The 57,671-nt window shown below is 36.7% G+C and carries 46 protein-coding genes and 2 pseudogenes (1 of these 48 running past the window's edge); 22 read left to right on the top strand and 26 right to left on the bottom strand.

Annotation, left to right across the window (positions count from 1 at the left end; translation table 11 throughout):
* The 11 genes from PKC55_RS14935 to PKC55_RS14885 all read left to right on the top strand — a co-directional run.
* Positions 1 to 1,396, top strand: the 3' portion of a protein-coding gene (locus PKC55_RS14935) for a DUF3868 domain-containing protein (RefSeq protein ID WP_291126500.1). The gene continues 74 nt to the left of window position 1, outside the view; 1,396 of the gene's 1,470 nt are visible here — the last part of the coding sequence; its start codon lies beyond the left edge, outside the window; the stop codon is at positions 1,394 to 1,396.
* A gap of 70 nt (positions 1,397 to 1,466) precedes the next feature.
* Positions 1,467 to 3,119: an Mfa1 family fimbria major subunit gene (locus PKC55_RS14930; protein WP_291126503.1), complete on the top strand. Its 1,653-nt coding sequence runs from the start codon at positions 1,467 to 1,469 to the stop codon at positions 3,117 to 3,119.
* Positions 3,120 to 3,211: 92 nt separating this feature from the next.
* Positions 3,212 to 4,198: a FimB/Mfa2 family fimbrial subunit gene (locus tag PKC55_RS14925; protein WP_291126505.1), complete on the top strand. Its 987-nt coding sequence runs from the start codon at positions 3,212 to 3,214 to the stop codon at positions 4,196 to 4,198.
* A gap of 29 nt (positions 4,199 to 4,227) precedes the next feature.
* Positions 4,228 to 5,550, top strand: coding sequence for a FimB/Mfa2 family fimbrial subunit (locus PKC55_RS14920; protein ID WP_324373546.1), 1,323 nt, complete (start codon positions 4,228 to 4,230; stop codon positions 5,548 to 5,550).
* 10 nt (positions 5,551 to 5,560) lie between these two features.
* On the top strand, positions 5,561 to 6,511 hold the full coding sequence (locus PKC55_RS14915) for a fimbrial protein (RefSeq protein ID WP_324373545.1): 951 nt from the start codon (positions 5,561 to 5,563) through the stop codon (positions 6,509 to 6,511).
* 76 nt (positions 6,512 to 6,587) lie between these two features.
* The gene (locus tag PKC55_RS14910; RefSeq protein ID WP_324373544.1) at positions 6,588 to 10,889 is read left to right on the top strand and encodes a T9SS type A sorting domain-containing protein; all 4,302 of its coding nucleotides are present in this window, start codon (positions 6,588 to 6,590) and stop codon (positions 10,887 to 10,889) included.
* A 359-nt stretch (positions 10,890 to 11,248) separates the two neighbouring features.
* Positions 11,249 to 14,731, top strand: a complete 3,483-nt coding sequence (locus PKC55_RS14905; RefSeq protein ID WP_324373543.1) for a DUF8693 domain-containing protein — start codon at positions 11,249 to 11,251, stop codon at positions 14,729 to 14,731.
* A 1,177-nt stretch (positions 14,732 to 15,908) separates the two neighbouring features.
* The gene (locus PKC55_RS14900; protein ID WP_324373542.1) at positions 15,909 to 16,097 is read left to right on the top strand and encodes an MscL family protein; all 189 of its coding nucleotides are present in this window, start codon (positions 15,909 to 15,911) and stop codon (positions 16,095 to 16,097) included.
* Positions 16,098 to 16,628: 531 nt separating this feature from the next.
* Positions 16,629 to 16,808: a hypothetical protein gene (locus tag PKC55_RS14895; RefSeq protein WP_291126680.1), complete on the top strand. Its 180-nt coding sequence runs from the start codon at positions 16,629 to 16,631 to the stop codon at positions 16,806 to 16,808.
* Between the two features lie 397 nt (positions 16,809 to 17,205).
* Positions 17,206 to 18,048: an RteC domain-containing protein gene (locus PKC55_RS14890; protein ID WP_291126682.1), complete on the top strand. Its 843-nt coding sequence runs from the start codon at positions 17,206 to 17,208 to the stop codon at positions 18,046 to 18,048.
* 360 nt (positions 18,049 to 18,408) lie between these two features.
* Entirely contained in the window at positions 18,409 to 18,723 is a 315-nt protein-coding gene (locus PKC55_RS14885) for a helix-turn-helix domain-containing protein (RefSeq protein WP_291126684.1), read from the top strand.
* Positions 18,724 to 18,862: 139 nt separating this feature from the next.
* Here the strand turns inward: PKC55_RS14885 and PKC55_RS14880 are convergent, their stop codons facing one another.
* The 14 genes from PKC55_RS14880 to PKC55_RS14815 all read right to left on the bottom strand — a co-directional run bounded on the left by PKC55_RS14880 (position 18,863) and on the right by PKC55_RS14815 (position 32,232).
* Entirely contained in the window at positions 18,863 to 19,162 is a 300-nt protein-coding gene (locus PKC55_RS14880) for a helix-turn-helix domain-containing protein (protein WP_291126686.1), read from the bottom strand.
* Between the two features lie 11 nt (positions 19,163 to 19,173).
* On the bottom strand, positions 19,174 to 19,455 hold the full coding sequence (locus PKC55_RS14875) for a helix-turn-helix domain-containing protein (RefSeq protein ID WP_291126688.1): 282 nt from the start codon (positions 19,453 to 19,455) through the stop codon (positions 19,174 to 19,176).
* Positions 19,456 to 20,180: 725 nt separating this feature from the next.
* Complete coding sequence (locus PKC55_RS14870; RefSeq protein ID WP_291126690.1) at positions 20,181 to 21,833, bottom strand: AMP-binding protein; 1,653 nt, start codon at positions 21,831 to 21,833, stop codon at positions 20,181 to 20,183.
* A 54-nt stretch (positions 21,834 to 21,887) separates the two neighbouring features.
* Positions 21,888 to 22,442, bottom strand: coding sequence for a helix-turn-helix domain-containing protein (locus PKC55_RS14865; protein ID WP_291126692.1), 555 nt, complete (start codon positions 22,440 to 22,442; stop codon positions 21,888 to 21,890).
* A 240-nt stretch (positions 22,443 to 22,682) separates the two neighbouring features.
* Positions 22,683 to 23,528, bottom strand: a complete 846-nt coding sequence (locus PKC55_RS14860) for a restriction endonuclease (RefSeq protein WP_291126694.1) — start codon at positions 23,526 to 23,528, stop codon at positions 22,683 to 22,685.
* Positions 23,529 to 23,629: 101 nt separating this feature from the next.
* Complete coding sequence (locus PKC55_RS14855; protein WP_291126696.1) at positions 23,630 to 24,163, bottom strand: IbrB-like domain-containing protein; 534 nt, start codon at positions 24,161 to 24,163, stop codon at positions 23,630 to 23,632.
* A complete protein-coding gene (locus tag PKC55_RS14850) occupies positions 24,160 to 25,440 on the bottom strand; it encodes a DUF3440 domain-containing protein (protein ID WP_291126698.1) in 1,281 nt (426 codons plus the stop codon). The genes PKC55_RS14855 and PKC55_RS14850 overlap by 4 nt, the downstream gene beginning before the upstream one ends.
* Positions 25,421 to 25,834 carry a hypothetical protein gene (locus PKC55_RS14845; protein ID WP_291126700.1) on the bottom strand — a complete coding sequence of 138 codons (414 nt, stop codon included), beginning with the start codon at positions 25,832 to 25,834 and terminating at the stop codon, positions 25,421 to 25,423. The genes PKC55_RS14850 and PKC55_RS14845 overlap by 20 nt, the downstream gene beginning before the upstream one ends.
* A gap of 193 nt (positions 25,835 to 26,027) precedes the next feature.
* Positions 26,028 to 27,047 (bottom strand): helix-turn-helix domain-containing protein, encoded by a 1,020-nt coding sequence (locus PKC55_RS14840; protein ID WP_291126702.1) that lies wholly within the window; start codon positions 27,045 to 27,047, stop codon positions 26,028 to 26,030.
* A 1,545-nt stretch (positions 27,048 to 28,592) separates the two neighbouring features.
* Entirely contained in the window at positions 28,593 to 29,042 is a 450-nt protein-coding gene (locus PKC55_RS14835) for a hypothetical protein (RefSeq protein WP_324373541.1), read from the bottom strand.
* A gap of 368 nt (positions 29,043 to 29,410) precedes the next feature.
* Entirely contained in the window at positions 29,411 to 30,244 is an 834-nt protein-coding gene (locus tag PKC55_RS14830; RefSeq protein ID WP_291126706.1) for a hypothetical protein, read from the bottom strand.
* 166 nt (positions 30,245 to 30,410) lie between these two features.
* Entirely contained in the window at positions 30,411 to 30,698 is a 288-nt protein-coding gene (locus PKC55_RS14825; RefSeq protein ID WP_291126708.1) for a hypothetical protein, read from the bottom strand.
* Between the two features lie 2 nt (positions 30,699 to 30,700).
* Positions 30,701 to 31,507: a hypothetical protein gene (locus tag PKC55_RS14820; RefSeq protein ID WP_291126710.1), complete on the bottom strand. Its 807-nt coding sequence runs from the start codon at positions 31,505 to 31,507 to the stop codon at positions 30,701 to 30,703.
* Positions 31,507 to 32,232, bottom strand: a complete 726-nt coding sequence (locus PKC55_RS14815; RefSeq protein WP_291126712.1) for a hypothetical protein — start codon at positions 32,230 to 32,232, stop codon at positions 31,507 to 31,509. The genes PKC55_RS14820 and PKC55_RS14815 overlap by 1 nt, the downstream gene beginning before the upstream one ends.
* A 385-nt stretch (positions 32,233 to 32,617) precedes the next feature.
* Between PKC55_RS14815 and PKC55_RS14810 the strand changes: the two genes are divergently transcribed.
* Positions 32,618 to 32,878, top strand: a complete 261-nt coding sequence (locus tag PKC55_RS14810) for a hypothetical protein (RefSeq protein WP_291126714.1) — start codon at positions 32,618 to 32,620, stop codon at positions 32,876 to 32,878.
* Positions 32,879 to 33,116: 238 nt separating this feature from the next.
* Here the strand turns inward: PKC55_RS14810 and PKC55_RS14805 are convergent, their stop codons facing one another.
* From PKC55_RS14805 to PKC55_RS14755, 11 genes are all read right to left on the bottom strand, one after another.
* A complete protein-coding gene (locus PKC55_RS14805) occupies positions 33,117 to 35,531 on the bottom strand; it encodes a ParB/RepB/Spo0J family partition protein (RefSeq protein ID WP_291126716.1) in 2,415 nt (804 codons plus the stop codon).
* 12 nt (positions 35,532 to 35,543) lie between these two features.
* Positions 35,544 to 35,852, bottom strand: coding sequence for a hypothetical protein (locus tag PKC55_RS14800; protein ID WP_291126718.1), 309 nt, complete (start codon positions 35,850 to 35,852; stop codon positions 35,544 to 35,546).
* A gap of 3 nt (positions 35,853 to 35,855) precedes the next feature.
* Entirely contained in the window at positions 35,856 to 36,125 is a 270-nt protein-coding gene (locus PKC55_RS14795) for a hypothetical protein (protein WP_291126720.1), read from the bottom strand.
* Between the two features lie 79 nt (positions 36,126 to 36,204).
* On the bottom strand, positions 36,205 to 37,260 hold the full coding sequence (locus PKC55_RS14790) for an ArdC family protein (RefSeq protein ID WP_291126722.1): 1,056 nt from the start codon (positions 37,258 to 37,260) through the stop codon (positions 36,205 to 36,207).
* 14 nt (positions 37,261 to 37,274) lie between these two features.
* The gene (locus PKC55_RS14785; RefSeq protein WP_291126724.1) at positions 37,275 to 38,087 is read right to left on the bottom strand and encodes a hypothetical protein; all 813 of its coding nucleotides are present in this window, start codon (positions 38,085 to 38,087) and stop codon (positions 37,275 to 37,277) included.
* 23 nt (positions 38,088 to 38,110) lie between these two features.
* Positions 38,111 to 39,508 (bottom strand): hypothetical protein, encoded by a 1,398-nt coding sequence (locus PKC55_RS14780; protein ID WP_291126726.1) that lies wholly within the window; start codon positions 39,506 to 39,508, stop codon positions 38,111 to 38,113.
* Positions 39,509 to 39,516: 8 nt separating this feature from the next.
* Positions 39,517 to 39,972, bottom strand: a complete 456-nt coding sequence (locus tag PKC55_RS14775) for a hypothetical protein (protein WP_291126728.1) — start codon at positions 39,970 to 39,972, stop codon at positions 39,517 to 39,519.
* A gap of 11 nt (positions 39,973 to 39,983) precedes the next feature.
* Complete coding sequence (locus PKC55_RS14770) at positions 39,984 to 40,220, bottom strand: hypothetical protein (RefSeq protein WP_291126730.1); 237 nt, start codon at positions 40,218 to 40,220, stop codon at positions 39,984 to 39,986.
* A gap of 791 nt (positions 40,221 to 41,011) precedes the next feature.
* Complete coding sequence (locus PKC55_RS14765; RefSeq protein ID WP_291126731.1) at positions 41,012 to 41,209, bottom strand: hypothetical protein; 198 nt, start codon at positions 41,207 to 41,209, stop codon at positions 41,012 to 41,014.
* 141 nt (positions 41,210 to 41,350) lie between these two features.
* A complete protein-coding gene (locus tag PKC55_RS14760; RefSeq protein ID WP_291126733.1) occupies positions 41,351 to 41,812 on the bottom strand; it encodes a thermonuclease family protein in 462 nt (153 codons plus the stop codon).
* A 91-nt stretch (positions 41,813 to 41,903) separates the two neighbouring features.
* Positions 41,904 to 42,077 carry a BF3379 family histone-like protein gene (locus tag PKC55_RS14755; protein WP_291126735.1) on the bottom strand — a complete coding sequence of 58 codons (174 nt, stop codon included), beginning with the start codon at positions 42,075 to 42,077 and terminating at the stop codon, positions 41,904 to 41,906.
* A 361-nt stretch (positions 42,078 to 42,438) separates the two neighbouring features.
* Here PKC55_RS14755 and PKC55_RS18225 point away from each other — a divergent pair.
* Together PKC55_RS18225 and PKC55_RS14750 are read left to right on the top strand one after the other, a co-directional pair.
* Positions 42,439 to 42,729 (top strand): annotated as a pseudogene (locus PKC55_RS18225) (DUF1016 N-terminal domain-containing protein).
* Positions 42,716 to 43,000, top strand: a complete 285-nt coding sequence (locus tag PKC55_RS14750) for a hypothetical protein (RefSeq protein ID WP_291126737.1) — start codon at positions 42,716 to 42,718, stop codon at positions 42,998 to 43,000. Before PKC55_RS18225 ends, PKC55_RS14750 begins: the two are co-directional and overlap by 14 nt.
* Positions 43,001 to 43,178: 178 nt before the next feature.
* Here PKC55_RS14750 and PKC55_RS14745 read toward each other — a convergent pair whose 3' ends face one another.
* Positions 43,179 to 44,051, bottom strand: a complete 873-nt coding sequence (locus PKC55_RS14745; protein ID WP_291126739.1) for an AraC family transcriptional regulator — start codon at positions 44,049 to 44,051, stop codon at positions 43,179 to 43,181.
* 257 nt (positions 44,052 to 44,308) lie between these two features.
* On the opposite strand from PKC55_RS14745, the gene PKC55_RS14740 reads away from it, so the two are divergent.
* The 8 genes and pseudogenes from PKC55_RS14740 to PKC55_RS14705 all read left to right on the top strand — a co-directional run.
* Positions 44,309 to 47,335, top strand: coding sequence for a SusC/RagA family TonB-linked outer membrane protein (locus PKC55_RS14740; RefSeq protein WP_291126741.1), 3,027 nt, complete (start codon positions 44,309 to 44,311; stop codon positions 47,333 to 47,335).
* Between the two features lie 13 nt (positions 47,336 to 47,348).
* The gene (locus PKC55_RS14735) at positions 47,349 to 48,995 is read left to right on the top strand and encodes a RagB/SusD family nutrient uptake outer membrane protein (RefSeq protein WP_291126743.1); all 1,647 of its coding nucleotides are present in this window, start codon (positions 47,349 to 47,351) and stop codon (positions 48,993 to 48,995) included.
* 5 nt (positions 48,996 to 49,000) lie between these two features.
* Positions 49,001 to 49,867 (top strand): alpha/beta hydrolase fold domain-containing protein, encoded by an 867-nt coding sequence (locus PKC55_RS14730; protein ID WP_291126746.1) that lies wholly within the window; start codon positions 49,001 to 49,003, stop codon positions 49,865 to 49,867.
* Positions 49,868 to 49,892: 25 nt separating this feature from the next.
* The gene (locus PKC55_RS14725) at positions 49,893 to 50,813 is read left to right on the top strand and encodes an alpha/beta hydrolase (protein WP_291126748.1); all 921 of its coding nucleotides are present in this window, start codon (positions 49,893 to 49,895) and stop codon (positions 50,811 to 50,813) included.
* 19 nt (positions 50,814 to 50,832) lie between these two features.
* Complete coding sequence (locus PKC55_RS14720) at positions 50,833 to 52,887, top strand: right-handed parallel beta-helix repeat-containing protein (protein WP_291126750.1); 2,055 nt, start codon at positions 50,833 to 50,835, stop codon at positions 52,885 to 52,887.
* 158 nt (positions 52,888 to 53,045) lie between these two features.
* Positions 53,046 to 54,575, top strand: coding sequence for a right-handed parallel beta-helix repeat-containing protein (locus PKC55_RS14715; RefSeq protein WP_291126752.1), 1,530 nt, complete (start codon positions 53,046 to 53,048; stop codon positions 54,573 to 54,575).
* 75 nt (positions 54,576 to 54,650) lie between these two features.
* On the top strand, positions 54,651 to 57,440 hold the full coding sequence (locus PKC55_RS14710; RefSeq protein WP_291126754.1) for an alpha-L-rhamnosidase: 2,790 nt from the start codon (positions 54,651 to 54,653) through the stop codon (positions 57,438 to 57,440).
* A 44-nt stretch (positions 57,441 to 57,484) separates the two neighbouring features.
* Positions 57,485 to 57,671 (top strand): annotated as a pseudogene (locus PKC55_RS14705) (glycoside hydrolase family 130 protein); the annotation flags it as partial.

Raw genomic sequence — 57,671 nt, 5'->3', positions numbered from 1 at the left:
GAAATCAGATAATTTAAGGATATCCTCTGAACGTATCATAAAAAGTGTGAATCAGGTATCTGTTTCAATGGATTTGGATCTGGACGAGGTGAGTGTTAAAAGAAATGAGATGGTTATTTTGACTCCTGTTTTAAAATCGAATAATCCTGGCGGGGAAAGATTGTCACTTCCGCCTGTGGTGATTACCGGTGGCTTACGCAATAAGATCGTTACCCGGAAGCAGAAGTTGGGAAATCAGGATCAGCTTCCTTTTGAAACAGAGCCACAGATTATACTCAAAAGGAAAAATAAAACTGCTCAATCTGTAAATTACAAAACATCTGTAGCTTACCGTCCATGGATGGATGACGCTTCGCTTATCATAGAAAAAGCCGTATCGGGATGTGCCGATTGTTACGATCAGGCTCCGGATCAGTTGATTGCACAAAATATATTGGTTAAACCGGAAGTCGCTTCTTATAAACTAACATTTATCATGCCGGAAGTCGAACCCGTAAAAGCACGCAGCGACCGTCATACTGCAAGCTTTAATTATATTGTTGATCGCTATGAGCTGCTGCGTGATTATAAGGGTAACCGTCCTAAATTTGACGAAGTAGATAAAATTATCAGAGAAATAAGAGATAACAATGATCTGAATATCACTGAATTTAGCATTGTTGGATATGCTTCACCCGAAGGCGGTTTTGAACACAACAGAAAGTTAGCAGAAAACAGGGCTAATTCTTTCGCCCATTATCTGGTTACTAAATTTGATATATCACGTGATAAATTTACGGTAGAAGGAAAAGGTGAAGATTGGGCGGGCTTGCGTAAAGCCGTTTCCGATTCACATCTGGCTGACAAACAGGATATATTGAATATCATTGATCGGGTACAAGACCCCGATGTCCGGAATGGTGAACTGATGAAACTTTCCGGAGGAGAAACTTACAGAACCCTGCTTCAAAGCTACTATCCTCAATTAAGACGCACCGAATACGCAGTGGCTTATGTCGTGCGTGCTTTTAATGTGGAGGAAGCCAGAGAGATTATAAAGAAAAACCCAAAATTGCTGAGTTTGAATGAAATGTATCTGGTAGCCGAGAGTTACCCGTCAAACAGTAAAGAGTTTCGGGAGGTTTTCGATATTGCCGTCAGGTTATATCCTGACAGTGAAATTGCCATCCTGAATTCAGCGGCTGCCGACATTGAAAGTAAGAATTACGATGCAGCTATCGAACGGATGAAAAAAATAGAGGATAAACCCGTGGTGTGGAATAATCTGGGTGTTGCCTATGTTCTGAAAGGCGATACGGATAAAGCTGTGGAATATTTCAAAAAATCGGCAGATAGCGGTGATGGGGATGCAAAGACCAATTTGGAAATAATCAGAGGGATGATTTTACACGAATAATAATAGCCCTTTTAGGTGTTTTTTACAAACGAATAATATATAGATGTTTAATATTTTAAATTAGTAAAGGATGAAAATAAGCAAACTATTTTTAATTGCCTCCGTAGCTTTAGGCCTAGCGGCCTGCAGCAATGATGATATCCCATCATTGGACGGAGGAAAAGAGGGTAACACCAATGTGAGTGTTACACTGAAGATGTCTCAGAATTCGGGATTAAGGGCTCAAAAGTCCCTTCCGGAGGATTATAACAAGATTGGCGAATGGGCCGGAAAAGATGATATAAAGACAGTTGCTGTCTATCTTATCGACGGTTCATCGGTTACTTCCAAATCACTGGAAGTCGGAGCCAGCGAATCAGGTAAAGATTATGAAAAGATCATCAATGGTAGTGATATCACTTTAGTTCCCAAGACAACAAATGCCGCGATTAAAACTACAGCCGGAATCAAGAAAGTATATGTTTTGGTCAACGGAACAGCAGAAGTGGTTAATGCTTTGGCAAAAACCCCGGTTGCTGAGTTTGAAGATGCTTATGCTCAGGCAGCATTGTATCTGGCTAACTCGGGAACAGGAGCGTTTAATAACTCATCATCTGCCGATAAGTTGGCTGTAAAGAATGGGACAACAGACGAAACAATTGTCATGACCAATGTTGAACCTAAAACAATCAATGTAGAGGCTAATGTGACCGATGCGGAAACGCTGGCTTCTGCCTCTCCTAAGAACAGGGTAAGTTTAGACGTAGAAAGAGCCGTAGCCCGGGTTATGATTTCTACCCAGGCTTTAACTTATACCGTTCCTGCGGCCGGAGGCTCACCTCTGGGTACGATTTCTGATATCCACTGGGTGGTAGCACAAGGCGAAAGCAAGTTATACATCCAGCGCAAAGCGGATTTCGCTACACCTAGTTTCTCATGGGTACCAGCCAATGATGCTGCATACTGGGGGACTGAGATTACTGGATCTGCCTCTAATTATGATTATTCCGGCCTGTTTGAAAACTATGTGGCAGCAGACCAGTTCGGAGGAACAGCCGTTGCTACAATGAGTGATTATGCAACAAATCCTGTCGGAGAGGTAACAGCTGAGCTCAACACAAAACTTTCAGGTAAATTTATTCTGCCTAATACACATGCTTATGGAGCAGGTGATGCTTCAAGCTACAAAAAAGGAAATACTGCCTATGTGCTTATCCGTGCTAAGTTTGCACCTACGGCTGCTGCTTATGCCGATGGCGGAACTTATACGGCAGGAGATGATTTCTATGTTGGAGCTAACGGTAAGTTCTACACATCGGCGACAAATGCCGTGAATGTTGCTACAGGTGGTGTAGCAGGTCAAACAGTAGCCAAATACATAAAAGGAAAAGTATTGTATTATGCATGGGTGAATCCTGATAACGTTCCTGCGTGGTACAATTCTCCTGTAGTCAGAAATAACGTATACCATATCCATATTACCGGATTCAGGAATCTGGGAACAAACTGGAATCCGTTATTCCCTGAAGATCCGAATAATCCGAAAGGACCGGAAGATCCTACCAATCCTGGTACAAAAACTCCACTGAATCCGGACCCTAGACCAAATGTTCCGGGCTACAACGAACCTGAGAATCCGATTGACCCGACTGATCCGTTAACTACTCCTGAAACATGGATGAGTGTGGACGTGAAGGTACTTCCTTGGACACTTCATTCTTACTCGGTGTCTCCTGGTATCTAATCCAAAAAATAATAAATAATAACCTCGGTAGGGAGCCGTATTTCCCTACCGGTTATTCAAATCAAACATTAAATTAATTAAAAGTACAAGGGATGAAGAATTTACGAATCAGGATTATAATGGCATTGTTTGCGACAGGGGCTCTTTTCTGGGGTTGTGATTCCCTTATCTACGATGACCTGAAAGATTGCCCACAGGGTGTTTATGTAAAATTCTACTCCAAAACCCCATGTGCGGACGATTCCCTGTTTATAGGGAATGTATCCTCCCTTATTGTATTCGCATTTGACCAACAAGACAAACTCTCAACCACAGTACAACAACAGAACGTTAACCTGAGCCGTGATTTTGAGGTGCTGGTTCCGGTTTCCAACGGGAACTATTCATTTATAGCATGGGCGGGTATTAATGATAAATTTAAAAAACAGACCTTCACACCCGGGGTAACTACCCGGCAGGATGTGATGATGACCATTAATTCAACAAACAATGTGGCTGAACGTTTGAATAAAACAGAACGTATATGGCATGGTGAAAGCCCTGTCGTTTTTCTGCCCAATCCGGAAGAATACGGTTCGCTGTATAAGCATACCGCAATAAACCTGAAAGAACTTACTAACAGGGTTAAAATTATCATAGAGTTTGATAAAGCGACTATGAAAACCTATGATCCTTCAAAACTGAATGTGGCTGTATCATCAGCCAACAGTACGGTACATATAGACGGCAGCATGCCGATGAATACACCGGTACTGACCTATCCTTCGATAGAAACTAAACTGGAAGAAAATACAGGTAGCTGGTATTACTCCATGCTGGCACTAAAAACAGGATATAGTAACAAACTGAATATTACTTATACAGGAAATGATAAAGAGGAAACTGTCTTTGACGGTGACCTGATTGCCAGCATCCTCTTAAGGGCTGTTGATAAAGGAGTAAATCTCGACTGTGAAAATGACTTTACTGTCAAATTCCTGATCAAAGACTATTGTGCCGAATGCTGGACACATTTCAGCTGTTCTATTTATGTAAATGACTGGCTTGTCCATAGCTATAGCACGGATTTTGAAATTTAAGTCCACAGACTTGAATAATGCAAATGATTATGAAATTAAAAATACGATATATCCTATTAGCCTGCCTGGCGGTTAGTTTCTGGGCTTGTGATTCGATGATCTACGACGACCATGAGAAGACGCAGGTTCCGGATAAAGCAGGACAGGTATACCTGTCTGTAACCAGGGCACAGGCAGCTGATACGGAAACTATTAATGAAGATGATACAGATTATGAAGACAGGGTACACGATCTGGCTCTTCTGGTCTTCGATTCATCGACAGGAGAGAAGGTCTGTGAATATTTCGATGAAGGAATATCCTTTGCCGAGAAGGAAAAGACCTTTACGATTAAACTGACCACAGGTATCCGGGATTTTTATTTTGTAGCCAATATGCCGATGGCAGTTCTGAAAACGATCTCTTCAAAATCAGCGATGGATACCTATATGGCTACTTTCCGCGATCTGGATACAGACCTGTACCTGGCAGCCACCCAAAGTAAAGGTTTTCCGATGTCCAGGGTATATTTGAGCCAAACGATAGCTGAAGGTGGAAATATTTACCAGCCTAAGCCTTTCCGCCCTGTTGTGAACGGGACTGAGGAAAATAGGGTAAGGCTGATTCGTGCTGTAGCCAAGCTTGAAGTTGTGATAGAGGGAGCAACCCTTGGTTCGGGTGTCAAAAACATTTACTATAAAAATGCATACCGCAGGTTTGGCCTTACAGCGGATCTGTATCCGGTAACGGTAGATTATTATGAAGATAAACCGCTGAAAAAAGTGGGTAATTCATATCTGTACTATATGCCCGAGGCTATGATGATGAATACGAATCCCCTCTGGTCGGTAACAGGTCACAAACCGATAAACTATTTTCTGATCGAAACTCTGGGCGGAGTTTTTTATGAGATACCGATCATTACGGATAACCGCACGATCACCGATACGGATTATCTGGCTTTTGCCACCGGTCAAAATATTGATAAGCCCAACTATAATATCTATCGCAACAGACATTACTATTATGTCATTAAGAAATTACAGACGATAGAAATTATTTATACTATCGATCCTTGGATAGTAAAGAAAAGCGCAACTTATATGGGTTATGGATACAATGTAAATGTTGACGATGATGGGAATCTGACAGTAAGTAATACAGTGGAAGTTTGTGCCCCGCACTCGGTCAAACTAAGAGCTGTTTCACCCTTTATGTTCAGCGACGGTACAACCGAGAAATTATTTAACGCACTTGCTACGGATGCTTCTGCCGGATACACATTGAATCCTGTTCCTAAAGCGGGGGACGGTGCATACCTTGAGGTCTACTACAATGATAATCCTAACGTGGTGAAGACATTCAGCAAATAAGAGAAAGAATATGAAGAAATATTTTGCCGTAATAGTTTTTTTTAGCCTGTTGCTTACTGCCTGTTCTTCAGATGATGATTCTGTGGGGGGGACTGTAGATAATAAAAAAATAGAGATCTCTTTTCAGGTAACGGGTTTTGTCAGGGGAACGCTCAAAGCTGCCACTGACAATGGATCTGCCGCAGAACAATCGATTGATAACCTGTATGTATTTTTATTCCCAGCGACAGGTTCACAGACATTTAAATCTTATTATATCTCATCTGCAAGCTTTTCCGGGGGATCGTGGAGCAGTACAGATAACAAAGTATCACTCAACCTGACACAGGCCGAAGCAGGGAGCAGGTATGTATATATTGTAGCCAACTGCTCGAATCTGAAAACACAGCTAGATGGAGTCACTTCGTTGGAAGGACTAAAATCAGTCTTACAATCAAACGATACACCCTGGTCTTCGACTCTGACTACACCGATACTCATGTCGGGTAATAAAACACATGATTTTAATTCGAATTATCAGCTCGGTAATATAGCATTGATACGTGCCATTGCAAAGATACAGATGAATGTGACTCTGAAGGCTGAACATCAGGGAACACCTCTATCTTCTGCAGGAACGGCACAGTATAAATACAGGCTGATTGATTTCGATAAAAATACTTATGTCCTCAAACCGGTACCAAAAGTGGATAATCTGGTTGGTTCACCAGCCTGGATGACATGGAATGACGCGGTAACATCATACACCCTTGCAACTGATGGCAGCGGAAAAGTAATCGGCCTTAGCCTGAGCACTTACCTGAACGAACGGGATAATGCAGGGACTGCAATCGAACTTAGCCTACCTTATTTCGATGGAGGGTTTCTACCCCCACCTGAATTTGGAGACGAAACGTATAAATTGCAATTACCTGCGAAGATCGAACGTAATAATTGGTATATATATGATATCGAAATATAATTTATGAGTGAATGATAGTAATGAAACATTGATTTTGTTTGATTATACATTCAACTATTAAAGAAATATGAATAATATGGATAATATAAACAGAACTTTTCTATATTTTATGATTCTGCTTGTATGTCTTTTATCCAGCCAGAACATATTTGCTGACGGATCAAAAGATTTACATCCATCTACAACTCCTGCAACTAAGTCGGGCGCGGTTCCGGTAAGGGCACTCTTGTATTCGTCGGCTCCGTCATCAGCTAATTCGCAATATTATGTATTTCCAAATCATGGCGTTCATTATGTATATGCTCAGCCGGGGGAACGTATTACATTGGCATCTAGCGCACAAGGTAGTGGTAGCGCAAGAATAAGAATGTATGCGCCGGATGGAACAGAGGTAATAAATGCTAATTCAGGAGGACAAATAACTAACCGGACAGCTGAATTAGCAGGTCCGCAGCGATTCGGACAAACAGGTGGAAATCGTTATACACCAATTTATTATCAGGTTCCTGCAAATAAAGGCGGGGTCTATCGTGTTGAATTTCGAGGTAGGACAGATGGTGTGCCTACGACCCGAATAGCATATACTACGGATTGGACGCAAAGTACTCAAGGCAACAATGGTATTATTGCCTGGGATGTATCGGTAATTAACACAAATAATACAGCTTTCGTATCAGGACGTGTATACACTACTATTCTGAACCTTGCTAATGGGACAACTAATCCTGATACTTCCGGTTTTTACGGTATGGTATATGTTAGGACAAGAGATGGTTATACATACAGGGTAAACAACAATGGAAGTAACGGGATTTGTTATTCTTTCTTTGTGAACAATAACGGTTTTCTCAATACAAACGGCAGTCCGAAATACAAGAGTTTAAATTATCTTGCAGGTAATAGCGATGTCCAAAATCCCGATTACGCAGACACAGATAAACAGGTAACGCACAAAATGTTTTATACCACACCTGCATCCGATTTACCTGAAAGTGCACAAGTAACGCTTCGTACAATCCCTTCGGATAACGCTAGTTCCAACACAAGTACAATCAGTACCTGGTTGAAAAATGAAGTAAAAGTGCCTAAAGTGGAGACTGTAAAACTAATAGGCACTGATGGTATAGAAGGTCAGGTTAGTAATAAGGGAGGTTATATTAAGTTTCTTGCAGGATCACAAGGTAATTATCGCATTACTATCACAAGCGTAGACCCGGCAAAACCTTTTAACCAAAGAATATTGACAGGTGCTTCTTTTGCCGGTGAAAATGCAATACTCTGGGATGGTAAAGCTGGAAGTATAACAGATCCGACACAACCTGGGCTTCCTCTTCCTGCAGGATCTGTACCAGTAGAAGTAACAGTACAGCTACAGGGTGCAGAAGTGCATTTTCCTTTTTTCGATATGGAATATAATAAGAACGGAATAGTTATAGAGCTTTTGGACCATGAGACCGATTTGAGTACTGTAAAATCGAATATCGTTTATTGGAATGACGCAGATGTTAATAATGGAACAACAGGGAACAATGCTCCAAGAGGGAGATATTCAGACCCTAAAAACAATAGCCATTTACCACCTGTAAATAGCAGTGGTACCAATAGTACAGAGAATGGTCATATTTGGGGAGTTGGAGCCACAGGAACTTCCGGCCAGTTTGGGGATTCAAAGTCTATCGATACCTGGACCTTCATAAAAGGTGAAGAAGAAAGCTCGGTTGCGGATGTAGCAGTTTCCATAGCTGATCTAAAAGTTACAGACCTTAAAGTAAACGGAGCGAATGGTGCTGCTGTCCGTCTAGGCGATGAAATAACTTATACTGTTAAAGTAAAAAATGGGGAACCTGGTGACGGTGGTTGTTTTGTAAAAGGAGCTACTTTTACATTTACCCTTCCGGAAGGGCTTACAGGAACGGGGACTCCTGTATTTGACGGAAATGGCTGCGGCTCACAAGATGTAGTAGTAAGCTATGATGCGATCAAGCGTCAATATACATCGAAACTCGATCTGCCCAATGGATGTGAGATTACTTATACGTTTAAAGCAACTATTGGAGTAACAGCTAAACCGGGGTATCTAAGAGCAGATGCTACTATATTGCGCCCAAATGATGTTACTGACCCGGATGCTACAAACATAAGCGATCCTCTAAATCCATTAGCTCCGACAGACCAAAATCCATTTGATCTTGATATTGACGCTTATTATTTTCCACCAACAGATCCTTACTTTGAATGTGCAAATAATTTTCCTAGCGGTAATCCTCAAAGAGGTATTTGTAACAATATCAGAGATATAAGGATAAATTTGATACGGCGGTCCGATTTAGCTATCGAAAAGACAGTGAGTAGTTCTAAGCCGAAAGTAGGTGATATTGTAACCTTTACATTAAAAGTTACAAATAATGGACCTCATACAGCCGTGAACATCCTAATTACTGATATTGTACCAAACGGGTATACAATAGGAACAATCAATGACGGAGGGATAAACACCAATGGGACAATTAAATGGATTATTGCAAGCTTAGCAAAAGACGCGAGTAACTCTGTGAGTTTCACTGTAACGGTTTTAGCAAGTGGAGATTATTTAAATACTGCAACTGTTACAGGTGATGGAGAAGACCCGAATCCGGACAATAATCGGGACACAGAACGGGTGAGTTTGAATAATTACTGGCATGGAACCATCGATAATGATTGGAGCGAAGATGGAAACTGGACTGCTAATTACGTTCCCGGACCGGGAGAAGATGTAGAGTTTGCTACCAGTGCCAATAATAACGGAAATCCTGCGGATAAAGACCTGCATCTGGATAAAGACCGTATTATCGGTGACCTGATCAATGCTTCCGATAAGAATCTCCTGGTAACTACAGGAAATGAACTTATCATTAATGGAGAAGTAAAAGACGGAAATCCTGTAACCGGAACTATCATTGTAAAATCAGCAACAGATGAAGCCTCAGGAACACTTCTTTTCACAGACCCTTCAAAGAATCAACAGGTAAATGCTACTGTCGAGTTTTATAATAAGGCATACGAATGTGCCACCTGCGGATTCTATAGAAAGCAATGGCAGTATTTCGGTATTCCTGTGCAGTCATCAGGTTTTCCTTATCTGAACCCTCAGGTAGAAACTGTAAACCAGTGGGTAGAACCATTCAATGGAAATAAATGGCAACCTGCACCCTATACTCCCGATACAGACTTAAAAGCATTTAAGGGTTATGAAATGACCAGCAGTTCAAATGTTCTCCCAACTCATATCTATAGTTTTATTGGTAGCTTAAATGTCGGAGATGCTAATGTTTCTTTAACTCGTAGTGTAAATGTAAACTATCCGGGCATGAACCTGATAGGAAACTCTTTCACGGCAGCAATACCGATCACATCGTCAGCTATAAACCTTGGAGGCGTCACATTAAATGATAACACCGCTTACCTTTTTAATACAGGTACGCGGGATCAGTGGCGTAAACTTGATGGAGGTGCTGTAATGGGAGTGGCAGCAGGACAATATCAGGCTGTTCCTTTTAATCTTTCAGGACAGGCAGGAATTCCCGACAGGATACTTTCCATGCATACATTTATGCTGAATGTGACTACACCGGGCAATATCATATTGAAATATGATGAATTAACAAAAAATGAACTCAATTCATCAACAATAACACCTTGGAAGTCAGCAGAACTCAGAAGCAGCACAACAACAGAGTTGCCCCATATCGTGATGGATGTCATCGCAGAAGGTTCTGCTGACCGTGTATGGCTCTTTGAGCATGCAGATGCAACTACTGGATTTGATAATGGCTGGGATGGATACAAGATAAAGGAAGGAGAGCTTATTCAGGCCTATGTTGTGGGTAGTGACCAATCTGATTATCAGATAGCAACCGTAGGGGAAATCTCGGGTACGATAATAGGTATTAATAGTGAGTCTCAAGAGAACTATTCGCTAAACCTGTCAGTAACCCCGGATATTGAATTGCGCAAATTATACTTACATGATTTATTTACAGGCCATACTTATCCGGTGGTAAATAATGCCCAATATGTAATAATCGGTTCAAATGCTTCCTCTAACCGGTTTAAGATAACAGATTCATCGACGGCTCTGATCGGGGATATGACTCTTTCTTCTCTACTGAATATCTATGTAAGCGACAATGTTATTGTCGTGGATAATCAAAGTAAGGAAGATTGTGTGGCCAGTGTTTATGATCTGAGCGGAAGACTTGTAGCCAATAAGCAAATCCCTTCAAATACGATTGTCGGATTTACGGAGATCTCACAGGCCAGAACCGGGGTTTATATTGTAAAAGTTATAGGAAAAACTAAATCTATCCATAAAACGGATCGGATTCTATTAAAATAAATGAAGTTGAAAATGCTGCCGGTAGTAAAGGCCGGTAGCAGTGTAGTTTTGTAAAGTTTGTGTAGCCGTGTGAGATGTGATATTTCGTACGGTTTATTTAAAGATTGGGAAGTTAGATATAGGAATAATAAGATAGTGATATGTTTATCTTAGATTAAAAGTTGATAATTGATGATAATATGACAAAAATAAGCTATAAACGACAATTTAGTAGATTTATATCACATAATGGAAAAATAGTATCGAATTGTGGAGGAAAAAGTAGAATAAACATTGTATCAGTAGGACGTAATCATTCGTTTGCATACGATATTTGATAATAAGATAAGGAGTGATAGACTTCTAATTAAAGAATAAACATGGTTCTTCATTGTAAATATATAAGGTTTCAAATATTTTCAGTATTATTTATCTGTTACTCTTTTTGTGCACCTGTACTTAAAGCTCAGTTCACAATTACTGAAAATTTCAAAAAAAGTTCTGTAGGTAGTAACATTGTTTTGGGTGGTAATCCAAAGGCATATCTCACCTCTGGAAATCCAGACCCGGTAAATGAAGGTTGGCTCCGATTGACTAAAGATGATAATTCTCAAAGAGGCTATGCTTATATTGATACCCCCTTCCCATCTACACTAGGTGTATATATTGATTTTGAGTATAAGACATGGCGTAGTAAAAGTAGTAGTGCTGACGGTATCTGTCTTTTCCTGTTTGACGCAGATACGCCGACATTTAGAATAGGGGCTTTCGGTGGATCGTTAGGATATGCTCCAAGCAACAGGGCCGATGGTGGACCGGGTCTCGCCGGTGCGTATTTAGGTGTTGGGTTGGATGAATATGGTAATTTTGCATCTAATCAAGAAGGTAAAGATGGGCCAAGTAGTGACTTAAGCCCGAATTCTATTACATTAAGAGGTCCTGAAACGCCTAAAAACAGTGCTAATCCGGCATACAGATTCTTGAAGAGTAAAAAAGTTGGCGGTAGTTTTGGAAATATTGCTTATGGACCTCAAACTTCAACCAGACCGACAGATTCTCAGTTCTACAGAAGGGTGAGGATTTATATAGAACCGGATAATGGAAAATATAAAATAAAAGTACAATGGGCCACAACACCGAATGGTGCTTTTGAAGATCTTATAGATTACGAGACAGAAGATATTCCTCCTGCAAAACTAAAACTTGGATTTTCTGCTTCTACCGGAGGATTCGTTAACTATCATGAAATACGAAATATACTCATTACTACTCCCGGAGATGTTCTTGTTCAGAAGAATGTAGATAAAGAAAATTCGCCACAAGACGGAATTTTGACCTATACTGTAAACGTCATCAACAACTCCACCTCAATATTGCCCGGTTTAGTACTAAAGGATGTAATAAAAGATGGTAATGGGAACGATATTGTATACGGTAGCACGTTCTCGATCAATACCGTTACCTTTAAGGATAATGGTAATACAGGTAATACTGCTGTGGGCTTTACCAGTGGAACGGATGTTCCATGGGATAAAAACTCATTAACGGCAACTATAACATTAGCACCTCACAGTACAAGTACCTTTATTATCAAAGGGAAATTAAATGGGATTCCGTCTGGAGGGAAAATTATCAATAATGTGGATATAGTTCCACCCGAAATACCGAACTTGAATGATGATAAAACAAATAATCATTCCACAGTTAGTACTACCGTATATAATCCAAATCTGGATCTAAGTTTAGAAAAAGATGTAGATAATCATGGGGTTGCCCAAGCAGCCGGAAATATATTTACTATTACTGTTACCAATTTAAGTGGAATTGATAAAGTTGCAGGCAACGCTGTAACTGTAACGGATGTTATACCCGAGGGACTAACCGTAACTGACTATACTGGCAGATCGGGGGGACTTACGGCTAATGGATGGACACCTTCCGTTAGTGGAAATATATATACCTTTAAGCGTACAGATGCTTTAAATGCCTTACTTTCTTATCCACCAATCATTATAAAAGTTACACCCGACTCTCCTACTACTCAGATAAATAGCTGGACAAATACAGCGAGAGTTCAGTACAATGGCGATATAAACCCAGATAATGACTCCGATAATGCAATATTAAAATGGTATAACTATTGGTATGGCACTACCGATACTGATTGGGCTAAACAAGAAAATTGGACTGCTAACTTTGTACCTGCAGAAGGTGATAATATTGAATTTGCAACAGAAACGAATAATGGAATAAGCGGTGCTGGAAACGGAAAAGGGACAGCTATAAAGGATCTGTACCTGGACAAAGATCGCATCATTGGCGATCTTATCAATGATTCGAATGTAGATTTAGTTGTAACCACTGAAAATCAGCTAATAATCAATGGTGTGGTAAGAGATAATAATCCGAACAAAGGAACTATTGTTGTGAAGACATCACCTGATAAGCCGACAGGAACGTTACTCTTTACTAATCCTGATGATAACCAGAATGTAAATGCTACTGTCGAATTTTATAATAAGGCATACGAATGTGCCACCTGCGGATTCTATAGAAAGCAATGGCAGTATTTCGGTATTCCTGTGCAGTCATCAGGTTTTCCTTATCTGAACCCTCAGGTAGAAACTGTAAACCAGTGGGTAGAACCATTCAATGGAAATAAATGGCAACCTGCACCCTATACTCCCGATACAGACTTAAAAGCATTTAAGGGTTATGAAATGACCAGCAGTTCAAATGTTCTCCCAACTCATATCTATAGTTTTATTGGTAGCTTAAATGTCGGAGATGCTAATGTTTCTTTAACTCGTAGTGTAAATGTAAACTATCCGGGCATGAACCTGATAGGAAACTCTTTCACGGCAGCAATACCGATCACATCGTCAGCTATAAACCTTGGAGGCGTCACATTAAATGATAACACCGCTTACCTTTTTAATACAGGTACGCGGGATCAGTGGCGTAAACTTGATGGAGGTGCTGTAATGGGAGTGGCAGCAGGACAATATCAGGCTGTTCCTTTTAATCTTTCAGGACAGGCAGGAATTCCCGACAGGATACTTTCCATGCATACATTTATGCTGAATGTGACTACACCGGGCAATATCATATTGAAATATGATGAATTAACAAAAAATGAACTCAATTCATCAACAATAACACCTTGGAAGTCAGCAGAACTCAGAAGCAGCACAACAACAGAGTTGCCCCATATCGTGATGGATGTCATCGCAGAAGGTTCGGCCGACCGTGTCTGGCTTTTTGAACAGGCTGATGCAACTACTGGATTTGATAACGGCTGGGATGGATACAAGATAAAGGAAGGAGAGATTATCCAAACATATGTGTCGGGAAGTGATCAATCCGACTATCAAATAGCAACTGTCTCCGAAATAGAAGGAACAACAATTGCGGTTAAGTCAGCTCTAAGTGAAAGTTATACAATAAATTTTTCAGTGACACCCGATGTTGAACACCGTAAATTATACCTTAAGAATCTAGTTACCGGGCGTTATTACCCTATTGTTAACAATGAAAAATATACAATAGCAAGATCTGCCTCCTCCGGTATCGATCGGTTCTTGGTAACAGCATCATCATCTACTATCACTGATGATGCTCTGGCATCACTTCTTACTATCTATGTATTGAATAATATCATTACCGTAAATAATCAAACCGAAGAGGATTGTATAGCTACAGTTTATGACATGATGGGTAGGACTGTTGCGAATAAACAAGTTCACAAGAATGAGATTACTGAATTTACAGAACTTTCATATGGACGTACAGGAATCTATATTGTGAAAGTTGAAGGAAAAAGTAAATCAGTCAATAAGACTGATCGCGTTCTATTAAAATAAATAAAAATACGACAGATAGTATATCTGTGTCAGTAATGTAGTTTTGTAAAAGATTGTGTTAAGGTAAATCCGCGTGAGATGGGATATTTCGCGCGGTTTACAATTGAGTTTTGATAAAATATAAATATATAAAAATGAAACTGAATAATATATCAAAATCTTGTAAATGGAAATATTGTTCTATTGCATTTCAGGATTGTAAATAGGAATCGAAAATAAAGCTAATGAGTAACGCGTAAGTGTAATTTACTAAGAAATTGCTGTTGTGAAGGATCAGTAATTATGTAGTTTTTTAAAGTTTGTGTTAAGAATGATCCGCGTGAGATGTGACATTTCGCGCGGTTTATTAAAGGTCGGTGACGCCAGACATAAGAATAATTAATATAGATAGCGGGTTCGTCTTTTACTGAAACTTGGTAATTGATGATCACAAGCTAGAATTAAGATATAAACGGCTTTTTGGAGCACAGGTTAATATTATATAAGGGGAAAAGTATCGCACTATAGATAAAAACCAAAGGGAATCATTTGTTATGTATACGATGTAGAGATACAATAACTTGCCAGCCAATAAGCCATCCCGTCAAAAGCGATTGTCGGGTTTACAGATTTACAGGCAGGGCCATAGGAAAGATAAATCCGTCTATAAAGCGGATCGGATTCTATTAAAATAAATGAAGTTGAAAATGCTGCCGGTAGTAAAGGCCGGTAGTAGTGCAGTTTTGTAAAAGTTTTTTGAACGCTGTGAGATGGGATATTTTGCACCGTTTATTGAAGGCACAAAGTGACAGAGTCGGGCATTCTGTCGTATCAAGACATGAAGCACCTGTTGAGCCATTAGTGGCAGTGGTGTAGTTTTGTAAAGTATGTGTCAAAAATAATCTGCGTGAGATGTGATATTTCGCGCAGTTTATATTAAAATGTATATATCTGAAAAATAATAGTGTACTAAAATCCTGTAAATAGAAACAATCTCCTATTACTTGTAAGAGTTATTAAAAATAGGATAGTTGAATAGAGTTAATGAGTGCATTGATGTAAACATATTAAAAAATTGCTGCAGATAGAGATCGGCAGTAATGTAGTTTTGTAAAGTTTGTGTTAAGAATGATCCGCGTGAGATGTGATATTTTGCGCGGTTTATTAAATAAGTAAAAACTAAAAAAAATAATAAAATATGGCTATTATCAAAGAATTACGAACTTTTATGACACATGGAAACCTTGTCAGTATGGCAATGGGTATTATAATAGGTGGAGGGTTGGAAAAAATAGTATCCTCACTTGTAGGTGACATAATTATGCCACCTATAGGTTTAATTGAAAATTATGAAATTTGCAAAAAAGTTCATACTCCCAGCATCTGATATTTTCTACTCTAAAAGGAACTGTTGTTTTAACTGTTATTCCAATTTTATATTGGTATGGAATACACTTCTGATAAGGGCGGAACTGAGTCCTATTAAGTTAAGTAGAATACATACATACAAATGAATACCTGGAAAATAAAAAGTAATGAAAGAAAAAAAGAATAATGATTTAGGGCAAGGCGGATTCCATATCCGCTTATCTACTATTGTAAATTTTGTCTTCATAGGGCTCTGCCAATTGAGAAATTCGCGAGTCCTTCTTTTTACATTTACAATAGAGGAAATGGTTAATAATCTTATAAACCATGACTCTTTTCATGAATCAGATGATGGGTCTGATGTCAAGATAGAACTCTTAAGTATTTTCTTGAGTGGATTATTTATATTATTAATAATGGGAAGTATTCTACTAATATGCCTTACAGTTCATTTAATTACTTAATGTGAAAATATATTGGGTATAAGGGATAATGAAACTATTATAGGTAGAAGCAAAATAAGCGAATCAGCCAAAAGATAAATGAAGAAATGAAAATAAGTGAATTAATAAAACATTTACAAGAGCAACAAGCACGTTATGGTGATCGTGAAGTAAGAGTACGTTTTCATTATTCTGGTGCCAGACACAACATCGATTATGTAACATATTGGACAAAGGAAGAGGAATACCAAATTGGTATTGAAAGTTTTATGCCCAAAGAAAAGTAAGAATAGATTATCTGATTAATCAGGGATTCTCCTTCTTAACACTTCCTAGCCTTATAATGTTGCTTCACTCTTATTATAATAAATAATACTTCTTACTAAGAATAGGCGGATGTGTGGTTATATATCCAGACTACGATCAGAATATTGTTTCAATACCACAAGATTCGGTAAAGTATATCAATATAAATAATATGTAAAACAAGCATAAATGCTGTTAATCAACAAGATAATAAAAAGTATCCTTTTTAATTATCTCTCTGTTGATATGGAATTATATCTGGTATGTATCGGACATTATGTCTGAAAAATTTAGAGCGCTGATAAAAAATACCAGATTGGTATTAAAAAATAACAATAATATTAACAATCTAAATTTTAGACTCCTATGAATGACTTTATGACTAAAATTAATCAGGAAGTGAACGACTCACTTTGTAAATTCAATGATTGTAACGTTGAAGATGTATTATACAGTTCTGAAAAGTGTATAAATCTGTTTCAGGATATCTTTGGTCGGTTAAAGGAATTTATAAAGTCCTATCACTTTAAGGATGAACAAGAAGAAATTAAATTCTTCAAGGAAACAAAACCTGAGCTGTTTTGTCATTTGATTTTTTACAGGAAAGTATATAACATTGAAATGTATATGCCTAAAGGTGAAAATGAAGTAAGGATAACTTACCTGAAAAAAGAATTGCAACGTGTTACGGACTTTTTTTGTAAGAATAAGGATTTCTACCATTATTATAAAAGTAAATCCACCCACATGGATAAGGTCTATTTTCTCAGAGGGAAGACTGATATTAAAATGAACCTGGAAAGTTTTTATTTCGAGCGGGATCCGAACTTCTCGACAAATTGTGATTTTAAGGTAGCGAAAATACTCGCTAATGAGCTGATTGAATCATATGTTAAGAAGGAATTGTATAAATTGGAGAATTCATCCTCATTTGATGAAGAAGTCAAAGATAATAACTTTCCAAAAACTAAACTTACATGGACAGGTAAGAAAGTGGACCTTGTTGTATTGGCCTATGGGCTGAAACTTTTAAAATGTTTGGATTATGGGAATGTTAGTTTAAAGAAGATAGTAAAATATCTAGGGAATATATTCAATTTTGATTTAGGCGAAAATGTATCAAGGGATCTTTATGATTACAGGCTCAGGAAAAAATCTAATAATATTTTTGATCGTATGAGGGATAGTTTGGATAATTATATTGAGGAGCTGGATAAATAAATAAGAAAAACTAAGGGATATATCTTCTTTTGGAAAAAATGAAGGTATATTCCTTTTTGATATTTCGTAATATTTTGTAAATCTTAAAGATACATTCTTGTTTATCCAAAGTTCGGCTAAATGTTTTTTGCAAAAAAAAGTGCTGAAATAAGAGATTACCGAGTATAATACTACCCCCAAAAGACTATACGCTAAGCTATGTAAGCATCTCTGAATAAAACCAAGATTAGGTAATCTTTCAATTGTTTGATAATAAGTCTGATATATAAAGATATACAATTAATAATACACAAGTTTGGAATTTTACAATAAAAAAGAGAGCTACTTTGTACTATAGTTTCATAGTAAATATAGTCAGATATGGAAAACTCCGGCTCTTTTGAAGAAATGTTCAATGAATTAAAGAATATGCTTAAAAAGCGTTTTGACAAAATAGATGATAAATTGGAAAGAATGGCTAATATAAAAAATTGTCTTGATGGGGATGAACTGATAGACAATCAGGATCTGTGCCTGCTATTGAAAGTTACTAAACGCACCTTACAGAGGTATAGAGATTTAAATATGATTCCATTTTATAAAATTGATGGACGGATGTATTATAAAAAGTCAGAAGTAATGGGGATTTTTAGGAACCGGATTGAGCCGGGAGGAAAATCATCCGATAAGAAATGACATTGATTATATTCATATTTTTTGGATTATAAGTTTGAGGATTGTATCAGTTGTGAAATGCGTACTATCCGATGTAAAGTTTGAGACCGGCCTGTATTTGTTGTGAAATAAGTACAGGTCATTTTTTTCTTATACCTTTCTAAATATCGGTATCTTCCCAAGCTTTGACATAAGACTTTTCTAGTAGCACGATAACATCAGACTCCTTGTACAATATCTTACCTCCAAGATGCAGGTAAGGTATTAACCCGTTAGTCCGGTATTCCTGCAATGTTCGGCGACTAACCTTGAGCCTTAAGGATAGTTCCCTATCTGTAATATAACGTTCTCCATTAAGTAAAGGATAAATACCCTGTAGATTTTTCAGAGAATTTGTAATTGTCTTTAGCGATTCAAAATAGGAGATAATTTGAGCGTTTTCTCTTGTTATTACTTCCATGCTTTTATTTTTTATGGGTTAATTATATTCATTTTTATTAATGCTTCCACATCACTTGATTTATAGTAAATTTTACGATTAATCTGGGAAAAACTAATTTTCCCAGTATCCCGGTAGGTTTGTAACGTTCGGGGTGAAATGTTCAGATATAAACAAACTTCCTGTCCGTCCAGCCAATCATCAAGTTTTTTGTTGCTGAATCCCTGAGTCAAAGAAATAACCAGCTCTGTGAGTGTATTAAGACTACTAAGCATTCCTTCAAATGTTTCTTTTTCAATAGTTATTACTTCCATATGCAAAAAATTAATTATAAAATAGATCTGACGGCTAAACTAAGGTCTATTTAGATTGGATAGTATTGCCTGTCATTATATTTCTTCTCTTTTCACAGTATTTCACTACATAAATATAAAATATAGGTATATCATCCGGATATTGTTTGTGAGAAGGGAAAGCATTTACCTATCAAGGACGCAGAGTTGTAGAGTACTGTCCGGTTGAGTTTATATATCTTAAAGAAATTATTAGGGCTTAACCTCCTGTAAAATCTTTTGTCTTATAATAAAACGTTGAATAGCTGAAAACAAACTCTACCAAGATTTCATTTAGATCTATCTTCAATTTGCCAATATGATTTTCCATAGATATGCCTAAAAGGCTGAAGGAGTCTCTTTTTCCCTACGGAAACAGTTGTATTGTAGTTTTTACATCCGATAATGACTTTCAGCTTGACTATGGTTATTGCATACTCCCGATAAACATAACAGCCTGATGTTTATGACCTGATTTTCCAGTGAGTCTTATATTGTGTTTAACTTCAATCGTATGAATTCTTACAGTATTAATTAATCTCTAGCAGAACTCCGTATTCGGAATTTTACTTCATTGAATTATATCTTTCTTCTGTATGACTGATTGATGGTTATTATCTCCCACTCTGGCTTTAAATAAAACAGAGGTATTCAAATCTATTGAATACCTCTAAAAGCAATCTTTCCCTGAATTTTTTTTTGAGTTCTTACTTTGGATGCTTTCTTATTTCTGCACGTTTTATCTTCCCGCTGATTGTTTTCGGAAGTTCGTCGACAAACTCAATAATGCGCGGATATTTATATGGAGCTGTTACATTCTTTACATAATCCTGAATTTCATGTTTCAGCTCATCGTTAGCTTGATCCCTATACTCTTGCGCTAAAACAATAGTTGCTTTAACGACTTGTCCTCTTATATCATCGGGAACACCTGTAATAGCACACTCTACAACAGCAGGGTGTGTCATCAAAGCGCTTTCTACTTCGAACGGTCCAATCCTGTATCCCGAACTTTTGATGACATCGTCTGTACGTCCTACAAACCAGTAATATCCATCCTCGTCACGCCAAGCCATATCACCTGTATGATATAGATGATCATAATATACTTGTTCTGTCAACGCTTCATCGCGATAATATCCCATAAATAAGCCTAGAGGCCTCCATCTGTTTGTTTTAATAACAACTTCGCCAACCTCACCATCCTCAACTGAACGCCCGTCAGGAGATATAAGATCCATATCATATGCAGGGTTAGGAACGCCCATAGAACCGGGTTTCGGCTCTATCCAAGGAAAGGTGACGATCGTTGGAGTCGTCTCAGTTTGTCCGAAGGCTTCCATCATTTTTATTCCGGTGCCTTCATAAAAAGCTTCAAAAACAGATGGGTTTAAGGCTTCTCCCGCAGTAGTAGCATATTTAAGAGAAGACAAATCAAATTCCGATAAATCTTCCCTGATCATAAAGCGATACACTGTAGGCGGAGCGCAAAAAGATGTCACCTTATATTCTTGTATAAGGCGGAGCATATCTTGCGGATGAAATTTTTCATGGTCATATACCATGACGCAAGCTCCTACAATCCATTGCCCGTATAGTTTACCCCAAACAGCTTTACCCCAACCGGTGTCGGCAACGGTCAAATGAAGGCTGTCTTCATTCAGGTTGTGCCAATATTTGGCTGTAACGATGTGCCCTAAAGGATAAGTATAGTCGTGGATAACCATTTTAGGATCCCCGGTAGTACCTGACGTGAAATATAGTAAGGATATATCAGTATTTATATTTACATGCTTGGGACGTACGAAAGGTTTTGCATCTTTCAAACCTTGATCAAAATTTATCCATCCGTCAGAATCTGTTTCTCCACAAACAATTCTATATTTTACAGAAGGAGATTCTGACATGGCATCATTAACATGTTGTATAACTAATTCATCGTCAACACAGACAATAGCTTTTATATCTGCTGCATTATTACGATAAACAATGTCCTTTTTAGTTAGTAGATGTGTTGCGGGAATAGCAACAGCACCAATTTTATGCAATGCTATTATTGAAAACCAAAATTCATACCGGCGTTTCAAAATAAGCATCACCATATCGCCTTTGCCTATACCCAGTGACAGAAAATAAGATGCTGCTCTATCACTTTGCTCTTTCATATCTTTAAAAGAAAAGTCAATATGTTTACCCAAATCGTTTGCCCAACACATCGCTCTTTTATCGGGATTTGTTTTTGCCCATTGGTCAACTATATCGTAACCGAAATTAAAATTCTCAGGAATATGGACATGATAGTTATCCGCGAAATCCTGAGTTGATGTGAAACTTATTTGTTTCAGAAATTTTTCTAACATGGTTTTAGTAATAAAAAATTATGAGTCATAAAAAAACATATGGAACTCCATATGCTACAATACAACTACTAAAAATCTGACCTTTTTCTCATCTAAGGCTTTCATACCGTGAGGAAGGCTGGAATCGAAATATATACTATCCCCCTCTTCCAATATCAGGTCTTTACCGTTTATTTGTAGCAACATACGACCTTCAAGAATTAAATTAAACTCTTGTCCGGTATGTATACTATGATGAATTTCAACGTTTTCACCCTTAGGCTCTACCGTCACTTCAAATATCTCTGCTTTACGATTATTGAAACCTCCGGCAAGTGTCTGGTAGCTATAATCGGCAACGCGATTAATAGCCAAACCTTTGCCTTTACGAGTAAGAAAATAGCTACTCATCCGAGGCTCATCGTCAAACATTAGTACCGACACATCTACATTATGCACTGATGCGATCCCTTTCAATACACTTATGGTCAAATCCTTATCTCCAGATTCATATTTTTGGTATTCCACTGGAGAAATATGGCACGAATTTGCAAATTCTTCGGATGTCATATCCAAAGCTTCGCGTAACCCCTTGAGTCGTTGGCCAATCTGTTTTACATTTTCGCTCATGATTTATTTAATTTATCTGATTCTTCTTTTTTTAACAAGTCTTGATTACCAACTATTAGCACAGAAAATATCTTCGTTGATTTAAATGCCATAGAGTTACAGATCTTCAACCGGGAGATAAAAGACTCCATCTATTATATGTTAAATATCAAGGCCGAAAATTTCACCTACATTCAGCCTGTGGTTTATTTCCGGCTATTGTTATATTTATATTCCGGGGAAAAAGATTCTTCATCATCTTTAGAACTGTTTCACATTTCCTGTTTTGTCAAAAAACTTTATTTGACCACTTAATACGTCTTTTAATATTACCTTTATTATATTTCTTGCATCAATGGCAAATACTTTCCTTTCCTGGGTTTGATTCCTTATATATTTGACTGCTCTTATTTTTACTTGTCCCCAATGCAGGGTATTTATATAGGCATCCTCAAAATCGAAGATGTGTTCATTTTTTTCAGGCTGTTTAGCCCCCAATTCATCCAGGGTTGTGATCTCTTGTCCTTCTTTATCAAGAATCGAAGTATCCCGGGTTATTTCCAGAGGAAGATAACCGTCTTTGACCAATTCATCACCCTGCGGTAAGATCTCTCGAAGGCGACTGCTTAATAATTCCAGATTTATATTCTTTAATCTTGCCCATTGGTCGTCTATCAAAAAGAGGCGACTTCTGCGGTTTATACCTATACTAAGCTCCAATTCCCCTATTATGCTCTCTTCTTTGTCGGGAGTTCTTAATTCCTTTAATTCAATGCCATAGTAATTGGCATATGCCTTTGCTCCGGCCTGATATCCTATTTTTGTGACCATAATACCGCTAACGTTTGTCAGATCCGCTAAAAGGCCGAAGAAGTCTCTTACTTTACCAATTGGAACAGTTGTATTGTAGTTCTTACATTCGATAATAACTTTCAGCTTGACTCCGGCTATTTCATACTCCCAATAAACATCGACCTGATGCTCCTGTCCGGATTTACCGGTAAGTTTTACATTGTGCTTAACATCTATGGTATGAATACCCTCAGCATTGATTAATCCCTGATAAATCTCCCTTGCTAATTTTTCGTATTCGGTATTTTGGTTCATGAAATCACACACTTTTTTAGTACTGTTTTTCAATATATTACATCTCTGTTTGTCCTTTTGATAAATTCCGGTCTTACTGACGATAGCGAGGTATGCAATTATTATTTATCAGCATGATATTTTCCATCTTGAGATGAATCCGGTATGCTGAAATCTTTATCAGCGAATAATGCCGCCAATCCGGATATCTGTTTAAAGCGCAATAATTCATCCTTATCCATTCCGATATTCTTCATGATCCACTCATCAGTCATTCCTGCGTCTTTTAATTCAGCGACAATGCTTGTCATCAACTCTATATTATGTGTTCCGCGAGCTCGGTTATGCCGGATCGTTGAAGCCATTCTGTCTGACAGGTCCTTTTCGATTACCGTTACCGGTAACAACCCATTCTCACGCTTATAAATACGTTCTGAGGTTTTCATGACCATATATCGGTGGTATCCGTCCACCAGTTCGTAGATATCCTCCTCTGCTATGTAATAACAAACGCATGGCATTGTGTAGCCATCCTCCCATATGGAGAGTTCGAGCAATTCCATTTCAGGTGGAGCTACAACATTCGGATTATATGCATTTGCACGTATCTTATCTAAAGGTACAGCTTTGATTTTATACACCGGGCTTTCAATCATTTGAGTATCTTATAAAAGTTCATGATACGTTGTTTTTTTTCTATTTCCCTTTTTGTAAGAGAAAATCCCATGTATTTGCACAAATGGTCATTTCGCAGAATACACAGGCACATCCGTTTAAAAGATGGCAGGTTTTTAAATTCGGACAGGTCTATATCGTCCTGATATTCCATTCTGACAGGACGTTTTGTCGTTTTATAATTAGTATGACCGGCAACTTCTATTTTTAAACCCATATCCTGTAATTTATGAATTGTATCCTCAGACAGGCATCCACCCTTTTCCCGCCAGAAATGGATACTGACCGATAATTTTTGCAAATAATTACGTCTGGTTTTATCCGGAAGGGTAGACAGCAGAAAATGCATATAGCTTTTCCATGTATGTCCGGCCGGAAGAGTGACTTTATGCCTTGCCACAACCTGGGTATGCCCATACAGGGCTGTGAAATTAACACCGTTTACACGACATATCATTTTGCCCCACATGTCGGGATCTATCGCACGGTAAAGAGATAAGGTCTCCTGTCCTGCCGATATGAAAGGACTGGCCACACGCTGTTTTTCCAATGGGACTCCAGCTAAATGGTACAGGTCGTATAAGCGGTTATAATCCCATCCGAACCGGCCATTGGCAGTCCATATATCGGTGGTCAGCCAATCATAGATTACATATGCATTGTAAATACTCTCTGACAAGCGGCGCGTCCACTGTAAATGTCCAAGCATATTCAACCTCTTGTTGCTATGTATAGTTCGCCAGCGATGGTAGCTTTCCTGTGTGCGGATACCTACCAGACAGCAGGTCTTGTCCGCATTTTTACGCTGGTGTAGCCATTGTGCAAAAAGAATATAAAACTCACTGTCCCACATTTCATGATTATAAAAAGGGAAATCATCTTTGGTGTAACAACCCTGAGGCATTTCACGGACCCACAATTCCTGATGTTTGGGATCCCATGGACGCCAGAAGATCTGGTGCATGCTGGTGCATGTACTTACTTTGAAAGGCACACAGATATGATAGACTTCAATATAATCCCGGTAAGTTTGCAGGACGCGTTCGATGTAGCAGGTTGTTTCGTTATATTGGACTTCATAATCCATATGGAATACCCCTATTTTTTTTGTAATATTGTGTTTGTGCATATATTGTATACAGAGGTTTAACAATACAGCACTGTCCTTCCCACCTGACAAGGAGACGTATATGTTGTCAAAATGCTTGAAAACACGATCTATACGTTCCATCGCTAATTCATAAACATTCTTTTTCATGGTTGAAAGCTTTCATTTTGACATATCTTTTCCATGGGAACAAAATAGAAAAACCGCTTTCTTCAAAAACGGGAACATGGCGCACTTGGGTTACTGCCTCAATTTCATATTCAAAAGACAGGCTGCGCACAACTTCTTTTAACAGCAGGGACAAGACAGCCGGATCATCATCAGCTGAATAATAATTATTCAGGACGGCTTTCCCTTCTTTCAGTTTTACCGGAACAAAACCCAGAGTTTCAGAGCTGTCTCCTGTAGCCACAAACCAGCGGTAGTCGGCAGAAGTCCGGTATGGATAATTGAGATTATAGGCCAACACATCCTCATTCATCACCAGATGTGCCACCAGATAGTAAAGTCGTTGGTCTTCGCCTTGAAACTCTATAACTTTCATATCTTATTATGTTATAATCAGTTTATTTCAATCGAATATCTGTTAGAAGGATAGTGTTAATATCTAAGAATCTTTTTGTCTATCAAAATAACAACTAATCTGCCAAATGAACAACTAATCAGTTAAAATATAAACTAATACAAAAGGATGGAATTCACTTAATCTGTAGTCAGATATTCATTATTATTGGTTACTAGGGAATAATACTATTGATTAGCTTTCTTTGTTCCCTGAAAAAATTATGTCTCTGGATTTCGCCCCCAAAAGTTATCAGTGTTGAATATCTTTTCAGGGATTCTATCCACAAGGAATGCTTTTTACATATACTGGGGTCTAGGGTGTGAATTGCGTCGATGTCATATATGGAGTGGAAAGCTTGCTGAAAACCGTTGGCTTCAAGCAAAAGGTAAGATGAATCGATTTCAGTATTGCTTAAGTATAATGCAATCTTAGTATTACTATCAGGATATGTACCGGTGATAGACATCTTTTCAATCTCAGTTAGCATTTCATTCAATTCTGATCGGATCAATTTTAAATCTTCATTATCCAATAAACTTAAATTATGAAAATAATAGATGTCTCTAATTATCGAAGAATTAATATCATGATTAATTATTATTTGAATTTTATTTATCTTTCTGAACTCATTTGCAAAAATACGATGAGCGTTCAATGATTCTTTCGGAATCTCAAAATCCTTAAATGACATAAAATGACCGTCCATCTGATAAAAGTACCTGAAAAATCGAAACTTTGTCAGTTCTTCATATTCGTATGATAGAATATACGGGAATGCACTCGATGCATAGCTAACAGCAGAACCTTCCATCTGAGCTAAATTGGAAAGCATAGAAGCATAGCTTTCGATTTTTTTTGTATAGAAAGTATCCCTATCCTTGGATTCTCCGTACTTTAATTCAATGATAGCTTTCTTTTCGGCCTGCGATCCTATAATATTATCTACAGAGAAGCCTAGTTCCTTCGCAATCGATGCTACTTCTTCAAAAGAGAATCTAACTTCTCCGCGAAGTCTCCTGTATACAGACTCCCTACCAAGACATAAAATATCACCCAAAATAGATGCAACTTTCTCTTTCTCAGATTTGGATAGCTTGTCCTTTTCAAAAACGATCATTCGAATTGTATTGATCAATTTATCATGAAGATTCTCTCCTTTTACAGAATCTACCAGAATAGTCTTTTTACTCATACATCATTAATATTTAGATGAACCACAAAAAGGCATTTAGATTGTTATATAGTCCCATTTAAGTAGCTCGTTTCCCTTAGTCTGTTAATATTCTATTCCTTTTTAAAATTATTTATAAAGATATAGACATCTGCACTCTTGAATGATTCATAAATAGGTTATCTTTAATTGGTTAATTTTCTAAAATAAATCATATTGCCAAATAAATAGATTTTATGATATTTTTATCATTAAATAATTCTCATAATTAGAATTATAGGAATAAATAATATTAATTATGAGATTTATCAATTATGTCAATCTCTATTTTGTGCAGTATATATTCTGCTGTATTCGTTACTCTCCTTGTATTTAGTTTTGGTAATTATATACTCACTTAGAATTTTTAGGTACCTTTATTTTATACTGCAAATGCGACTAGATGTCTTTATATCCTTTGATTAAGGAGTGCAGAATTGTTATCATATATTTTCTCTTACCACAAGTCAAAATATATATACCCCCTAACTTTTAATGGAATATTGTGGCGTATTAAGGTGTTTGCATTTTTTTATTCACTAAAAATAGCCGTCTAATTCCCTATGTGAATTATCAATTAAATTTTCTTGTGTCAGGATGTCTGTTCGTCCTTTTCCACATCTGCGTCTTTTTCTAAAAGTGAAGCTATAAGATTATCTAATTCTCCGGTTAGAGCAAAAAAACAAGGATCTTCATAATAAACAATAGCAGTCATCCTTAAAATCTATCTCCAAAAGAGCAATTCCCTCTTTGGATGTGTTGTTCAATTAAGCAATTGAAAATATACCCTTAAAGGGTAGTAGCTTTAATTTTTCCAGAATATATAATTCCGACTTCTAAAACAAACATCAACAAAAATAGTTTTCTCATTTGATTTATAAATTTATCCTTACGCAACCAAATAAGGTATTATTCTATATAAAAGAAGTGAGTCACATCCACATTCTCTTTAGGTATCGCCAAACACCAGAATACACGCAGACACAACTCACTCTATATCGTGAATAGCCTGTGCTTTGTGTATTCATTTAAATTTGGCGATTTTAAAGAGAATAAAAGCACTTCTTATTTTTCAAAATGTAGTCTTAAAAGACTATAATAAATATAGTCGTTTTTCTGTTTAAACATAAATAATTGGTCTTCTTTTCTTAATCCCCTATTTTTACATAGTTCTATATAGATGAATGGCAACTTTATCTTTTAAAATAGTCAACTCTTTATTTTATTAAAGATATTAGAAATCGGTAGCTAATCAAAACAAAGAAGGGTACGGAATTATCTGATTTTCCTGTCAGAATCTGTTATTTCTTAGAAGAAGTAAAATGTTATGGGAAATGTCTCACTTAATATAGGAATAACAAATCTTAGTCAAAATTCACTATCTATGATTTATTCTTTCTCTCTTTCTTATCGGAAACAAGATTATTGCATTCGTTAAATATATTTCAAAAAACGTATGCGGACAAGGATTTTATTGCTTGCATATTCTAAATTACAATAATGGTAATTCAGAGGGGGAAAACAGAATCAACATGATCCTGCAGATCTTATAGAATCGTGATTTAATGAAATTATTTCATAAATATCTTTTTGATATGTTGCAAACACGTCATAAAATTGAATACAGAAGGATCTGAATAAATCCTGATCTTTTTCTTGTAGCTTCAAATCAGATACTTCGTAATCAACACTGAAAGCAACACAATTAGTATTGCGGTCAATGTATAAACGGCCTTTCTCAAAATTCTTGTTCATGTTATCCAATATTGATTGTAAATGGCTGATTATATTGGCTGGGATATTTCTGGCATAAATTGAATTACTGGAAATAAGATTTCGTTCATAACTGAATATACAGAAAACATCACCATACTCATTGTGCAAATTACTATAAATAAGTTCCTCAGAACTATCGTATGAAGACGCTATTCCGTATTGTTTATGGATATTAATAATTTCCTTTTTAAACTTTTTCATTATATTATCAATAACTACTTTTATTTTCATGTAAAAATAAAAGTTCGGTTTTTGTAAGTCCTTACATTTTTAGCTTATTACCATTTCGACATTTTTCTATTATTTAATTTGAGATCTTATTCTTATATTTTATGATGTTAAGGATTTATTTTCTTAGTATAAAAATGCATATAATATAAACCACGTTCAAATAATGAAAGCATTTTCCCATTAATTATCTGAAATCAATATAAATAATGCTTATTGTTTTATTTAAATATCCGGTTTTAAATAAAGATTAATTAGCAACATTCTATATATTAGCAATCAATCTAAAATTAACTGCAAAAGTTATAGATTTTTACAACTCCGATAGCTATAGTTTACAATTAATATCTTAAATAGATTTTTTCAGTAGTTCTTTCGCCATTTTCATATAGCATTTCCAGTAGATAATATCCTTCTTTTAGATTTGTACTCTTTATATCAAAAGAATCTGTCATCACATTTTTATTCGTATATACTTTAGTGCCTGTTAATAACTCATACACATTAACAGTTGCCTGTGGAACACCTAAAGATTTTGGAGCTCCGGTACTTGCAAAAATAGTAAAATCAGAACTACCGTTTGCACAGCCCTCAGTTCCTACTGTAAATATATAAACAGAACCACCTGTTGTTGATAATGTGACATAAAGTGTAGTACTCGAACTGTTGTAATACCAGGATACGGGCTTTCCATTTCCTGTCGTGTTAGACAAGGTAACCTTTCTTGAGCCTACATTGGTAAACTTGATCTCAGCCTGTATATTTGGCTGAATAAATAAGGATGTATTGTCGAACTCTCTATTTCTGACATTAACGGTAGGAGAAGAAATCTGGGTATAAGTCCCCTTAAATGTAGTAAGCCGGGTTGATGCGCTTATTATCTTTTTTTCCACTGACCTGGAATAACCTCCGGACAAAACTATTGTTGCTTTAAGTATAAATTCAATAGGATAATTATAGGTATTTCTTATAGTACATTTGTTCGGATCAGAACTATTTATTTCCAATACCGGACGTGGTGCAGTTAATGATACATCAGAACCCCATATTACTGTACTTCCACCCGGTAGGTTTGGTATAGAGTAAGTATTCGTTTCGCCCGGACATATTGTTGCGGAGCCGGAAATTTTAAAATCAAATTCCGGAGCTATTTTGTAATACCGTCTAGTTGACATATTATAATCGGATGGCCCATAAGTAGGAGAATGCCTCATTAGGGGCAATGCCCCCCATTTTGATTCATACTTACCTGTATGTGTAGGGGATTTTATTGCCGAATGGTCTCCGGCATAATAAAATATTTTTGCAGCTTCATTCTCATTTGTTGCAACAAAGCTGCCGTCATTCCAATATAAATTCTTGATTTAACCAACATACTTCAGTACCTCCTTCACTCAGATTCCATGCATAGCTATGACAATTATAAGTAGCGGAAGCATTTGCCAATACTTCTGCCTGGGGATATTGCGCTTTTGTTTGGGTATTTAATCGTTGAATATCATCTGGATTCATTTCTATTCTTTGAAAAGCATATACTTTCGAGCCCCTCGGCGTGGTTAAATATACTATCTGGGCATTACAAATCAGGCTGGCAAATAGGAAAATTATAATTATATATCTTGCTTTCATATCTATTCGGTTGTAAAATTCTTAGCATTATCTATTATAATATTCATTAGCGTATAATACTCTTCCATAGAATATACTTCAGGCATGCTGGTTTTAAGAAAACGAGACAGGACAATGTTTACTGCGGTTTCATCTGTAAAAGGTTTATAACCGGAATTTTGCATGATCCTTCCCATCAATAAATAAGTGGCATTTGTTGTTGCACTTAGGGTTATTCCTCGCTTTTCTCTTTCATTTTCTTTTTCAAATACTGTTTTCATCAGCGCAATTTTATCATCGAGCGTAAGTTGGCTTAGAAAATATTCCTGAGAAATCATTACTTCCAGCGTTCTGGGTAAAATTGTCACACCGTCTAAACAGGGTTCGACAAGGATATACCTTTGGAAGAGGCGTATACCTGCATCGTCTCTCTTGATTAATTCTTTATGGGCGTTATTCGTTAAAAAAATATTATCGTAAGCCCTTTGATATTTACCATAATCAAGCATTACTTCATAAAAGAATGGATATTCCCAGATAGCTTGTATGACTGCTTGCGTCGATTGTTTTTCCAATACCTCTGTCGGTACTTGGCAAGCCTCGACCATATCGGGAGTGGACGTAAAATCAGCCCATGCCTTCATACCCGGATATACGGGGTAGTTATACGATCCTTCCGGACGCGGCATATTCATATATTCAAGGCAATCTTTTATTAATTCCAATTCCAGATAATCGGGCTCTGAAATGTCGGATTCATCGTTCTCGCATGATATTTGTAACAGGGCTATAAGTAATATCAATAAGCTGTATCTGAGATGTTTCATCATTATTCGCAAAGTATTTTAGTGAATTTTTCCAGTTCTTCTTTTGTCGGGTTCGTGTAATTCTTTATAAAATTACTGACGTCCTTATCCATTGATCTAGTCTTTGCCGATATAGAACCTTGTTTAGCCATTACCTCTGCACCTAACAGTAAAGTCCTGAGTGTATTGTACAGGCTATAAACTTCGTCGTTATCCACCTTATTCTGATATTTTTCCAGTACAGTAGCTTTCAGGTGAACCAGATCATTCTCATTCATTTTATTCATAAAAGCGTTGTTGCCGAGAATTAATTCTATAAAGATGATCTGAAAGGGTGAATTTTCTTGCTTTGCTTTTGCTTTTGCTTTTGCATTTGAATCAAGAATCGGAATTTTCTTATACACATTAATCAACTCCTTAGAACCATCCTCCCTTCCTGACAATTCTTTTAAACCATTAAAGCTATTGATTATTCGGTTTATGCCCTCTCTCTCATCATTTGTTGCGAGATAATCAATATATAACGGATAGTTCATACAGGTTTCAGCCAGAGCTTGTGTGGTCATGTTTTTCAATACTTCTTCGGGTATTTGACAAGCATCCAGCATTTCTTTTCCGGAGTTTAAATTTTTCCATTCTTCCATTCCGGGTTTAAGTGGAAAATCGTAGGGAGTGGTAATCTTGTTCTGACCTATTAACAAAACAGAAAAGAACAATGCACTAATAATTAGAAAGTATTGTTTTTTCATAAGAACTTAATTAGGTTTAACACGGTGAAGTTATTACAAGAAAAGACTTAAAGTTATATAAATGGATATTAACTTTCAATCTTAATAAGTGTGTTAAATAGCATAAAATCCAATAAAATGTTATGGGAAATATCTTACGAATTCGTAATGTATTTCGGATATTAATATAAACAACTCCATTCTAAATTACATGGAAATATTTGTCGTAATTGAGCCAAGTCCTTCGATGGGTTCTAAAATAGAAGTTGAATACACTGTACATACTCTTAGGGATCATTCTTACATGGCGTATATGGAGGTTTTTCCTCAAACTGATATGGCTGTTCATACAAATCGGGATTTTTTGCTATGTCATCTATTTACTAATCTATTAATATAACCTGAAATGAAAGAAGATTTAATGTTTTGCAGTATGGGAAACGGAATAACTATTGCTGACCGTAACCAGGAAGAATATAGTGATTATAAGACTGTCGCTCATATCGGTTATAACCGAGATATCACCTATTACGATAAGAAGATGACCAGAGAAGCGGTAAACTGCATCGAACGGTTTGCTAAGTATAATAATTCTTATCAGTATCTTTTGATAAGATTTGGCAGCTTCATTGTAAAGAAAAGAGCTCAAAAGCAGCTCGAAATATAGCTAAAAATATGACAATTATTATTCCGGCTCACATAAATTCCTGCATTTAAAGTCTCTAAAAGTTTTAAAATAGAAAAATAATCTAAGAAATAGAGCAACTTATCTAATTCAAAAAAATTCTGGAAGAAATCCTCCAATACATTAAGTCGTTGGTCTTCAGTAGGAATTATTTAATTTCTATTAAAAGGCCATACTTTTATTACAAGCGTATGGCCTTACCCTTTATTTTGGTTTGTCCTTATTCCGGAACCATTTCTTTCTTATTACTGATCGCTTCTTTCTGCTTTTTTATTTTCTGGTATTTTGAGTTATAAGCATCCGTATATTTACGACTTATATCAGCGACCTCCTGAGGAAAATGCTGCCGTGTGAACTCAATCAGGAGTAACGATTTAGAGTTTGAATCTACTGATTTTGTTATATACCTGATTAGAAAATCCCTTTGTATAATGGATTTTTGCTCAGCTGTCACCGATTTTGAGATCTTGTATTTCAAATCATCTGGAAGCCCTTTCATATTTGTTTCTTTTATACCAAAGATTGAATAATGCTTTATATTCAGGCTATCGAGCATGAAGAAAACTAGCATCTGCTCCTCAAAAGCAGAAAAACCACTTGGTGGCAACCCGCAAGTTAGCAGTAGTTGAGTTAATTCTTTTATTACGCCATTAGTCGCATTACGCTTATTCGCATCATCCTCTTCCTCCAAAGCTTTGAGAGGATCTTTATCGGGATCAGTCATGACAGGTATATAGCATAATTTGGGATTGTTATCGCCGATATAAATTACTTTTTTAAGCTTTCCTTGTTCTATTTTCGCCTCTATCTCGTCTATATCCTTGTTATAGGCTCCAATTTCAATCTGGTATTCTTCCTTAGCCTCATTATATTCTTGATCTGATTTGAAGTTTTCTTTTACGGGGGCTAGAGGAGCTTCCGGATAACTTTCTGCAATGGTTGTTATAACTTTGATTCCCTGTTCTTCAAGGCTCTCATTCATGACCCCGTCAAGTTTGTCATAGGGAGTAATGCAAACATCAATATTCTCATACTTGTCGGCTATCACTTTACAGAAACTCATTGTAAACTCCGACCTTTTTTTTTGCAAACACTCGGCATTGGTACACCTTCCTGATTCCGGATTCGTAAAAAGACTATATGTACCAGTATTGGAAGGGCAACTGATACATTCGGTTTTATCGAACTTGTATTTAAGTAGTTCGGTAGTATATATTCTTTCGATTTTCCCAGCAAGCTCTTTCGTTCCCAGATCTCTCCAACAGGTATTGTCCTCGATTTTGAAATGTTCATTAAAGATAGTATCCTGTGTCTTACCATCGTATTTTGCAAGTTCCTGTCCGACACTTAACGTTATAACTTCATTTTCCAGGAGCTCCTTAAAATTCTCTGACAGGTGTTGAAGGCGTAGCCTTCCACGGATAAAACTTTCTGTTTTGCCGAAAGTACTGCACAAATCTTCTATCGTATAATTTCCGGTTTCAATGAATCTTTGAAAAGCATCGGATTCTTCAAGTGGGGTCAGGTCCTTACGCAAAAGATTTTCTGCCAGAGCTATCTCCATCACTTCCTTATCAGATAAATCCCTGATATAAGCAGGAATTACAGTCTGCTCGTTCATAATGAAGGCCAAACACCTCCTCTCTCCGATCACTATTTCATAATAATCGTCTTTTGGCCTTAGTGTTATAGCCTGCAATAGTCCCGATCTCTTTATACTTTGCGCTAGTTCCTTGATTTCTTCTTCTTTTATCTTTTTGCGTGGATTGTCCGGATTAGGTCTGATCGACGCCAGGGGCACTAAATGTACTTTGTCTTTTGATTCCATAACTTCTGTTTTTTGATCTTTTTGTTCCGAATAATTTAAATTTCCCGTATCACCAGATAGGGGGGTCGTATCAGTTTTTTCAAGACTAACGACCTCCATAAGCTCCTTATAAGCCTCTGATAATTCCATAATATAGATTTTCTGTACTGTACTTGTAAATGCAAACTTATCTTTCAGTTCCTCCTCATGTGAACACTCGAAGCGCTTCAGTATCTTTACCAGATCGAATGGTTTATCCTTCTTTAGGTAATCTTTTGGAAGGATGATAATTGCTTTGCCCTCTACAGCCAGGGCAGTGGATAACCATTCCAAAAAACGGGGCAAATATTTTGCATCATGTGGAGGATTGGCTACTATCAGTTCCCGCCGGACGGGTTGCTCTTCAAAACGGAAGTCACATTCATAAAATTCTGTTTCCGGATAACTCATGCGACAGATTTTAACCATTTCGGGATCGGCATCGTAGCCGATCACATTAAAACCGTGTGCTATCAGCTGCTTTGAAAGTTGTCCTGTACCACAACAGGCATCCAATACTTCCATATTTTGAGGATTAAAGTTATCTGCCAGTTCTGCAATTTGCTCTGCTACCATATCCGGTGTAAGGTATTGATCTCCTACTATACCTTTTTTCTTCTGGCGTTCACACATAGCGTCATAAAGCCAGTTCTTACCACTGTATGAAAAAGGTAATTCTTTATGTTCTGACCAATACTGTACTATTTCGAGTATAGTATCGGGATAATAGTCTTTCCTGTTCTTGAAATATGAATTATTCAGGCTATATAATTTATCAACTTTCTCCATAACTGTTATATTTTAAATTGTTTCTCCTGACCATAAATCTCTCCATTCTCCATCCATAAACTGATGATAGCGTGCATAGTTTACACAAAAATCATAACTGAGTACATCAATACATGCTTTGAACTTATCCATGTTACCTGTTATTTCTTTTAATTCTTTGGCAGGGAAACTATATTTTGATGAAAATCCAATCTCAACTTCGTTTTCGCCTTCATCTACATAATAGCAATCAAAGGTCTCCTTCATTTTCTTTATAAATTTGCTTATCAATGCCTCATCCATGTTCGTTAGGACAAGAATATTTGTACATATATTAGCCATATATTATTTGTTTTTATTTAATTCCGTATATATCTTTTTCGCTCTCTTTATCTGTGTCTTGTTCAGGTAAGATCTCCAATACTTATGCTTGCGGCACCAACAGAAATTGTTAAGCCTCATTATTTGCCTCACATCCGGAGGTGGCTTACATTTAAAAGCCATATTAAACTGTTTATTACTTCGATTAATAATCAGTGCCAGATAGTTTTTACCGGCATGAATATTCATCAACATATAGTTCATACGTGCCAGATATTTTAAATCTTCATTCATATCATCGTTTTTTCAAATGTTATAAAAGGAAAAGCCCCGTATGTTTCCATACAGGGCTTATGTCATATTATAAATGCTATTAATCCACGATTAACAACTCTTCTGTTTCTATTGCAGGAGAATGAACCTGTATCTTCTGTTTCTTTTCTGTCGTTGCAGTAGTTATATTTACCTCTTCCGGTAATTCAAAGCTTAACTTAGCCATGGTATAGTTAACTACTTTAACAACATCGCTTAATACATCCATCAGGAAGTCGGCTTCGGCATCCAGCTCTTCAAGCCAGCTTTTTAAATAAGCAGCATTTTCTTCCCTGATATTTGTTTCTATACCCATAAAGTAGCCTAATAATGCAGAGGATAATTCTGCTATAAGCTCCTCTTTTGCGTATTCAGGAATAGCCTGTCCCATTTTTCTCTTTAGCCTTGACTCATGACCTGTTGAATGTGACATCTCATGTAACAATGTCCCGTAGAATCCTTCCCCCTCTTTAAACTGCTGTTTAACAGGCAGGCATATTTCATCATGTGTCAGGCTGTAATAAGCCCGGCTTTGCACCTGTAGCTTTATCGGACAATCCCAGCTTTGATACTCCAGCATATCATCCAACAGCGGAAACAAAAACATTTCCCCTTCATTGAGCTTTACCTTCTCCTGATAGTAATCAATCAGCTTGGCCCACTGCTCCGGATATTTCTCTGCATAATCTGTCAGATCGAGATTAAATACATTATAGTATCTGGCTATCGGGTATTTGAGATATTGATCCTGTTCCACTTCGGATAATTCATTATACTGCTTTTCACTTATCCTCTCCTTTGAATCCCGGTGCAGGTACATATAGGTAAAATGATAGACAGGGAAAGCGCCTTCCCGTACTTTGAGCCCGAGTTCCACAGCCTGATTATATGTCAGGAACACAGGCGTACGAAACGGACAAAATATCATATGTATCAGCAGCATGATTGTATTTCCCCCGCTGTATCTGCGTCCGGATATATTCCGTGGATAAAAGTTTTTCCTTCTGACCGGTATCCATGGCTTTGTCCAGTCGTTACTAATCTCCTGAATGCGCTGTATCATCAGTTGTGTAAACCTCTGTGCAGCTTTTTCTATTCCTTTATACTTTTTTTTCATAACCATTATATTGTTTATTTTGATAATTTTCCGGTATATTGCCAGATAGCAAACGTGCTCTGGCCCCATTCTTTAAAAGCAATACACCGCTCGGTAAATTCGCTCCACAAAGAGTATTTCTTTGTAAAATGTTCTTTATAACCATCGCTGAAAAACAAAAAAAGAATTGTTTCCAATTCCTTTCTTTCTATATCATATTGTACATCCAAATAAATTATAAACTCCTTATCGCCACCTTTGATCTTGATGAAAGGATAATCGTAACCCCTGATTCTTAATTTGCAGGTATCCTGGTCGAAGAGCTCCGCAATATCTTTGATACCATATTTTTTAAGATAGCTGTATAGTTCAATATTTTCGCTTGTCTGATTATATTCTAAGACAATAACTTTTTGTGAAGGGTCATTCTTATCTTTAAAGTTTCTTGCCTCTTCTTCAAGTTCTTTACGTGTTACACCGATTTTCTTTACTGCTGTATAATATTTGCCGCAAATCTCACAATAGCAATCATAGATATTCCACCCATAAGAATCACCAAAGAAAAAGCAAGCAAAACCTTTCTCCAACCAGCCCTTATAAAGTTTACTTTTTTTGAAAACACCGAAAAATTCATCTTCTGTTATTTCTTTAAGTGATGTAATGAGTGCTTGCATATACTTATCTCTCATCAACTCAAATTCTTCAATTGTAACAGTTATCAAATTTGGATTATTCTTCATTTCCCGAAATTCCTTTAATGTCAGCCGGGAATGTTTTGTTCGGATATCATCCGGCATAGAAGCTTCTATACAACCTTCAAAATTGTTTTTATCTATTATATAAAGCATAATGTCTTTGTAATTATTTTAAATTAAGACCAGATAAGGCCTGTTCCTTTTAGCTCGGTTATCCTTTCAGTAATCTTTTCTATCCCTTTCATGATCTCATGATTGTTGAACACGTCCTTTTCCCTGTTATGCTCCCGGATCAGTTCTACCAGTTTCTCATCGTTAGAAGGCACCACAAAGTCAAATTCAAAATTATATATAGGTTGCCCTTCATAGGAAATTAGTTCTACCTTTAAGTTCTTCCTGTCTTCATCATACAGGTTGTATTTTCCAAGAAAACACTTTTCATATTTTTCGTAAAACCTATGAATTATCGCTCTGGAAATGTGGTTTATGGATGTGTCAAATTCGGAAGTACCACTATTATCCCGATGTATATTCAAGTATTCTACTGTCAGTTTATCCAACTCTTCATAGGATTTTGTGAAATACTTAAGATGAATTTCAATATGCCGTGATAGATCCTTATCTTTCATCTTTATATCACGTAGTCCTTTATAGTATTTTTCTTTATACTTAAAGCAAAACATATGCAATGAGACATTCCATTCTTCTCCTACAAAAAAAGAAAAAGCGCCGTTCCTTTTCAGAATGCGCCTTGGTGGTAAGTCTTCATAGAGCCTGTAAAACTCTTCATGGGTCATATCTTCAAATACTTTTTGGTGGAACCGCTTATATTTCTCTATTTCCTTATCCAACCTTTCTTCATCGATAATAATCAGGTCATCATTACCCTTCTCTTTTTTATATTCTTCGAATGTCAACCCAGAGGTATAATGAACGATACCATCTTCTCCAATCGTATTTTCTACATAGCCTTTAAAGCCTTTTACCCTGTCAATAATATAACCGGTCTTTTCCTTTCTGTATATAGGAACGGAGCATTCTTTCAGTTCATGCCCTATTACATTTTCCCACGAAAACAGGAATTTCTTCTCTGTTTTAAAAATCCCGTTCACTTCAGATGCTTGTTCTGTAACAGCAACCTTGCCATCCCTTCCTAGAATTTGTATCAGCATATCAGTTCTTAACGGGCAGTCAGGCTCTTCCCAATCGGGAGTAACACTATACCAGTCTACAAGGTCTACACTACTTTCCATCCGACAATATTTCTTATTCATGTGTTTGCTGAAGAATATATCCCGGCAGAAACAGGAATTATCATACATGAATTTAACCCGTAATGCTTTTATCAGCATTTCCTCCGGAATATTAATGCCGTATTCTTCTACATCCGCTTTTAAACTGTCACAAATATCCGGATACTGCCTGTCTATCCAATCATATTCGCAAACTACATTGTAAACCGAATCATCACCAGTCAATTTCTTCTGACCGGACAACGTCCCTTTAGGTATGGTTATTTCTCCGTAATTACGGAAATTAACCGTGAAATCTTCTTTTAATACTCTTAACAACATAATCTTATTTATTTTAAGTCTTCAAAAATCACAAACATCCATATATGACTATTACTGTGTTTTATCCTCAGTCTTTTCCCCGCAAAATACTGTGCCAGTTTCAGGCATCCCCCTTCCGTGCCGAATGCGTAGATATCATCGCTGTAATCCACTGTTCTGACCTTAATATCCTCTCCGGCAATCTTTGAATACATTTTTCTTGTTTTTTCCAATACTTTATCGGCTACCCCCAAGGGACTGAGCATAACAAACTCCGGTTGAGTTACCGACATCCTGATGTTGCTTTTCCTCGCAAAGCTGAATATCGCTTTTCTGGCACCGGTTGAAAGCTGCTTATCATAAAAAGTTACTTTCCTCTGCCTGCTTATATGGGCGACGGTTAAATAATCCCCATGCTCCTTCCTGATTCTGTCCCATACAGTCACACCGTTTCCCAGTGTTCCGAATCCTAAGTCTTCTTTCATACGTTGATTAATTAAATGATTAATAGACAGATAATAAGGATAATCACAATCAGTTTTACAATAAGCTTTATAATATCCAGGGTTATACAAAAGGCCTTATAGCCTATATACAATCCTATTACCGGTAATAATGTAGCCCATGATACCTGATCTATCAATTGTAAGATTAGCCATATAACCAGACCCATGATTCCCAATAATATTACTAACCTGAGAAAAGCCGCTGTACTACTACTTCTCTTTTCCATAATGCTGTCATTTTAAATTTCATAAGCAAGGCATGGCGGGTTCAGGTGTGCAAGGTTTTCAGAGGAAATACTACCCGAACCGAAGGTGAGGTGTGGAGATTTCCTCTGAAACCTGAAAGGCTTGACCTTGCAGCACCTAAATGGAACCCGCCATAATTTTGCGCGATGAAATAAAATGACAGCATTTCTTTTCTTATATTATCTCTCTCATATACTCGTTTGCATGGACAATTATACCCTTCTTCGAGGGGTTAATCATGTGTGTAGAGTGGATTTTCTAATACGAAAAGATTTGTATTTGATTTTAGTTAAGATTCTCAAAGAAATACATTATGCCGATATATGGAATGCTCCTTTTACGGGACAACACAATTTTTACCGAGGCGGTAACTTATCGGTATATAACCAAGAAACCTATGAAGCAATTGAGATGTTTAAGAACGTACTACCTAAAAATAAATTATTAGATTTTGGAATGCTATTATCTTTTCACAATGGGAACAGAAAAAAGAGTGGATACATGGTGATATTTCAATTGGCAATTTGCTTGTAAACGTGGTAGACTATGTGTAGTGATTGATTTTTGCTGTTCTACTGTGGGTTTCCCAGCCTGCGATTATGTTGTTATGGCGTGGCCATTTTTAGACACGGACAATAAAAATTTGTTTATTGAATTTCTTTTCTTAGCTGTGATAAAGGCTTGATTGACGATACAAGAGAATGAACTCTATGGAAAAAATGAATAACCCGAGTAAAAAAATAAAGTTTAACTTTTAGCTCATATAAAATTCTTATTGGTATTCCGGTTCTGTCAGTCCATGTTTGATTATTTGGGAGAACCCATCAGGAATAGAATCGACAATAACACCGTCTTTTCGACAAAATGAAAATGATTCTCCGTCATCTTTTACAACTTGAAATATGATACTAAAACCGCTTTCATAAATAGCTGAATACCAATTATCCGGTAAAAATTGTTCTCTGTTCATTTGTGTAAATATTTATGGATACAAAAATAAGATTTTTAGGTTGCCTTGTCAAATTAAACAATAGCGGGTTATCAACATTTCTGCCATCCAACTATAAACCCGATATAAATAAAAAGCTTTAGCATATTCCGGTTTAGAACCTTATTTTTGCTTTCTGAAATCCCAGGGAGCCACGGGATTTTTCATACTCCATATATTGAGTTTTTGCTTTCTGGCTTTTTGTTCTAATTGCAGGTAGTGTTCGGACTTATTATATTTATAACGCCATGCAAGTCCATTTCTCATCAGTTCTTCATTTACATTGACAGTATCTACCCAGACAACCCCGAGTACCCTTTTATATCTGTCTGTACCTATACTATCCACAATAACGATTTTTCCTGCACACAATTCTTTTGTGAGGTTTGGAGCTTTGGTCCCGAAATCCTGTTCTCTCTCAGGACAGTCAATTCCATTTAATATTATTTTAACCTGCCTGTTAGCATTAGTCAGAATAGTTATTGAGTCCTCATCAGTAACTTTTATTACTTTGCCCTTGATAGTTGAAGAACCTAGGTTCAAAGAAGATAATAATAAAAATAATAGTATCAATATTGGTTTCATAGAAGGCTAAAGCGCAAATTATTCTACCTGTCTTAAACATAAAAAGCGGAATAAATTTAAACTATCCCGCTTTATTTTTTTTAGCAAATCCTTATTTAGTCGCGTCGATAGATTTCTTACGAAATTCTTTTAATGTTTTTTCTATTTCAAGGGAAACCTTACGTGCACGTTGTCCGGCAGCTTTATTTCCATTTTGGATTTGTGACTCTGCATCTTTAGCGAATGCCTCAAAGTTTGATTTTAATGTTTCTACTAAATTTTTCATTTGGCTTATTTTATAAATTCGTCCTAACAAAGATAGTCTGAAATTGTTTCTATCAAAGATAATCTGATGTTTTAAACATCCAAAATATGGGTATAATTTATTCTGAAGTCAAGTGGACTTATGCTGGCATAGAACTTTTATTTTATAATACTTTATCTTTGGTCTTCCTACGTTAGCTGTGATGAAGTGGACTGGGCATAGAAACTAATGTAATGAAAAGGGTACATTGATATTGCTGATGATATAAAAGCAAATGCTATGAATAAATCAAATCAACGATAATTGATTCTAATTATATTTGTAACTACATAACAAAATAAATCCCGTGCAATTAGATAAACAAAAATAATTCTCAGATGTAATACAATTAATCAAGCATTCTAGAGATAACTCAATAAAGGCTGTAAATACAGAACTAATAGATTTGTATTGGAATATTGGTCAATATATTAGCAAGCAGATTGAGTCTGGGACATGGGGAGATAGTATAGTAAAAGAATTGGCAGACTACTTATCTTGACCAAAGCCATAATTGAAAGGCTTTTCTGATAAGAATGTATGGAGAATGAAGCAACTCTATGAAACCTACAAAGACTTTCCAAAACTCTCAGCACTGCTGAGACAAATTAGCTGGACAAATGTCCGGTTCTGAAAATTCAAAACCGGTACATATAGGAAATGCTGTATACAACCAGAAACAAAATAATTCGCTGGGTTATTTGATGGACGTTATCTATAACTATTATTTATTATTCTCTGGCAATCTGGATAAAATAGAAGGGATGTGGAAGATTGTCCGGAATATAGCAAAGACTGTAATTGCTGAATGGCAGAATAAAGATCAATGTATTTGTCAATTCTACTTTTCATTGGATTTATATATAATGAAGTATAGTATCGAAGTAATATGTCGTAATATCTGAATAATTTTATTGATAAGAATTTTGTTTTATATCCAATCATTATTGATGTAATAAGTAAAGTCTCTTTAATACGAGTTGCACATGATAATCTATTTGGGTTGAAAGATTCTTGGACAGAACTATCTCGTTAAACGATGTCTCGTGTAGATTAAGATTAAAAACAAGTTTAGGGTAACGGTCAGAATTTTGTCATAATCTTTTGAATATTCATCCGATATTCAGATGGGGTCTGTCCTTTCTTTTTCTTGAATATGCGATTGAAGTTAGAGATATTATTGAAGCCGGAAGAATAACATACTTCTGATACAGTGTAAGTTGTCTCATATAATATCTTTGCAGCATGACCTATTCTTATATCATTCAGATAGTCCACAAAACTCCGATTAGTTCTTTTTTTAAAAAAGTGGCTAAATGCCGATTCAGACATACCGATATCTTCTGCAACAGCGGAAAGGTTTATGTTTTCCCGAAAGTGTTCCTGCATATATGTTATAACCTTATTTATACGTCGGCTTTTGGATTCTCTAATAGCCACATCCATTTTACTATGCCCTTCCAATAAGAATTTCTGATTGGGCGAGACTGATAAGAGATAAAGAATTCTAAAAAATTCCAAAGCAGATTCCACTCCCTGCTTATACGATAAGTTGAGTAAAGAGTCTTTCATCATTACCTTAGTTTCATCAGAGAATTCTATACCATAAAAAGAATTACTGAATAATTCTTTTACAGGATGAAATATCTTTTTATTTATAATAGGATACTCTAATGTTTCTTTATGGAATTGAATTGTCACCACATGAGCACCTCCATTATCATCCTCACTTACCCAACGATGAGGAATATTAGGACCTATCATAACCAGATCAAGATTTCCATATTCAGCAACACAATCCCCTACGATTCTTTTTCCTTTGCTGTTTAAAACGAGGTTGATTTCATAGTCAGAGTGAAAGTGAGCCGCATAGTCAAACCTTGCATTAGGATGATTTAATACAATAAATAAATCTTCCTCGCCAATAGGGGTAATTTCTCTTTGTATGTATTTCATGGTAGTTTTTTTACAAATATAGAAATATATTCAAAAAAGTACAATGAATTATAAAAATAATATACATTGTTAATGTGTTGATTGTATTTTGTTTATGTGTATTTTGTCTTATTATATTCAAAAAAGTATCATCTTTTAGCTTCATAATATTACAATTTGTACAAATACTATTCTATGTTTGTGAAAGCTAAGTTCTATATGTTCTCGGCATATAAAAAATTATAAAAGCTAACCGATTTAATGAATCTGATTATTTTATGAAAAGAAACAAAATTTTATTAATCTTATTGTTATTGGTTTTTGCGGTTGCACAAATATTTGCCCAGGAAATAGGGCTAAAAGGGAATGTAGCCTCAGCTGATGGTGAAGATCTTATAGGCGTAACAATCACAGTGAAAGGCAGCAACAGAGGTGTCACAACTGATGTCAATGGTGATTATGTCATAACGGTTAAGAAAGGCGATGTTCTTGTCTTTTCGTATATTGGCTTTTCTACTGTTGAAAGAACCGTAACAAATAACAATCTTGATGTAGTGATGGAGCCTTCTTCTGAAATGTTGGCAGAAGTGGTAACTGTAGGTTATGGTGTACAGAAAAAAGTAGATATGACAGGCTCGGTATCTACAGTGCAAGGAGATGTATTACTAAAAGCGCCTACGCCTAATCTTGCCAATGCCTTAACAGGAAAAATGACAGGAGTAATCACAACCCAGCAGACAGGAAAACCTGGTTTAGATGATCCTGCTTTCTTTATTAGGGGAAAGAGTACATTCAATGATAATAGTACATTATTACTTGTTGATGGAATAGAACGTTCTATAAGTAAGCTTGACCCCAATGAAATAGAGAGTATTACAGTTCTCAAGGATGCAGCTTCAGCTGCCGTATATGGCGCGCGAGCGGCAAATGGCGTTATTATTGTTACTACCAAGCGAGGACGTGAGGGTAAAACCAAAATAAACTATTCGGGAACATTCGGATTTCAAGCTCCAACTGTTATTCCTGAAATGATGAACGCTTACGAATATGCGAAATATCTGAATTTAGCATTGGATAACTTTAATAACAATACTCCTCGTTTTACCGAATCTCAGATCCAAGCGTACAAAAATGGTATAATGCCTTCAACAGACTGGTGGAAAGAAACATTAAAAGAAAGGGTAGGAATTCAACAACATAGTTTGACTGTAAATGGAGGAAGTAAAACAACAAAATTCTTTACATCATTAGGCTATCTAGATCAAGATGGGCTTTATGATTTGTCCGGATTCAAAAGATATACAGTCCGTTCTAATATAGATACTCAAATAAGTAACGACTTCAGTATATCACTGGACTTGGCTGGCCGATATGAAAAAATAAACCAGTCAGCAATGGGTGATGGCTTATTCTCAACTATAATTAACTCAAAACCGACAGAACGACCTTATGTACCCAATGAAATAGAACTCGGAGGTTTGAGCTGGAATGGGCAACCCTCATCTCCTATTGGACAGGCAGAAAGAGCCGGTTATAATAAAACAGAGAATTCGGTATTCCAAAGTACGTTACAGGGGATATATAACGTCCCATTTGTAAAGGGATTGAAAGCAAGAGCCAGTTTTTCATATGACCGTTGGTTCTCAAAAGCTAAGACATTCTCTACGCCATACGAATTTTATCAATATGACAGAGTAATTGATACATATACTAAAAGAAAAACCGGAGGGGGGATAAATCTTTATGAAGGTACCGCTGAAGATGAAAGACTTACTCTTCAGACTGCCTTTACATATGATGTAACATTAAATAATACACATAATATTTCAGCTCTCTTATTATTCGAGGAATCGTCATATAAATACAGTGACTTACACGCTTCGCGTGTCAATTATATATCAACATCTATTGACCAATTATTTGCAGGACCCGATAAAGATAAAGACAATGGCGGACTAGCAAGGGAGACTGTAAGGCAAGGGTATGTCGGCCGTTTGAATTATAACTATTTAAGTAAGTATTTGTTCCAATTTAATTTTCGTTACGATGGGTCATACAATTTTCCTAAAGGTAAACGTTGGGGTTTCTTCCCTGCGGTTTCGGCAGGGTGGAGAATAAGTGAAGAGCCTTTCTTGAAAAATAATGCAATATTTCATAATCTTAAATTAAGAGCATCATATGGTGAATTTGGTAACGATAGAGTAGCTGCTTACCAATTTATGTCAGGATATAGGTTTAACTCGGGAGCTCTAATAGGTGGTTCTTTTCAATCAGGAATAAATGACACAGGTATAGCTAATCCTAATATCACGTGGGAAACTGCAAGCAATACAGATGTGGGGCTAGATTTCAGTTTATTTAATGGAAAAATATCAGGAGAATTTACGTACTTCTATAAAAAGACGAGAGACATTCTACTGCCAAGAAGTGCATCCACTCCACAATCATTTGGAGCAATATTGCCAGACGAAAATATAGGAAAAGTGGATAACTATGGTATAGAATCTATTCTTCGCTATACAAATAAGGTAGGAGATATCAATTTTATGGTAGAAGGCAATATAACTTATGCGAAAAGTAAAATTATATTCATGGATGAAGCTATAAATAAATTAGATTATCAACGACTTACAGGACGTCCATTCAACCAGTTCTCTGGGTATAAAGCTTTGGGGTTGTTTCATAGCCAAGAAGAAATAGATAACTGGGCGGTACAGGATGGACGTGGAAATACATCGCTTAAAGTGGGGGATATAAAATATGAAGACTTCAACAAAGACAATGTTATTGATGGAAAAGACGTACAGTTTATTGGAAAAAGTGAAATTCCTGAGATAATATTTGGTTTGAATATTGGGCTGTCATACAAGAATTTTGATATGACGATGAATTTTCAGGGTGCAACAGGCTTTGATCAATATCTGAGATGGGACCCATTCAATCTAGAGTCTAATGCCTTGGCCATTTTTAAAGACTCATGGTCGGAAGACAACCCGAATGCAAAATATCCGCGCCTGTATGCCGGAACTGTCCAAAATAATAGAGAAAAATCTTCATTTTGGTTATATGATGGTACTTATGTTAGATTGAAGAATTTTGAATTAGCTTATACCTTCAACAAAGAAGATTTTCTAAAAAGAATAGGCATTCAGAATTTGAGAGTGTTTGTTTCTGGGAATAATTTACTGACATTTTCCAAAATGAAAGATTTCGACCCAGAAACACCAAATATAGATCCTGATAAGAATGCATATTACTATCCTCAGATGAAAGCATACAATTTTGGTTTTAACCTCGAATTTTAATCGAATTATGAATATGAAAAATATAATATTATTAGTCTTCACGGTGTTTTCTCTATTCTTTGCCAATGCTTGTATGGATTTGGATAAAGAGCCCCTTGATATAATTTCGAATGACGCTGTATTCAAAGATGAGGCACTTACAACAGCGTATTTATTTAAAATATATGGCTATATGCCATGTGGTTATGGTCTGTTTGTCGAAGGTGGAACAAATGTTCTTTCCGGCTTGGGAATTACCGACCTGCTTGATGGGAGTACCGATTTATTACGCTCACCTGCAGGATGGAACGAAAGCAATGGAGTGATGATTCCGGGCACTATATCTGCTACGTACAACCCATTAGAAACATGGGGGAGGAACTATGAAGTAATCCGAAAAGTAAATAACCTAATATCTGAATTGACAAATAACAGTCCTCTTACGGAAGGTTTTAAGACAAGAATAATGGCAGAGGCTCGCTTTGTAAGAGCATTTATGTATTTCGATTTGGTGCGTCGTTACGGAGATGTTCCCCTTATTAAGGAGTTACAAAGTTTTGATAACTTACAAGAACTAATGGTGCCTCGTACTCCTAAATCGGATATTTATGATTTTATTGACACCGAGTTGGAAGAAATAGGAGAAATACTCCCTTATGCTAAAGATATTACTGCTGCCGAATATGGGCGAGCATCACGTGAAGCAGCATGGGCTCTTAATGGCCGAGTGATGCTCTTTGCTGAAAGATATGCAAGATCTGCATTGTTCTCCAATAAGGTAATATTGGAGAATCAGTTTGTCTTAGATCCTGATTACAATGCTTTATTTCAATCACATGGAGGAAATAAAGAAGTCATTTTCGAAGTGATGTTCGATGGAGTGAATAAAGGGCATGCTTGTGATAACCTGTATATGCCGCCAAGCATAGATAACGGTTGGGGTTCGCAAACTAATCCAACTCAGGAGCTTGTAGATTCTTATGAAATGGTCGATGGTACACCGTTCGACTGGAGTAATCCTGTACATGCCGCTAATCCTTACGAGGGGAGAGATAAACGTCTACAAGCAAGTATTATAGTGGACGGTTCTATTTTTAAGAACAAAGTAATAAGAACCGGCTATCTGATGCCTGATGATGGCCTTGGACTTGTAGAACGTACATATACAGGATACTATATTCGCAAATTTTTAGATGAAACACTCCCATTCCAAAAACTGAATTTCATGGGAAGTGTTACCAGTTGGAAGGAGCTTAGATTGGCAGAGGTATTACTCAATTATGCCGAAGCACAGAATGAGGCTAATAACGGACCCGATGCGTCTGTATATGAAGCGATCAGGCTTGTGCGGGAAAGAGCCGGTTTGCCGGCATTGCCATCTGGACTTAATCAAGAACAAATGAAGCAGCGTATAATACAAGAACGGAAAGTAGAATTAGCATTCGAAGGCCATCGATTTTGGGATTTAAGACGTTGGAATTTGGCTGAATCTGTATTGAATAATAAGTATTTCCACGGAATGAAAATAACAGAAGATAAAAATGGAGTTAAGACTTATGAAAGATTCGAATTGAATATGCTTCCGAAACAAGTATTTCTTCCTAAGCATTATCTGATGCCTATTAATCAGGGAGAGTTGGAGAAAAATCCTAATTTGGGTAATAATAATATCGGATACTAGAAACAATGAAAAAGAAAATTCTATTTGGTGTTTTCTCTGTTATAGTGACATTTATTATCGTGTTGGCATGTAGTAGGAAACCTATAAATCAGTTGATTTTACAAGATGTTTATTATGGAAGTGACTCTCTGCAGACAATGGATGTATACCTGACTGAAAACAGAACGGAACAAACTCCACTTGTAGTTTTAGTACATGGTGGAGGTTGGATGAGTGGCGATAAAAAAGATGCTGACTTCATGAGGCAAGTATGCTTTGCGAATGGAATAAATGTTGTGAACATTAACTATCGACTAAGTAAACCGGGTGTTTTGGGCATTCATTACAAAGAAATGATGGCAGATATAGACAGTGCGGTGTCATTTATTATAGATCATGCCGATAATTGGAATATACGAAAATCGAAGTATGTATTTTGGGGTGGTAGTGCTGGGGCTCATTTGTCTCTATTGTATGCCTATAATTACGACATTCGGAATGCAGTTTCACTTGTGATAACCTTAGGTGCACCTACGCGTTTCGACGCTAAAAGTATGGAAGGGGCTAAACATGGAGATATACAAGGCTTGCTTCCTCTGATTACCGGAAAACCATGGAATAGCGACCCAGAACCGTTAGATGAAGCATATAAAGAAGCAAGTCCCTATTTTGGAAAGAATCTAAAACCATCTTTTCTTATACATGGTGAGAAAGATGATATTGTTCCTAAACAGCAATCGATAATGATGAGTGAATTACTTAAACAAAAAAATATTGCCGATACCTTAGTTATTCTTCCCAATGGCGGCCATGGTGGAGAAAATACGCCTCAAGAAGTTTCTGAAAGACTGAATGAGGCAATGTATCAGTGGATTATAAGATATAGTAAATAGAAGTATAACTTTAAATATAAAAACTATGAATAAAATATTTATTAAAAGTGCAACAATTGTAGTTTGCCTATTCCTTATGTTTTCATCTTACTCTTGCTCTGGGGATTTAGATGAATCGTCGTCTGATAATAAAGTTTTAAATAAGAAAACAGCAGAAATTGTTAATAATTCTGCTGTAGAAATGTTGAATGTAGCTTATGGAGAAGATCTGCAACAGGTGATGGATATATATCTTCAGGAGAATAGGACTCTCGAGACTCCACTAGTAATTTTGATACATGGAGGTGCTTGGGTTGCTGGAGATAAAGCTGATGCCAATTTTATGAAAGATGCCTGCTATGGTAATGGAATGAATGTTATTAATTTAAATTATCGCTTAGCGAATAGTTCTATCAATTATACTCATATAATGCAAGATATCAGTGCTGCTATGGTAATGATAATAAATCATGCCGCAGAATACAATCTACGTACTTCTAAAATAGTATTCTGGGGTGGTAGTGCAGGAGGTCATTTGGCTTTATTATATGCATATAATTATGATATACAAAATGCTGTATCTTTGGTTTTGACATTAGGTGCTCCGACCAAATTAGATGACAAACAAAGTATTCTTGGGGCAAACCCGGCAGAGATGATAGGTTTATTAGCCACCATCACGGGAAAACCTTATGATCTATTCTGGCCACTAGACCCTGCATATACTGATGCAAGTCCGTATTATGGAACAAACTTAAAACCAACCATTCTTATACATGGTGAAAAAGATCTTACAGTACCTGTAAGACAGGCTAATCTTATGAGAGATAAATTGGTTCAGGCTAATGTCGATAATGTATTATTTATTCTCCCTAATGGAGGACATGCCGGGGAAAATACTACACCAGAGGCATCTCAACAGGCTAACTTATTAATGTATCAGGCTATTTTGCATTATAGTAACTAAGTTATAAAAAGTATTGAATATGAAAACTATAATACAAAGAATAGGAACAAATTGTCATTTAATATTATTTGTCGTTTTAGGTATATTACTTTTTACATCTTGCGATAATGATATTGCTGACAGGCTTGTAAACTATCCGGTGGCCTCAGAGCCAAATGCCACTTACTATATAGATTCAGAAGGGGGGGATGATGCTAATGCCGGCACATCTGAGGCATCAGCTTGGAAAACATTCAATAATCTAAATCGAATGTCATTATTGTCGGGCAACAAAATTCTTTTGAAGAAAGGAAGCGTATGGCAGGGACAATTAGCACCTAAAGGTAGTGGTACATCCGCCAATCCTATTGTCTTAGGCTCTTATGGTGACGGCAATAGACCCATCATAGACGGGCAGGGGGAAGTCCTTGCTGCTGTTTACCTAAGTAATCAGTCAAACTGGGTGATACAGGATCTGGAACTTAAAAATTTTGCATCCGAACGTGGAGATACCTATCGCTGTGGAATACTTGTAGAAAATAACGAAGGTGGAGTTATTAGTAATATTAAAATTCAAAATAATTATGTACATGAAGTCTCCGGTTCATTCCGCTATGTAGGGGCTTCTCATCCTCACCAGTATGGTGGTATTGCAGTAAATGTAATCGGACAGACAGCAACTGATAAATTTGATAACGTGCTTATTGAGAATAATGTAGTGGAGAAGGTTGGGCGTACAGGTATCGTAGTATGGGATAACTATTATGCCAGTGATGCAGAAGCTTCAAGCAATGTCATAATCCGAAACAACAAAGTAAAAGATATTGATTCCGACGGAATTCTTACTTTCGGATGCTATGGCTCTTTAATAGAATACAATGTGGCTGAGGCTTGTGGTTCGTATATAGAAAATGGGCAATTTAATGGTTCTGCGGCTATATGGTGTACAAGAGGACGTGATTGTATAATACAATATAACGAAGCATTTAATACGAAAGCTTTGCCCGGAAATGATGATGGTACTGGATTTGATATCGATATGGATGCTGTCAATTGTATTGTACAATACAATTATAGTCATGATAATGAAGGTGGTTTTATGCTCTTTGTTGATGCATCCAATTCTGCGGGAAGCATTGTCCGTTATAATATCAGCCAGAATGATAAGACACGTATCTTTATGATTGCAGGTGGTGTTACACCTAATACCCAGATATATAATAATACGATCTACCTTGGTGAAGGGTCTATTACAAAAATTATTGATCATACATGGGATGATGGCGGTGATATCAATGCTGCTTGGTTTTTCAAAAACAATATAATCTATAATTTAGGTACGGGTGATTATAAAATTCCCGGTACCGGAGGTGTATTTGCCAAGAATCTTTATTATGGGAATCATCCGGTTAATGAGCCTTTCGAAGTAAATAAGCTTACAGTTAATCCTCTATTTATAAATGCCGGAAGCGGAAGTTTTGGAATTGAATCTCTGAGTGGGTATAAACTTGAAGCATCTTCTCCTATTATAAATGAAGGCGTGTTAGTATCTAAAAACGGAAGTAAAGACTTTTGGGGCAATATTGTTTCAGCTACGGGCAAAGCTACCCCGGGCGCCTATGAGCCGAACGGAACTATTGTAGGCGAAATAGAAATATTAGATAGGCTTGAGAATTTTGATTTTATATCATTCAAAACTGATAATTGGATTCAGGCATGGGTAGGTGACCCCGAGGTATTTGGTGGCGATAATACAGCAATAGCTCGAGGTGATGATGCTGACGGTGTCATTATTTACAACTTTTCTGATATGAAAACCTTTACAATAACAGCGTACTTATATGCCGGAGTTAATGTTGAACATTTGAAAATGTACGGTTCTAGTATCGGAGGTGACTTTGCAAACTTTTCTGAGATTCCTGTTAGTTACGATGATATTTCAACAAAGGATGGCTGGAGAAAAATAACAGTTACCCCAACAGCCTTACTTCCTCAAGGAATTAATTATCTGGGATTAAGACTTGTTGGTGGCATTGGTGCAAATTGGGCTGCTCAATTAGGTGAAGTTCTGATAATACACAAGGCACAGGAATAGTTTCTTATTAGGTATCCTTTCTTTTTATTGGGGAGGATACCTTAATGTAATATCATCACTTATACTATTATGTGTATGCAATAGAGAAAGAGTTAGTCTATCAAACCTCGAAAGACTCATAACTTTCCAAGCTTATATAATCTTGAAATAAAACTTGTATGTTGAGAATTGTAAAAATACTGTTGTTAATATTTTTTGTAAGCCTATCGGTTAATGCGATACAAGAAAAGTCGGTTTACTATATTGACAGTCAATCGGGAAATGATGCCAATAATGGATTAAGCCCCGAAAGTGCATGGGGAACCTTTCTAAATGCGAACCTTAAAGAGTTTAAACCCGGAGATTATATTTTACTGAAAAGTGGATGTACATGGTTTGATTCTCTCGCCCCAAAAGGATCTGGTTCGGATGAAGCCCCGATCACAATTACTTCATATGGAGATGGAAATCGACCGATTATAAATGGAGAAGGAACAGCGAAGGCTCCACTATATCTACGTAATCAGTCCAATTGGATTATTGAAGGTCTCGAAGTAACAAATCCTGCACCCGAAAGAGGAGTTATGTATAGAGGGGGAATTCTTGTGGAGAACGATAATGGTGGAGTACAGCGTAATATAAAGATATTAAACAATTATGTACATCACGTTACCAGTTCGTTTCGTTATGCTTACGATTTTCATCCGCATCAGTTTGGCGGGATAGCTGTAAATGTGACAGGTTCGAAAGGAACCGATAAATTTCAAAATGTACTGATCGAAGGGAACAAAGTGGAGAATGTAGGACGTACGGGGATTGTAGTCTGGGATCACATATTTGCCAAATATGACGAAGCTTGTAGGGGTGTTAGAATAAAAAATAATTCTGTTAAGGATATTGATTCAGATGGAATTTTAACCTACGGATGTGATGGTGCAATCATAGAGCATAATGTGGCTGATGGTTGTGGTTCCTATCGCGAAGACGGTGGTTTTAACGGTGCTGTAGCAATCTGGTGTACACGTGGAAGTAATTGTATAATACAGTACAATGAGGTATTTAACACACATATGCTCGAAGGTAATGCTGATGGTACAGCTTTCGATATTGATATAGATGCTATTGATTGTACTGTACAGTATAATTATAGTCACGATAACCAAGGTGGATTTATGTTGTTTATTGATGCCTCAAATTCCTCAGGCAGTATTGTTCGTTATAATATCAGTCAGAATGATAAAACCCGCATCTTTATGATTGCAGGTGGTGTGCCTCCTAATATGAAGATATATAACAATACAATTTATATATGTGCAGGTTTGGATACTAAAATTATAGAGCATACATGGGATGAAGCTGGTAATATAAATGCTCCTTGGATATTCAAGAATAATATTATTTATAATTATGGCTCGGGTGGATATCTGATCCCTGGCACAGGAGGCATTTTCTCCAATAATATATATTTTGGCAATCATCCCGAGAGTGAACCTTATGAACCAAATAAAATAACTAAAGATCCTATGTTAGAAAATCCAGGGGTTGGTACACACGGTTTTAAATTGTTGTCAGGTTACAAACTGAAAAAGAAGTCTCCTGCGATAAAAGCCGGTGCAATCATTGATCATAATGGAGGTCTGGATTTCTTCGAGAATAAAGTAACGGTGTACGACAAACCGAATATTGGAGCTAGTCAAAATCAATTTTAACATATAGGGAAGATCTATAATCATTATAAAAGAGAATACTCAGATATTACTAAGTAGCTATGTAAAATATAAATGATGAGAAAGAATATACTTTATTTCATGATATTATGTGTCATGCTATCTATTCATGTCTGTAAAGCAGAAGAAAAGGTAAGAGTAGCAGATCTCAGGGTTGAAAATCTTATCAATCCCTTGGGGCTTGAAACCACCTGCCCACGCTTTAGCTGGAAGCTATATTCCCATAAAAGAAACCTGATACAAGAGGCCTATCGTGTCATAGTAGCCTCTTCTCGTGAAAACTTGAATGTAGATAACGGAGATCTCTGGGATTCTAGAAGAGTAAATAGTAACGAAACTATCCTTATTCCGTATCAAGGGAAACAATTAACTAGTCGCCAAGTTTGTTTTTGGAAAGTGCAAGTGTGGACTAACTATGGGGAGATTGTATCAGTAGATGAGGGTTCGTGGACTATGGGATTACTTGCTCTATCTGATTGGAAAGCCAAATGGATTGGATTGGAAAGTCTTGAAGCCGAAGGTGAAGATCGCAAATCTGGATTCGAGCCGAAGGACGAAGATGATTTACGTCTTAATAGCGAGACTCGCCTCAATGCCCGCTATATGAGAAAGGAAATAGACTTAAATAAGAATATCAAAAATGCTGTGTTGTATATCTCAGGCTTAGGACTTTATGAGGCTTATTTGAATGGAGATAAAATAGGCGACCAGGTATTGGCTCCAACACCAACCGATTACACCAAAAGAGTTCCTTACAATACTTTCAACGTAACATCGCTACTCAATAAAGGGAAAAATACAATAGGTATTATATTAGGAAACGGACGTTTTTTTTCGATGCGTATTCCTTGGTTTCGGACATTCGGTTTGCCTCAATTACTTTCTCAGTTAGAAATCACTTACGATGACGGGACAAAAGAAACCTTTGTGAGTGATGAGTCATGGAAAGTAACTATAGATGGTCCTATTGGTTCTAACAATGAATTTGACGGAGAAGAATACGATGCAAGAAAAGAAATGTCGGGATGGAACATATCAGGATTCAATGATGTAAACTGGCATTCTGTGGAATTGGTCAAAGCCCCAGAAGGTAAACTTTACTCCCAAGAAAATTTGAATATAAAAATCATGGAAACTATTAATCCTGTATCCATTGTTAAGTTGTCAGAGGATAAATATATTGTCGACATGGGCCAGAACATGGTGGGGTGGGTTAAATTAAAAGTTAGAGGGCATGCCGGAGATAAGATTAAAATGCGATTTGCAGAACTATTGAAAGAAGATGGTAATCTTTATACCGATAATTTACGTGGAGCAAAAGCAACCGATACATATATACTAAAGGGGGGTGAAGAAGAAACTTGGGAACTTAGCTTTGTATATCATGGATTCCGTTATATAGAAGTCACAGGATTTCGCGACGAGCCACAGTTGGATAACTTCGAAGGCAAGGTTATTTATGATGAAATGGAAACCACAGGTAATTTCGAAACATCAAATAGTACAATCAATCAAATATATAAGAATTCCTATTGGGGTATCAGAGGTAATTATCGTGGTATGCCTACCGATTGTCCACAACGAGATGAGCGTATGGGATGGTTAGGTGATAGGGCTACAGGTTCGCATGGAGAAAGTTTTATTTTTGACAACCAAAAACTATATGCGAAATGGCTTACAGATATAGAAGATTCACAACGTCAAAATGGAACTCTTCCAGATGTGGCTCCTAATTATTGGAAAATGTATACCGATGATGTAACATGGCCTGCAGCATACTTTATCATTGCTGATATGCTATATCGACAATATGGAAATGATCGTCCGATTATAAAGCACTACGATTCGTTCAAACGCTTTTTGGCCTATATACAGAGCAATTATATGAAAGATTATATAGTTACTAAAGATACGTTCGGTGACTGGTGTATGCCTCCCGAATCGCCTGAAATGATACATTCACAAGATCTGGAACGCAAGACTTCAGGAGAATTGCTTTCAACGGCTTTCTACTATAGACTTACGGTATTGATGCAGAAGTTTGCCCATATGTCAGGTCATCAAGAAGATGTATTGTTTTATGTGGATCTAGCAGAGAATGTAAAAACGGCATTCAATAAAAAATTCTATAATAATACAAAAAGGAACTATTCGAACAATACTGTTACTGCAAACGTGTTGGCTATCATGGATGATATAGCTCCGGATACAGTAAAAAAAGATGTATTCAAGCATGTAGTAGATAAAACAGAAAATGAATTTAAAGGACATGTCAGTACCGGACTTATTGGCATACAATGGTTAATGAGGTGTCTCACAGAATATGGGCGTGCAGATATAGCATACAAGATAGCAACAAACAGAACATATCCTAGTTGGGGGTATATGATAGAAAAAGGTGCGACGACCATCTGGGAATTATGGAATGGTGATACGGCTGATCCCGCTATGAATTCGGCAAATCATGTGATGCTTCTCGGCGACCTTATTATTTGGTATTATGAATATCTGGCAGGCATAAAGAATGCAGATGATGCTATTGGATTCAGCAAACTTGAAATGCATCCTCTTATAATCGGAGATCTGAACTATGTAAAAGCATCTTACAATTCGGTGCGTGGGTTAATACAGAGCCACTGGCAAAGAAATGATGGCAAGTTTAGCTGGTATATAACTATTCCTGCAAATTGTAGTGCTAAAGTCATACTTCCGGATGCTGAAGGAAAAACAGTCACAGAAAGTGGTACAAATATTAAAAGCGTAACAGATTTTAAAAATATAACAATAGCAAATGGTCAGGTTGTCCTTGAAATAGGTTCCGGTAGCTATGTTTTCGAAATAGAGTAAGCGGAGATTCCAAAAGTGGTCTGATAAAATGAATAATAAAAACTATGAAACTGAAAAAGTATGAAAAGAACCCTATTCTTTACCCAAATCCAGTGAATGATTGGGAGAGTCTGGTGGTTTGCAATCCTGGGGTATGGTACGAAAATGGTATATTTTATATGCTCTACAGAGCAGCCGGAAATGACGCCGAACATGTTATCCGCCTTGGACTTGCAATAAGTAAAAATGGTT

The sequence above is a fragment of the Dysgonomonas sp. genome (assembly GCF_035323175.1).
Lineage (GTDB): Bacteria > Bacteroidota > Bacteroidia > Bacteroidales > Dysgonomonadaceae > Dysgonomonas.
This window is presented reverse-complemented; position numbering and strand designations above follow the sequence as displayed.

Bases quoted from the DNA above. Each gene is read 5' to 3' on its own strand.
- PKC55_RS14930 (WP_291126503.1), top strand. From the start codon at position 1,467: ATGAAAATAAGCAAACTATTTTTAATTGCCTCCGTAGCTTTAGGCCTA.
- PKC55_RS14925 (WP_291126505.1), top strand. From the start codon at position 3,212: ATGAAGAATTTACGAATCAGGATTATAATGGCATTGTTTGCGACAGGG.
- PKC55_RS14920 (WP_324373546.1), top strand. From the start codon at position 4,228: ATGAAATTAAAAATACGATATATCCTATTAGCCTGCCTGGCGGTTAGT.
- PKC55_RS14915 (WP_324373545.1), top strand. From the start codon at position 5,561: ATGAAGAAATATTTTGCCGTAATAGTTTTTTTTAGCCTGTTGCTTACT.
- PKC55_RS14910 (WP_324373544.1), top strand. From the start codon at position 6,588: ATGGATAATATAAACAGAACTTTTCTATATTTTATGATTCTGCTTGTA.
- PKC55_RS14905 (WP_324373543.1), top strand. From the start codon at position 11,249: ATGGTTCTTCATTGTAAATATATAAGGTTTCAAATATTTTCAGTATTA.
- PKC55_RS14900 (WP_324373542.1), top strand. From the start codon at position 15,909: ATGGCTATTATCAAAGAATTACGAACTTTTATGACACATGGAAACCTT.
- PKC55_RS14895 (WP_291126680.1), top strand. From the start codon at position 16,629: ATGAAAATAAGTGAATTAATAAAACATTTACAAGAGCAACAAGCACGT.
- PKC55_RS14890 (WP_291126682.1), top strand. From the start codon at position 17,206: ATGACTAAAATTAATCAGGAAGTGAACGACTCACTTTGTAAATTCAAT.
- PKC55_RS14885 (WP_291126684.1), top strand. From the start codon at position 18,409: ATGGAAAACTCCGGCTCTTTTGAAGAAATGTTCAATGAATTAAAGAAT.
- PKC55_RS14880 (WP_291126686.1), bottom strand. From the start codon at position 19,162: ATGGAAGTAATAACAAGAGAAAACGCTCAAATTATCTCCTATTTTGAA.
- PKC55_RS14875 (WP_291126688.1), bottom strand. From the start codon at position 19,455: ATGGAAGTAATAACTATTGAAAAAGAAACATTTGAAGGAATGCTTAGT.
- PKC55_RS14870 (WP_291126690.1), bottom strand. From the start codon at position 21,833: ATGTTAGAAAAATTTCTGAAACAAATAAGTTTCACATCAACTCAGGAT.
- PKC55_RS14865 (WP_291126692.1), bottom strand. From the start codon at position 22,442: ATGAGCGAAAATGTAAAACAGATTGGCCAACGACTCAAGGGGTTACGC.
- PKC55_RS14860 (WP_291126694.1), bottom strand. From the start codon at position 23,528: ATGAACCAAAATACCGAATACGAAAAATTAGCAAGGGAGATTTATCAG.
- PKC55_RS14855 (WP_291126696.1), bottom strand. From the start codon at position 24,163: ATGATTGAAAGCCCGGTGTATAAAATCAAAGCTGTACCTTTAGATAAG.
- PKC55_RS14850 (WP_291126698.1), bottom strand. From the start codon at position 25,440: ATGAAAAAGAATGTTTATGAATTAGCGATGGAACGTATAGATCGTGTT.
- PKC55_RS14845 (WP_291126700.1), bottom strand. From the start codon at position 25,834: ATGAAAGTTATAGAGTTTCAAGGCGAAGACCAACGACTTTACTATCTG.
- PKC55_RS14840 (WP_291126702.1), bottom strand. From the start codon at position 27,047: ATGAGTAAAAAGACTATTCTGGTAGATTCTGTAAAAGGAGAGAATCTT.
- PKC55_RS14835 (WP_324373541.1), bottom strand. From the start codon at position 29,042: ATGAAAAAGTTTAAAAAGGAAATTATTAATATCCATAAACAATACGGA.
- PKC55_RS14830 (WP_291126706.1), bottom strand. From the start codon at position 30,244: ATGTCAACTAGACGGTATTACAAAATAGCTCCGGAATTTGATTTTAAA.
- PKC55_RS14825 (WP_291126708.1), bottom strand. From the start codon at position 30,698: ATGAAAGCAAGATATATAATTATAATTTTCCTATTTGCCAGCCTGATT.
- PKC55_RS14820 (WP_291126710.1), bottom strand. From the start codon at position 31,507: ATGATGAAACATCTCAGATACAGCTTATTGATATTACTTATAGCCCTG.
- PKC55_RS14815 (WP_291126712.1), bottom strand. From the start codon at position 32,232: ATGAAAAAACAATACTTTCTAATTATTAGTGCATTGTTCTTTTCTGTT.
- PKC55_RS14810 (WP_291126714.1), top strand. From the start codon at position 32,618: ATGAAAGAAGATTTAATGTTTTGCAGTATGGGAAACGGAATAACTATT.
- PKC55_RS14805 (WP_291126716.1), bottom strand. From the start codon at position 35,531: ATGGAGAAAGTTGATAAATTATATAGCCTGAATAATTCATATTTCAAG.
- PKC55_RS14800 (WP_291126718.1), bottom strand. From the start codon at position 35,852: ATGGCTAATATATGTACAAATATTCTTGTCCTAACGAACATGGATGAG.
- PKC55_RS14795 (WP_291126720.1), bottom strand. From the start codon at position 36,125: ATGAATGAAGATTTAAAATATCTGGCACGTATGAACTATATGTTGATG.
- PKC55_RS14790 (WP_291126722.1), bottom strand. From the start codon at position 37,260: ATGAAAAAAAAGTATAAAGGAATAGAAAAAGCTGCACAGAGGTTTACA.
- PKC55_RS14785 (WP_291126724.1), bottom strand. From the start codon at position 38,087: ATGCTTTATATAATAGATAAAAACAATTTTGAAGGTTGTATAGAAGCT.
- PKC55_RS14780 (WP_291126726.1), bottom strand. From the start codon at position 39,508: ATGTTGTTAAGAGTATTAAAAGAAGATTTCACGGTTAATTTCCGTAAT.
- PKC55_RS14775 (WP_291126728.1), bottom strand. From the start codon at position 39,972: ATGAAAGAAGACTTAGGATTCGGAACACTGGGAAACGGTGTGACTGTA.
- PKC55_RS14770 (WP_291126730.1), bottom strand. From the start codon at position 40,220: ATGGAAAAGAGAAGTAGTAGTACAGCGGCTTTTCTCAGGTTAGTAATA.
- PKC55_RS14765 (WP_291126731.1), bottom strand. From the start codon at position 41,209: ATGAACAGAGAACAATTTTTACCGGATAATTGGTATTCAGCTATTTAT.
- PKC55_RS14760 (WP_291126733.1), bottom strand. From the start codon at position 41,812: ATGAAACCAATATTGATACTATTATTTTTATTATTATCTTCTTTGAAC.
- PKC55_RS14755 (WP_291126735.1), bottom strand. From the start codon at position 42,077: ATGAAAAATTTAGTAGAAACATTAAAATCAAACTTTGAGGCATTCGCT.
- PKC55_RS14750 (WP_291126737.1), top strand. From the start codon at position 42,716: ATGTCCGGTTCTGAAAATTCAAAACCGGTACATATAGGAAATGCTGTA.
- PKC55_RS14745 (WP_291126739.1), bottom strand. From the start codon at position 44,051: ATGAAATACATACAAAGAGAAATTACCCCTATTGGCGAGGAAGATTTA.
- PKC55_RS14740 (WP_291126741.1), top strand. From the start codon at position 44,309: ATGAAAAGAAACAAAATTTTATTAATCTTATTGTTATTGGTTTTTGCG.
- PKC55_RS14735 (WP_291126743.1), top strand. From the start codon at position 47,349: ATGAAAAATATAATATTATTAGTCTTCACGGTGTTTTCTCTATTCTTT.
- PKC55_RS14730 (WP_291126746.1), top strand. From the start codon at position 49,001: ATGAAAAAGAAAATTCTATTTGGTGTTTTCTCTGTTATAGTGACATTT.
- PKC55_RS14725 (WP_291126748.1), top strand. From the start codon at position 49,893: ATGAATAAAATATTTATTAAAAGTGCAACAATTGTAGTTTGCCTATTC.
- PKC55_RS14720 (WP_291126750.1), top strand. From the start codon at position 50,833: ATGAAAACTATAATACAAAGAATAGGAACAAATTGTCATTTAATATTA.
- PKC55_RS14715 (WP_291126752.1), top strand. From the start codon at position 53,046: ATGTTGAGAATTGTAAAAATACTGTTGTTAATATTTTTTGTAAGCCTA.
- PKC55_RS14710 (WP_291126754.1), top strand. From the start codon at position 54,651: ATGAGAAAGAATATACTTTATTTCATGATATTATGTGTCATGCTATCT.